This is a genomic window from Streptomyces maremycinicus, assembly GCF_001184025.1.
Lineage (GTDB): Bacteria > Actinomycetota > Actinomycetes > Streptomycetales > Streptomycetaceae > Streptomyces > Streptomyces maremycinicus.
The window spans coordinates 1-57,671 of the sequence record NZ_BBYG01000013.1 but is presented as its reverse complement, the minus strand read 5'-3'; the positions used below and the strand labels follow the sequence as shown (position 1 = coordinate 57,671).

Sequence of the window (57,671 nt, the reverse complement as noted above, 5' to 3'; positions counted from 1 at the left end):
CGCCCGACCGCCCGACGACGCCCGCCCGTGCGAGGGCTCGACCCGACCACCCCGGACCCGGGCCTGCCTGACGTCCGGGGCTTGTTCCTGCCCAGGGTCGGGGTCCGGTCCGGGTCGGTTCCTGTCCGGGGACGGCCGCTGTCCGGGGTCGGTTCCGGTCCGGTTCGGTTCCTGTCCGGGGGTGGCTGCTGTCCGGGGTCGGTTCCGGTCCGGGGTGGCTGCTGTCCGGGTGTGTTCGGTTGCCTGGTCGGGGTCCGGTCCTGGCCTGATCGTGTCGGGGTGCTCGGGTCGCCGGGGAGTCCGCGGTGTTCTCGGCGCCCCCGAAACCGCGCGCCGGATCGCCGCAACTCCGGCGTGTACGTTCTCTTCCCTCCTCATCGCCCCGGGCGTACCTTGACGGCTCAATCTGATGCCTCGTCAGTAAGGGCGGGGCAGTGGGAGTGAGGGGTCGGGACCGTGTCGAACCGGAAGCGCACCGCCGCGCTCGCGACTGCCGCGGCCCTGGCCGGCTCGGCGGTGTGGATGGCCGCCCCGGCGGCCATGGCCGAGGTCGTGAACGTCAACTACGCCTGCAAGACGCCCATCGGCGACAAGAGCGCCGTATCGCCCATCGACATCAAGGGCGTCAAGAGCGGCAGCGGCTACAAGATCACCATGTCCTGGCAGAAGGGCGTCTCCTCCAGTCCCGTCGAACTCGGCGCGGGCTCGATGAAGCCGAGCGCCACGATCGAGGTGGGCGGCGCCGACAGCGGCACCCTCGCGGTCACCGGCCCCGCCAACCAGGCCGCGATCCCCGAGAACACCCCCATCAAGATCAACGACCTGAGCGGCACGTACACCCCCAAGAAGAGCGGCAAGGTCACCTTCACGGCCGGTGTGCTCACCATCAAGGCGCTCGGTACCACCACCACGTGCACGCCCACCAACAACGCGGGCCCCTCACTGACCCTCGACGTGACCGCGGCGGGCGGCGGCGGCACGAGCGGCGGCGGCACGAGCGGCGGGACCACCAGCGGTGGCGGCACGGGTGACGGCGGCTCCGGCGGCGGTCTCCCGCAGACCGGCCCCGCGGACTCCGCCGTCGCCCTCGGCACCCTCGGCGGCACGGTGCTGCTCGCCGGCGCGGCCGGTGCCCTGTGGCTGACCCGCCGGGGACAGACGGCACGCGTCCACCGCTGACCGTCCCCGTACGAGTGCTGGAGCCGCCGATGCCGTACGCCGCCGCCCGTGCCCTGCTGCTGACCCTGCCGCTGCCGCTGCTGCTCGCGGCCACCCCGGCCGCGTCCGGCGGCTGGTCGGTCGCGCCCTCCGGTGGCGGACGGCCGTCCTTCTACGCGGAGGGCGTCCCCGGGGCCGTGCTCCGGGACACGCTCGCCGTGACCAACCGGGGCACGGCGCCGCTCACCGTACGGCTGCGCGCCACCGGCGACGGCCTCCGGGTCTTCTTCGCCGAACCGGCTCCCGGCATCCCCGCCCGCACCCGCGCCGAGGTGCCCTTCACGGTGACGGTCCCGGCGGACGCGCCGCCGGGCGACCGCGCGGGCGAACTCCTCGTACGGGACTCCGGCGGCCGGGAGTCCGCCGTCCGGCTGCTGATCCGGGTCGGCGGCCCGGAGCTGGCCGCGCTGACCGTCGAGCACGTGGCCGTGCGCGGCGACCGCATCACGTACGAGCTGGTCAACCGCGGCACCACGGTGCTCGTCCCGCGGCTCGCCGTCCACGCGGACGGCGTTCTCGGCGCCGTCCTGGACCGCGCCCCGCGCACCCTGCCCGTCCGGCTGCCCCCGGGCCGCCGCCTCGCGCTCGACGAGCCGTGGCCCGACCGCCCGGCCCTGGACGCCGTCACCGTGCGCCTGACGGTGACCGCACCGGGTGCGGCGCGGGCCACCGGACGGGTGTCGGCCCGGTTCGTGCCGTGGGGCACGGCGACGGCCACGGCGGCGGCGCTGTCGGTCGCGGGGGCCGCGGTGGTGGTGGCCGTACGACGACGCGGACGCCGGCCGGACACCACGCGGGCCACGCCGAGGGGAGCACGGACATGAGAGGCAAGCCCCGGAACACGGCGCTGGTGCCCGCCCTGCTGCTGACGCTGCTCCCGCTCCTGCTCTCGCTGCCGTCGTCCGCCACCGCCGCCGCGGCGGAGGGGAAACCGGCCGTCACACTCTCCACGGCACAGGCGGGGACGGGCGGGTCGATCACCGTGAGCGGCAGCGGCTGGCGGCCGCGCACGCTGCTGATGCTGCTGGTCTGCGGACAGGCGACCCCGGCCCGGGGCGTGGTCGGCGGCACCAACTCCTGCGCCAACGCCGACGGACGCGCCGTCACCACCGACGCCGACGGCCGCTTCAGCAGGACGCTGCCGGTGACCGAGCCGCCGGTACCCTGCCCCTGCGTGGTGCACGTGGCCACCGCGACCGGGGCGAAGGCGCGGGTCGACGCGGTGTTCCAGGTGGCCGGGCACCCGGTCGAACCGCTGCCCGCGCAGACGGCCGGCGGACGCCTGGCCGTCCTCTCCGACACCCGGCTCGACGGCTCCGGCGGTCTGCTGACCTGGTTCGGGGCGCCGCCCTCGCGCACGCTCGCCTTCACCGTGGGCAACGTGGGCACCGCGGCCGTGCGGAACCCGGTCTTCGAGGTCGGCACCGCGCACGGCGTGTTCGCCCCGCAGTGGGACGAGCGGCAGTGGCACGGCACGCTCGGCCCCGGCGAGAAGGCCCGCGTCGAGCTGCCCGTCGAACTCACCGCAGGCGCCCACGGCGACTACACCGTCTCCCTGAAGTACGGAGGGAAGGTCCTCGCCGAGCAACCCTGGGGGGTGGGCCGTCCCTGGGGCGTGACCCTGTTCTGGATCCTGCTCTGCCTGGTGGTGCCCGCGGCGGTCTTCCGTATCGGGATGGCCGTGGTGGACCGGGTCCGCCCGCGCCCCGCCGCCCGACGGCCCGTCCGCGCCCCGGGGCGCGGACACCGGCGCGGAACCGCGCCCGCGCCCCCGAGGCCCTCGCCCCCCACCCCGAACGCGACCCTGCCGTGGTTCGCCCCGGACACCGGTCCGGGCCCGGCGGGCCGGCTCTCCGCACCGCACGAAGACCGTCCGACGAGTCCCACGACTCCCACGACTCCCGGCAGGAAGGGATCCACGTGAGTGAGAGAGCCGTACCACCCGACCGCGCGCCCGCGCGCAAGAGAGCGGCAGCGGCGGGCGCCGCCGTCCTGCTGACCGGGGCGGCCGTCCTGCTGGGCGTGAGCGCCGGGCAGGCCCAGGCCGCCGAGGTGGCCTACGCCACCAAGTGCGTTCCGCCCTCGGGCATCGGTCTGCCCGACGTCAACGGCACCACCAGGGTCGAGATCACCGCGCCGGCGACGGCGAGGGTCGGCGACACCGTCGACGTCGTCTGGAAGTTCACCCAGGCCGCGTCGAAGAACCCCGACATCATCGACCTGCCCGCGAACTCGGTCCAGCCGTCCGGCACCCTCAAGGCGGCCGGCGCGCAGACCGGCGACATCGCGATGCAGGGGCCGCGCGAGAACCCGGCGATCCCCAAGGGCGGCGCGATGACGCTGTCCGACATGAAGGGCACGCTGAAGCTGACGGCGGCCGGACAGGTGACGCTGACCCCGGACGCCTACGTCGTCAACGCGCTGTCGACGGACACCAAGTGCGCGCCTACGGAGGCCGTCCGTCCGTCGGCGACCATCACGGTGACGGCGGGGGAGGGGAGTTCGGGTTCCGGTTCGGGATCGGCCTCGCCCAGTACGTCCTCCGACCCCTCGCAGAGCCAGAGCCCGTCACCCTCGGCGAGCGGGTCCGGCACACCCAGTACCTCCCCTTCGGCGTCCGAGACCGGCGGTGACGGCGGCCGGACCGACTTCACCGGCAAGGTCGTCGACATCCCCTACACCTGTCAGTCGCCGATCGGCGAGAAGCGGGCGACCTCGCCGATCCAGATCAACGCCAAGAAGAACGGCGGGAGTTACGACCTCACCGTGCAGTTCAAGAAGTCGGTCATGGACAGCCCGATCGACATCCCGGCCGGCAAGGTGAAGCCGACCATGCAGATCGTGCTGGGCGGTGCGGACGAGGGCTCGGTGACGGTGGAGGGCCCCCTGAACTCCGCGCCGATCCCGCAGAACGAACCGATCGAGATCCCGGACCTCACCGGTGTCTACAAGCCCGGTGCGACCGGTGAGTCCACGCTCTCCCCGGGCGTCCTCGTCATCGAGGCCATGGGCACGACCACCACCTGCACCCCGGACAGCACGGCGGTCTCGCTGACCCTGGACACCGCGGAGCAGGCGAGCGGCGCGTCCGGCGGAAGCGGCTCCTCGTCGTCCTCGGGCGGTTCCTCGTCGAGCGGCGGCGGCCTCGCGGAGACGGGCTCCGGCGACCACGGCACCTTGAAGGCGCTGGGCCTGGTGGCGGGCACGGCGGTGCTGCTGGGCGGCGCGGTGTTCACGTTCATGCCCAGGAGAAGGGCGAGCTGAGCCGGGCGTGGCGCGACGCCGGAGGGCCGCCGTACCCACGCGGGTACGGCGGCCCTCCGGCGTCGCGAGGGAGCGGACGTCAGTGGACGTCGCCCATGAGGGTCTTGACCTTCTTGCGGTACATCCACACCGCCACACCGGCGATGACGGCGAGCACCGCCTCCAGGGCGACTATGCCCGTCTTGTTGAGGTCGACGCCGGCGATGGACAGCAGGCCGGTCGTGGCGTCACCGGCGGTGACGGCCAGGAACCAGACGCCCATCATCTGCGAGGCGTACTTCGCGGGAGCCATCTTCGTGGTGACCGACAGGCCGACCGGGGAGAGGGTCAGCTCGCCGACGGTCTGCACGAAGTAGATCGCCGCCAGCCACAGCGCGGCCGCCTTGTGACCGCCCTCGGCGATCGCCAGCGGGGCCAGGAAGAGGAAGAAGGACGCGCCGACCAGGACCAGGCCCATCGCGAACTTCGTCGCGGTGCTCGGCTCCTTGCCGCGCCGGGCCAGGGCCAGCCAGGCCCAGGCGAAGAGCGGGGCCAGGGCCATGATCAGGACCGGGTTGACCGACTGGTACCAGGAGACCGGGAACTCCCAGCCGAGGACGCTGTTCTTCGCCGAGGACTCGGCGAACAGGGACAGCGTCGAGCCGCCCTGGTCGTAGATCATCCAGAACACGGCCGCGGCGACGAAGAACCAGATGTACGCGGTCAGCTTGGACTGCTCGGCGCGGTCCAGCTCCTTGTCGCGCTTCATCCGGGCGATGACGAGGACCGGGATGACCAGGCCGGCGACGGTGATCGGGACCAGCAGCCAGTTCAGCGTGTAGACGCCGGAGACGCCGACGACGGCGTAGAAGACGATCGCGACGGCCGCCCAGAACGCGGCCTTGCGCAGGGTGGCGGCCTTCTCCTGTGCGGACAGCGGCGTGGGGACGATGTCCGAACGGGAGCTCAGGTGACGGCTGCCGAGCAGGAACTGGGCGAGGCCCAGACCCATGCCGAGCGCCGCCAGCGCGAAGCCCAGGTGCCAGTTGACGTTCTCACCGATGGTGCCGATGATCAGCGGCGCGGCGAACGCGCCCAGGTTGATGCCGATGTAGAACAGCGTGAAGCCACCGTCACGGCGCGGGTCGTCGGGCCCGTCGTAGAGGTGGCCGACCATCGTCGAGATGTTGGCCTTGAGCAGACCGGAGCCGATGGCGACCAGGCCGAGACCGCCGTAGAAGGTGCCGGCGTTCGGCAGCGCGAGGGTCAGATGGCCGAGCATGATGATCGCGCCGGCGACGGCGACGGTCTTGCGGGGGCCGAGCACACGGTCCGCGAACCAGCCGCCGGGCAGGGCGAGCAGGTACACGAGCGACAGATAGACCGAGTAGATCGCGGTCGCGGTCGCCGCGCTGAGGTGCAGGCCGCCGGGGGCGACCAGGTACAGCGGGAGCAGGGCCCTCATGCCGTAGTAGGAGAACCTCTCCCACATCTCGGTCATGAAGAGAGTGGCCAGTCCGCGGGGGTGGCCGAAGAAGGTCTTCCCGGAGCCGGGTGTGCCCGGGCGGACCGAGTCCTTCGTCAGGCTGGACGCCATGTCGTTCCTTGCTGCTCGGGACGCGCGCCGCAGTGGAGCCTTGCGCGCCCGGTGGGGGGCGGCCGGCACCGGCGGACCGCGGCGTCCACCCCCACGCCCCGGGGGAGTCCGCTCCGGGTCTCGGAGCGGCGGACGGCGACCACCGGGATCCACGCCCCCTCGATGCGGGGGCCCGGCCACAGGTCATTCCTTTGGAGGCCGGCGGGGACCGGCCCGCACACAAAGGAGACCCTCGACGTCGAGCCGACCGCCGAAGGTCCATGCGTGCTACAGGCGTTACCTCACCATACGGCAGCACAACGCCTGATATGGAAGGACTTGAGACACGGATCACAGGTGATCAAGGAACCGTGGGAGGGGTTTCGAAGGTCTCCCCCAGGATGCCATCCACCGACCGTAGGTCCGTACCAAGATCGAGGAAGGGAGGGCCGGTCGCCCGGCATGCCGTCTGTCCGGCATGTCCGTGAGTAAGAAACAGCCGCGCGATCACACTTCGGCCGCCGCCCGGCGCGGACTACCATCAGCTCATGACCCGTGTACTGCTCGCCGAGGACGACGCGTCCATCTCGGAGCCGCTGGCCCGCGCCCTGCGCCGGGAAGGTTACGAGGTCGAGGTGCGTGAGGACGGCCCCACCGCGCTCGACGCCGGAATGCAGGGCGGCGTCGACCTGGTCGTGCTCGACCTCGGGCTGCCCGGCATGGACGGTCTGGAGGTGGCCCGCCGGCTGCGTTCCGAGGGCCACGCCATCCCGATCCTCATCCTGACCGCGCGCGCCGACGAGGTGGACACCGTCGTCGGTCTGGACGCGGGCGCCGACGACTACGTCACCAAGCCCTTCCGGCTGGCCGAGCTGCTGGCCCGGGTCCGGGCCCTGCTGCGGCGCGGCGCCTCCGAGCCCCAGCAGCCGCCCGCCACGCACGGCGTCCGCATCGACGTCGAGTCGCACCGCGCCTGGATGGGCGAGGAGGAACTCCAGCTCACGGCAAAGGAGTTCGACCTGCTGCGGGTCCTCGTCCGGGACGCGGGCCGGGTCGTCACCCGTGACCAGCTGATGCGCGAGGTCTGGGACACCACGTGGTGGTCGTCGACCAAGACCCTCGACATGCACATCTCGTGGCTGCGCAAGAAGCTCGGCGACGACGCGGCGAATCCGCGCTACATCGCCACCGTGCGGGGTGTCGGGTTCCGCTTCGAGAAGAGTTGACGCTCACGCCGCCGCGGGCTCGGCCGGTGACGCGCGCTGCGTCGTCGGCCGCCGGCCGTGGGGCTTCTCGCGCAGTTCCCCGCGCCCCCAAGGGGTTGCCCCGACCCGTCTCGTAGAAGCGCCCGCCTCCGTGCGGGGGATGCCCGGATCGGGGTTCTGAAGTCACCGCTCGGAGGGTGTCGTGCGTCGCCGTCTCATCCAGTCCACGCTCGCCGTCGTGCTCGTGGTCATCGCCGTGTTCGGGGTGTCGCTCGTCATCGTCGAGACCCGCACCATCAGCAACAGCGCCCAGGAACGGGTGGACTCCGAGGCGCTGCGGCTGGCCAGCATCGTGGACAGCCGCCTGGTGGGCTCGGAGGACGTCACCGCCGAGATACTGCGCGACCAGGTCACGCAGGACCGCTACGCCGAGATCCGGATCCCCGGCCGGACGGCCATCCAGGTCGGCAGCAAGCCCCAGGGCGATGTGATCAGGGCGACGGCGCGGGGCGAGGAGGGTGAGACCGTCCTGGTCCAGGAGCCGCGCTCCACGGTCACCCGGGAGGTCGGCCGCACGCTGCTGATCATCGCCCTGGTGGCGCTGCTCGCGGTGATCGCCGCGGTGCTGCTGGCCATCCGGCAGGCCAACCGGCTCGCCTCCCCCCTGACCGACCTCGCGGAGACGGCGGAGCGGCTGGGCTCGGGCGACCCGCGGCCCCGGCACAAGCGGTACGCCGTCCCCGAGCTGGACCGGGTCGCCGACGTCCTCGACGCCTCCGCCGAGCGCATCGCCCGCATGCTGACCGCCGAGCGCCGTCTCGCGGCCGACGCCTCCCACCAGCTGCGCACGCCGCTGACGGCGCTGTCCATGCGCCTGGAGGAGATCACCCTCACCGACGATCCGGACACCGTGAAGGAGGAGGCGACGATCGCCCTGACGCAGGTGGAGCGCCTGACGGACGTGGTCGAACGCCTCCTGACCAACGCCCGGGACCCCCGCACCGGCTCGGCGGTCACCTTCGACCTCGACGAGGTCATCCAGCAGCAGCTCGAGGAATGGCGTCCCGCCTACCGCGGCGTGGGCCGGGCCATCGTCAGTTCCGGCAAGCGCCATCTGCGGGCGGTGGGCACGCCCGGCGCCGTAGCCCAGGTGCTGGCCGCCCTGATCGAGAACTCCCTCATGCACGGCGGCGGCACGGTGGCGCTGCGCACCCGGGTCACCGGCAACCAGTCCGTGGTCGAGGTCACCGACGAGGGTCCCGGCGTGCCCGCCGACCTGGGCGCCCGTATCTTCGAGCGGGCCATCAGCGGCCGCAACTCCACGGGCATCGGCCTGGCGGTGGCGCGCGACCTGGCGGAGGCCGACGGCGGCCGGCTGGAGATGCTCCAGGCCCAGCCCCCGGTCTTCGGGCTGTTCCTGTCCCGCACGGCTCCGCCGAAGCGAGCGGAGGACGGCGAGGCGACGGTCCGATAGGGCCCGTGGGCCGACCCGGGCGGGTGCCCGGCCCGCCGACCCGGGCAGGGGCCGTCGGCAGACTCGGACGGAGGCCGTCAGCAGACCTGGACGGAGGCCGTCGGCCGACCGGGGCGGGGGCCGTCGACCGACCTTGACGGGGGCCGTCAGCCGACCCGGGTGCCGGCCCTCGGCTCGGGCTTGCGGGACTGCTCGGTCACCGTCAGGAAGGACTCGGGGCCGGCCACGGCGGCCACGGCCTCCTGCGTCGGCAGGGCCCGGAAGACCCACGTCCGGTACGACCAGAACCGGAACAGCGTCGCGATCCCGATGCCGACGAACTTGAACACGTTGCTCTGGAGCGGGCTGTCCCAGCCGAACCCGTACGTCGCGGCGAACAGCAGGCCGTTCTCGATCACCAGTCCCACCGCGCTGAACAGCAGGAAAAGCGTCATTTCCTTCGTCCGCCCGCTCTTGTCGCGGTCACGGTAGGTGAAGTAGCGGAACCCCACGTAGTTGAAGGCGATGGCCACCACCGTGGCTATGACGCTGGCCCGCACGACCTGGAGGTCGGTGAGATGCCGGACCAGGTTGAAGACCCCGAGGTTGACCAGCAACCCCGCGCCGCCCACGGCCCCGAACTTCGCGAGCTCGCGGACGACCCTCCTCAGCCCCGAGGAACCATGCGCCATGGTCGTACAGGCCCCCGTCCGGGTTCGGTTTCGTCAACCCAGCCATGCTAACCACCACTCTTGTCCGTTTCCTGTGGTCCGGCTCACGGGCCCGTGACCAGCGGGGAAGAAGCGGGAAAACGGACGGTATGAGACGGGGAAGGTCCCGGTAAGAGGCACGGAATTCGGCCTCGGTGGCGTGGCCGATACCCTGGGGGCGTGACGTTCCCGGTAGTCGGCATGGTCGGCGGGGGCCAGCTCGCTCGTATGACACACGAGGCGGGCATCCCGCTCGGCATCAGATTCAAGCTCCTCAGTGACACCCCACTGGATTCCGCGGCGCAGGTCGTGAGCGATGTCGTCATCGGCGACTATCGCGATCTCGACACGCTCCGCGAGTTCGCGCGCGGGTGCGATGTGATCACCTTCGATCACGAACACGTACCCACCGAGCACCTCAGGGCGCTGGAGGCGGACGGCATCCCCGTCCGCCCGGGCCCCGACGCGCTGGTGCACGCCCAGGACAAGGGGGTGATGCGCGCGCGGCTGGACGCGATCGGCGTCCCGTGCCCCCGGCACCGGATCGTGACCGACCCGGCGGACGTCGCCGCGTTCGCCGCCGAGGGCCTGCCCGAAGGCGCGCCGGGCGACGGCTTCCCGGTGGTCCTCAAGACCGTCCGCGGCGGTTACGACGGCAAGGGCGTGTGGGTCGTCGACTCGGCCGAGGAGGCGGCGGAACCCTTCCGTGCCGGCGTCCCCGTCCTGGCCGAGGAGAAGGTCGACTACGTCCGCGAGCTCGCCGCCAACGTCGTGCGCTCCCCGCACGGGCAGGCGGTCGCCTACCCGGTGGTCGAGTCGCAGCAGGTCGGCGGCGTCTGCGACACGGTGATCGCCCCCGCGCCCGGCCTGGACGGGGCCCTCGCCCTGCGGGCCGAGGAGCTGGCCCTGCGCATCGCCAAGGAACTGGGCGTGGTCGGCCACCTCGCGGTGGAGCTCTTCGAGACCCGCGACGGCCGCATCCTGGTCAACGAACTGGCGATGCGCCCGCACAACTCGGGCCACTGGTCGATGGACGGCGCGATCACCTCGCAGTTCGCCAACCACGTCCGTGCCGTCCTCGACCTCCCGCTCGGCGACCCGCGCCCGCGGGCGAAGTGGACGGTCATGGTCAACGTCCTCGGCGGCGACTACCCCGACATGTACTCCGCGTACCTGCACTGCATGGCCCGCGACCCCCAGCTGAAGATCCACATGTACGGCAAGGACGTGAAGCCCGGCCGCAAGGTCGGCCACGTCAACACCTACGGCGACGACCTGGACGACGTCCTCGAACGCGCGCGTCACGCAGCCGGTTACCTGAGAGGCACGATCACCGAATGAGCCCAGTCGTAGGCATCGTCATGGGGTCGGACAGCGACTGGCCCGTCATGGAGGCCGCCGCCCAGGCCCTCGACGAGTTCGAGATCGCGTACGAGGTCGACGTCGTCTCAGCGCACCGCATGCCGCGCGAGATGGTCGCGTACGGCGAGCAGGCGGACGGGCGCGGGCTCAAGGTGATCATCGCGGGGGCCGGTGGCGCCGCCCACCTCCCCGGCATGCTCGCCTCCGTCACCCCGCTGCCGGTCATCGGCGTACCCGTGCCGCTGAAGTACCTGGACGGCATGGACAGCCTGCTGTCGATCGTGCAGATGCCGGCCGGTGTCCCGGTCGCCACGGTCTCCGTGGGCGGCGCCCGCAACGCCGGTCTGCTGGCCGCCCGCATCCTCGCCACCCAGGACGAGGAGGTGCTCGCCCGCATGCGCGACTTCCAGCAGGAGCTGAACGACCAGGCCACCGAGAAGGGCAAGCGCCTGCGCGCCAAGGTCGAGGGCTCGAACGGCTTCGGTTTCGGAAAGTGACGCAGATGACCTCACTGGACGCGGCCCGCGAGCTCCTGCGCGAGTTCCCCGTCGTCGACGGCCACAACGACCTGCCCTGGGCGCTGCGCGAACAGGTCCGCTACGACCTCGACGCCCGCGACATCGCCGGCCACCAGCGCGCCCACCTGCACACCGACATCCCGCGGCTGCGCGCGGGCGGTGTCGGCGCGCAGTACTGGTCGGTCTACGTGCGCGCGGACCTGCCCGACGCGGTCCCCGCGACGCTGGAGCAGATCGACTGCGTGCGGCGGCTCATCGCCCGCCACCCGGGAGATCTGCGCGCCGCGCTGACGGCCGCGGACATGGAGGCGGCGCGCGCGCAGGGCCGTATCGCCTCGCTCATGGGGGCGGAGGGCGGCCACTCGATCGCCAACTCGCTCGGCACCCTGCGCGGCCTGTACGCGCTCGGCGTGCGCTACATGACGCTCACCCACAACGACAACGTGGACTGGGCGGACTCCGCGACCGACGAACCCAAGGCCGGCGGCCTGACCGCGTTCGGCCGCGAGGTCGTGCGCGAGATGAACCGCGAGGGCATGCTGGTCGACCTCTCGCACGTGGCGGCGACGACGATGCGCGACGCGCTCGACGCGACGGCCGCGCCGGTGATCTTCTCGCACTCCTCCGCGCGAGCGGTGTGCGACCACCCGCGCAACATCCCGGACGACGTCCTCGAACGCCTCCCCGCCAACGGCGGCATGGCGATGGTGACCTTCGTGCCGAAGTTCGTCCTCCAGGCGGCGGTCGACTGGACGGCCGCCGCGGACGACAACATGCGCGCCCACGGCTTCCACCACCTCGCCACCACGGCCGAGGCGATGAAGGTCCACCGGGCCTTCGAGGAGACGAACCCGCGCCCGGTCGCCACCGTCGCCACGGTCGCCGACCACCTCGACCACATGCGCGAGGTGGCCGGCATCGACCACCTCGGCATCGGCGGCGACTACGACGGCACCGCCTTCACCCCCGACGGCCTCGACGACGTCTCCGGCTACCCCAACCTGATCGCGGAGCTCCTCGACCGCGGCTGGTCCCGGCCGGACCTCGCCAAGCTGACCTGGCAGAACGCGGTGCGCGTGCTCGGCGCCGCGGAGGACGTGGCCCGCGGCCTCCAGGCCACCCGGCCCGCCTCCCACGCGACGATCGAGTCGCTGGACGGCTGACCCGGCCCGCGGGGCAGGGGCCGGGCGGGGCGGTGCGGAGCGGCCCGGGGGGCGTACCGGCCGTCCGCCCGCCTCCGTCCGCCCGCCTCCGTCCGCCTGGCTCCGTCCGGCAGGTCCCCCAGGCCGGTCCCCCCTCCGGCAGGTCCCCCGAACGCCCCGTCCACCAGGAAGCCGGGCGTCCCGCGTGCGACGGTGACCGTACTGCTGATCGACGTACGGAGACCGCCATGGCCGACCTCCATGACGAGCCGCGCACCCTCCCCGAGGTCGGTGAGCTCGACGACGAGGCGCAGGCGGCGTCGTTCGGCCCGTGGGCGCCGCTCACGGCCGAGGAGGCCACCGAGGCCACCGAGGCCACCGGGGCAGGCGAGACGGCCCGCGAGGCCGGCCGGCCGGCCCAGGAGCCCGGGAGCACCCCGCTGGAGCGGGCCCGCGCCCTGCTCGCCGCGCACCCCGTCGCCGACGGCTACAGCGCACTGCCCTCGGCGCTGCGGCAGCTGCCCTGGTACGACCTCCAGCACGGCGAGAGCGCCGTCGACACGGACGTCCCCCGGCTGCGCCGGGGCAATGTCGGCGCGCTGCTGTGGTCGCTGCACCTGCCCGAGGGCCTGACCGCCGACCGGGCCGTCGGGGCCACCCTGGAGCAGCTGGACCTCGCCCGGTCGGTGATCGCCGCGCATCCCGAGGGGCTGCGGCTGGCCCGCAGCGCCGGGCAGATCATCGACGCCCACCACTGCGGCCGCGTCGCCGTGGTCCTGGGCCCGGCCACCGCCGCCGCGCTCGACGACTCCCTGGGCGTCCTGCGTGTGCTGCGCTCCCTCGGGGTGCGCGTCCTCACCCTCTCCGGTACCTCCTGGGCGGGCGGCGACGCGGGGCTGACCCGGTTCGGCGAGGAGGTCGTGCGCGAGATGAACCGGATCGGGGTGCTCGCCGACCTCTCCGGCGCCGGTGACCTCACCGTCGGTCGCGTCCTCACCCTCTCCAGGACACCGGTCCTGTGCACCCGCTCCGCCGCCCGCGCGCTGCGCCCGCACCCCGCGAACCTGTCCGACGAACTGCTCGCCGGGCTGGGAGCGGCCAAGGGTCTCTGCCTGGTGCCGCTGACCGCCGAGCAGACCGGCCCCGGCCTGCGGGACGTCGCCGACCACCTCGACCACGTCCGCGCGATCGCCGGACCGGACTGCGTCGGGCTGTCCGGCACCTACGACTCCGGCGTCGCGCACCCGCAGGGCCTCGCCGACGCGTCCGGCTATCCGCACCTGATCGCCGAGCTGCTCCGACGGGGCTGGCCGGAGACCGACATCGCGCTGCTGACCTGGGGCAATGTGCAGCGTGTGCTGCGCACCGCCGACTTCGTGGCCCGCGCGGCCCAGGACCGCGGGGAGCCGCCGACGGCCAGGATCACGGAACTGGACGGATAGCGCGACGGCCGGACAGGACGGGCCCGGACAGGCCGACTGACGAGCAGGGCGGCGGCCGGGGCTGCCGGGCCGCTACGGGCGGGCGCTCACCGGTCTGCCCTCGGAGGCCGCTCGCTCGGGGGCGAGCTCACCGGCGCTCGCTCACGGGTGTTCGATCCGGCACAGGCAGAACGGATGCCCCGCCGGGTCGGCGTACACCTGGAAGTCCTTCTTCTCCCGGTCCTCCAGGTCCAGCGGCCGCGCCCCCAGCGCCAGCACCCGCTCGTGGGCGGCGTCGATCTCCGCCCAGGTGGCGCCGCCGTCGAGGTCGAGGTGGAACTGCTGCGGATTGCGGTCGGCGCGCGGCCACTCCGGCGGGGTGTACCCCTCCACCCGCTGGAACGCGATCCGGGGACCTCCGGGAACGTACAGGACGAACCAGTCCTCCTCGCCGTCCTCGGCCTCGGGCGTGCCGCCCAGGACCGCCGCGTAGAAGTCGGCGAGCGCACGGGGGTCGGGGCAGTCGAGGACGACGGAACGGAAGCGGGCGACGGGCGGCATGCGATCCTCCTGGCTCGGGCGCGGTACGGGGTGTCGTACGGGCTTCAGCAGCTGCACAGGCAGAACGGGTGCCCCGCCGGATCCGCGTACACACGCCAGCCGCGCGAGCGGTCCTCCGCGTCCAGCGGCTTCGCGCCGAGTGCCAGCACGCCCCGCTCGGCGGCGTCGAGGTCGTCGACGTTCAGGTCCAGATGGAACTGCTGCGAGTGCGCCGGCGCGGGCCACGCGGGCGGTACGAACCCGGGCGCGGCCTGGAAGGCCAGCGACTGGCCACCGGGCACCTTCACGTCGACCCACTCTCCTTCGCCCTCGACGGTCCCGCCCAGCACCTCGGCGTAGAAACCGGCCAGCGCGGCGGGGTCGGGACAGTCCAGAACGACGACGCCCAGCGTGGCGAGAGCCATGACTTCCTCCTGGCGATCGGACGAACGGGATGGTTACCCCTAGATCCGGGTAACCAGTAACGGTTACTGCATGCTCCCGCATTGGCGGTAACGTCGCAACCATGAATGACCGATCGGCGGCGCCCGGGGGCCTGGCTCTGGTCGAGTCCCTGGTGAACACGCTGGACCTCGAGTCGGGCGTGGACGCGCTGGACACGGCGGAGGGCCGGGCGCGCTTCGGGCTGCCGGAGAACACCGAGGGCGCCGGGCACGCCGACGACGCATCGGGCGAGCTGGCTGGGGCCCGCGAGCTGCGCGAGTCGCTGCGCGCGGCCCTGCTGGCCCACGCGGGCCATCCGCCGCACCGCGAGGTGACCCCGCTGGGCGAGCTGCTGGCGTCGGCGCCCCTGCTGGTCACGATCGACGAGCGGGACGGCTCCGCCCGCCTCGCTCCGTCCGGCCCCGCGGCCTCGCTGCTGACCCGTACGGCCGCCGCGGTGGCGGAGGCGCTGATCGCGGGCACCTGGAACCGGCTGAAGGCCTGCGAGGCCGCCACCTGCCACTGGGCGTACTACGACCGCAGCCCGGCGGGGCGGGGGCGCTGGTGCTCGATGCAGGTGTGCGGGGCGCGCGCCAAGATGCGCCGGTACCGGGCGAAGTAGTTCACCGGCCGGGGCACGGGCCGGTGGTGCAGAATGCAGCAAGACGCCGGTTCGGCCGACTGAGCCTCGGCCGAACCGGCGTCGCTCCGTGGACCTGTGCCCGCGTCCTACGTGCGGCCGCCCTCGCTCCCGTTGCCGTACCCGTGGCGGTTCCCGCTCCCGCTCCCGCGCTCAGGCGGTCGGACGGCCCATCGCCCGGTACGTCCAGCCGGCCTTGCGCCACAGGACGGGGTCGAGCGCGTTGCGTCCGTCGAGGACCAGCCGGGTCGTCGCGACCTCCCCGAGCTGCGCCGGGTCGAGCTCCCGGAACTCCCGCCACTCGGTCAGGTGCAGTACGGCGTCCGCGCCCCGGACCGCCTCCAGGGCCGAGTCCGCGTACCCGAGCGTCGGGAAGACCCGGCGGGCGTTGGCCATGCCCTTCGGGTCGTACACCGTGACCTGTCCGCCCTGGAGGTGGATCTGCCCGGCGACGTTGAGGGCCGGCGAGTCCCGTACGTCGTCGGAGTCGGGCTTGAAGGTGGCGCCGAGCACGGCGATCCGCTTGCCCAGGAAGGATCCGCCGCCCAGTGCCTGCCGGGCCAGCTCGACCATCTGCCCGCGCTGGCGCATGTTGATGGAGTCGATCTCGCGCAGGAAGGTCAGCGCCTGGTCGGCGCCGAGCTCGCCGGCCCGTGCCATGAAGGCCCGGATGTCCTTGGGCAGGCAGCCGCCGCCGAAACCGATCCCCGCCCGCAGGAACTTCTTCCCGATCCGGTCGTCGTAGCCGATGGCCTCGGCCAGCTTGGCCACATCGCCGTCGGCGGCCTCGCACACCTCGGCCATCGCGTTGATGAAGGAGATCTTGGTGGCCAGGAAGGAGTTCGCGGAGGTCTTCACCAGCTCGGCGGTCGGGAAGTCGGTGACGACGAACGGCGACCCCTCGCCGATCGGCGTCTCGTACACCTGCCGCAGCAGCGCCTCGGCGCGCTCGCTGCGCACCCCGACGACGATGCGGTCCGGGTGCAGGGTGTCCTGGACCGCGAACCCCTCGCGCAGGAACTCCGGGTTCCAGGCGAGCTCGGCGTCCGCGCCGGCGGGCGCGAGCTCGGCGATCGTCCGGGCCAGGCGGTCGGCGGAACCCACCGGCACGGTGGACTTGCCGACGACGAGGGCGGGTCGCGTCAGGTGCGGTGCGAGGGAGCCGATGGCGGACTCGACGTAGGACATGTCGCAGGCGTACTCACCGTGCTTCTGCGGGGTGTTCACGCACACGAAGTGGACATCGCCGAAGGCGCCCACCTCGGCCCAGTCCTGGGTGAAGCGCAGCCGCCCGCTGGACCCCTCGAAGCCGGGGACGTGCCGGCGCAGCAGTTCCTCGAGCCCCGGCTCGTACATCGGGGTCTCGCCGCGCTCCAGCATCTCGATCTTCTCGCGCACGACGTCGAGAGCGAGCACCTCGAAACCCAGCTCGGCCATGGCCGCGGCGTGCGTTGCGCCGAGATAGCCGGTGCCGATCACGGTGATCTTGAGGGCCATGAATGCTCCAGGTGGGGACGGCGTCGCTGCGCGCCCGAGCATAGTCGGGGCGTGCGGGCTCCCCTCACCGGGCAGTTGTCAGAAGAAAGCCCCCTGTCGCCAAACTCACGTATCACTCGGGTGGGTGGACGCCTAGAATTTGAGTTACTTAACGGTAATTAGCGTCGGTGACCGTAGCGTTTTGGAGCGTGAACACCTTGGCCGGATCGGCTGACTTCGACCTGTACCGCCCGTCCGAGGAGCACGACATGCTCCGCGACGCGATCCGTTCGCTGTCCGAGGCGAAGATCGCGCCGTACGCCGCCGCGGTGGACGAGGAGGCCCGCTTCCCGCAGGAGGCGCTGGACGCGCTGGTGGCGAGCGACCTGCACGCGGTGCACGTGCCCGAGTCGTACGGCGGCGCGGGCGCGGACGCCCTGGCCACGGTGATCGTGATCGAGGAGGTCGCGCGGGCCTGTGTGTCGTCCTCGCTGATTCCGGCGGTCAACAAGCTGGGCTCCCTGCCGGTGATCCTGTCGGGCTCCGAGGATTTGAAGAAGAGGTACCTGACGCCGCTCGCCAGGGGCGAGGCGATGTTCTCCTACGCCCTGTCCGAGCCGGACGCGGGCTCGGACGCGGCCGGCATGAAGACGAAGGCGGTCCGGGACGGCGACCACTGGATCCTGAACGGCGTGAAGCGCTGGATCACCAACGCGGGCGTCTCCGAGTACTACACGGTGATGGCCGTGACGGACCCCACGAAGCGCTCGAAGGGCATCTCGGCGTTCGTCGTGGAGAAGTCCGACGAGGGTGTCTCCTTCGGCGCCCCGGAGAAGAAGCTGGGCATCAAGGGCTCCCCGACCCGCGAGGTCTACTTCGACAACGTCCGCATCCCGGCCGACCGCATGATCGGCGAGGAGGGCACGGGCTTCGCGACCGCGATGAAGACCCTGGACCACACCCGCATCACGATCGCCGCGCAGGCGCTGGGTGTCGCCCAGGGCGCCTTCGACTACGCCAAGGGCTACGTCCAGGAGCGCAAGCAGTTCGGCAAGGCGATCGCCGACTTCCAGGGCGTCCAGTTCATGCTCGCCGACATGGCCATGAAGATCGAGGCCGCCCGTCAGCTGACCTACGCGGCGGCGGCCAAGTCCGAGCGTGTGGACTCCGACCTCACCTTCATGGGCGCGGCCGCGAAGTGCTTCGCCTCGGACGTGGCGATGGAGGTCACCACGGACGCGGTCCAGCTCCTCGGCGGCTACGGCTACACCCGGGACTACCCGGTGGAGCGGATGATGCGCGACGCGAAGATCACGCAGATCTACGAGGGCACCAACCAGGTCCAGCGCATCGTCATGGCGAGGAACCTGCCGTAGAGCTCGCCGCACCGACACACGGAGGGCGCCCGGGGGACCGGGCGCCCTCCGCCGTTCTCAGCCCCCGAAGGACGGACCCTCACGGATGATCCGGCGCCCCACCCGGCGGCGGCCCTCGGCGAGCTCCGCGGTCATACGCTCGCCCCGCTCGCCCTCCACCACCGCGGCCGCCGACAGCCGCTCACCGGCCGCCGGCGCGGCCCGCCTGAGGGGCCCCTCACCAGAGGTCGTCTGTACATGTCAGAGAAGGCTGATCATGCCGGGGCTTTCGGGTAACGCGCCTGCTCGGTCCGGGGCCCGCTCAGTCCTCGAGTCCCTCCGCGATGCGGCGTTCGCGGAGTTCCCTGATCGCGCGGCGGCGGGCCAGCCGGTGGGTGCGGCGGATCTGGGCCTCCTGGTACCGCCTCTTGTCGCGTTCGGTCTCCGGGAGGACCGGGGGGACCGCGCGGGGCTTGCCGTCGGCGTCGACGGCGGCGAAGACCAGGTAGGCCGAGCCGACCTGGGTGGGCGGAGTGGACTCGTTCCAGCGCTCGGCCAGGACCCGGACACCGACCTCCATCGACGTCCGGCCGGTCCAGTTGACCTGGGCCTTCACATGCACGAGGTCGCCGACGCGGACCGGCTCCAGGAACACCATCTCGTCCATGGACGCGGTGACGGCGGGCCCGCCCGAGTGCCGTCCGGCCACCGCGCCCGCCGCGTCGTCCACGAGTTTCATGATCACGCCACCGTGCACCGTGCCCAGGAGGTTGGTGTCGTTGTGGGTCATGATGTGGCTGAGGGTGGTGCGGGACGCGGATGTGGGCTTGCCCGGGATGTCCGGGGTGCTGCCCGAGTCCGCCGCGGTGACCTGGTCTGTCATGTCCTCCACCTTATGCCGACGGGGACAAGCCGGGACTTTGTGTCAGCTTGGCAACAGGGGGGCCCTGATTTTCCGACGACCCTTGTCCGGCACACAGTCCTGCCCTGCACACTGGTCCGCATGAACGATTGGCCCGAGGGATGGTCCGACAGCGACCGCGGCAACCGGTACGGCGGCGGCAGCGCGAACGCGCAGCCCGAGAGCCCGCGTGTCATGCGGCAGGTCCGCCGCGGCCCGGCCGCGCCGCCGCAGGGCGCCGGAGTCCCGCCGCAGCCGTCGTACGTCAACGGCCAGGGATACGGCGACTACACCAACGCTCAGAACACCGGGTACGACAGCGGCTACAGCTCGGGCCAGGTCTACGGGGGCGACTCCGGCGGCCCCGGCGGTCCCGGGGGCTACGACACCCGTCCCGCGCGCCCCGCGCCGAACTGGCGCCGTCGCATCAAGTGGACGGCGATCACCGTGCTGACCGTGCTGGTCGTCACCTCGGTGGGCACCTACTTCTGGGCCGACGGCAAGCTGAAGCGCGAGGTCGACCTGTCGAAGGTCATCGACCGGCCCGAGGCGGGCGAGGGCACCAACTTCCTGATCGTCGGTTCCGACAGCCGCGAGGGCATGTCCGCCGAGGAGAAGAAGGAACTGCACACCGGTTCCGCCGACGGCAAGCGCACGGACTCGATGATGATCCTGCACACCGGGTCCAACGGCGACACGCTCATCTCGCTGCCGCGTGACTCGGACGTGGAGATCCCGTCCTTCGTGGGCTCCGAGTCCGGCAAGACGTACAAGGGCACCGGCCGGCACACCAAGCTGAACGCCGCCTACGCCGAGGACGGCCCCGAACTCCTGGTGCGCACGGTCGAGTTCAACACCGGTCTGCGCATCGACCACTACGTGGAGATCGGCTTCGCCGGCTTCGCGAACATCGTGGACTCGGTCGGCGGTGTCGAGATCGACATCCCGCAGGACATCAAGGACACCAAGTCGGGCGCCGACCTCAAGAAGGGCAAGCAGACCCTGAACGGCGAGGAGGCCCTCGCGTTCGTCCGTACCCGCTACGCCCTCGCCGGTTCCGACCTGGACCGCACCAAGAACCAGCAGAAGTTCCTCGCGGCCCTCGCCAACCAGGTGGCCACCCCGGGCACGGTCCTCAACCCGTTCAAGCTCTACCCGACCATGAGCGCGGGCCTGGACACCCTCATCGTCGACAAGGACATGGGCCTGTACGACCTGGGGTCGATGTTCTTCGCGATGAAGGGCGTCAACAGCGGTGACGGCAAGTCGATGAACATGCCGATCTCCGGTTCCACCGGCGGCAACCTCGTCTGGGACAAGGCCAAGGTGAAGACCCTGGTCGAACAGCTGAAGAACGACGAGAAGGTCACCGTCTCGGGCAACTGAGCCGGGCGGCCACGCGACCGGGCCACGTGGCCGGGCATTGCTGCGCAGGGCCGGGCCGCCGCGCCGGGTTGATAGGAGTCGCACTCAGGGGCACCCGCACAGGGTGCCCCTGAGTCCGTCCGGGCGGCGGTCACATGGTGGCGCCCGCCATCGTGCGGCACATCTCGGCGCAGCGGCGACAGGACTCCGCGCAGCGCATCATCTGCGGATCGTCCGGCATGGCCATACACGCCTCGGCGCACATGTCGCAGGCCTTGGCGCACATCGCGCACATCTCGGCCGACATGGGCGAGCGCCGCATCATCATGTCGGCGCACATGCGGGTCGTCTCGGAGCAGTCCATCAGCGCGCGCATGATCTGCATCTGGGCCTGGCCGCCCATCTGCATGCAGGAGCTCATGGTCTCCTCGCAGACGCTGTGGCAGGACATGCAGGCCTCGACGCAGTCCTGCATCTGCTTGCTCATGGCGGTCATGGTTCCGGGCTGGGTCATGGCTCCTCCTGGAGGGTTCTGGGGGTGAGGGGGCCCGGGCCGGGCCCCGTGCGTGCCCTTCCGTCGTACGCCTCCCACGTGTCCCGCGCCATCGGACGGAGCGAGCCGTTTCGTACGTTTCACACCAGAAACGCACATTCGCCTAGGAGCAGCCCACTTCGTCGCCCCGCACCACGGTCGACTCGCCCTGCTCCACCTGGGCCGCGCGTACCTTGCGGACCTGGTGGAAGTCCGTCCCCGCGATGACCTTCAGGGTCGGCCCGAGGCCCTTCACGGCCCGCAGCTCACTGCCCGGCAGGGCTGTCGCGAGCGACTTCGCGGAGCGGTCCCAGCGGGGGTCGTAGGCGACGACCGTGCGCCGCGTCGAGGGCGCGGCCGCGCTGACCGGCTGCCGGGTCGTACGGAAGCCCGTCGCCGCCAGTGCCGCGTCCACCCGCCTGCCCAGCCCCGCGGTGCGGGTGCCGTTCTCGACCTGGACCCTGATCTGCTGCGGGGCCACGTCCACGCGTGTCGCCCCGTCGTCGCGCGGCCGGGCTCCCGCGGAGGCGAGCGGCTCGTCCTCGCGCAGGGCGCGGAACAGGCGCTGCGACTTCACCGGATCCCACTTCAGCGTCGAGCCGAGACCCTTCACGACGTGGTCCAGCTCGCCGATGGGGACGGTCGTGAACTCGGAGGAGGAAGGGGAGAAGGTGCGCATCGCCCGGCCGAGGTCGAGGAGCTCGTCCGTGCCGAAGCCCCGGTCGGCCCGCACCGAGCCGAGCACGGCCCGTGTCACGTCCCGGAACCTCAGCGGGTTCAGCAGCACCCCGGAGGAGGTGGCCCGCTCCACCAGGGCCGCCAGGAACCGCTGCTGGCGCTTCATCCTGCCCAGGTCGGAGGAGCCGTCCGTGTGCCGGGAGCGGACGTACTGGAGGGCCTGACCGCCCTGGAGGGTGTGGGCGCCGGGTGCCAGGTCCAGGCCCGTGTAGCTGTCCTTCAGGGGCTTCGCCGTGCAGATCCGCACGCCGCCCAGCACGTCCACCGTCTTCATGAAGCTGGTGAAGTCGACCTCCAGGTAGTGGTCGATCTTCACGTGGGTCATGTTCTCGACCGTGCGGACGGTGAGCTGCGGTCCGCCCTCCGCGTACGCCGAGTTGATCTTGATCGGGTGGCCGCTGTGCTCCTTGCCGGTGACCTGGTCGGTGTGCGGGGGCGTCTCCGCGTAGGAGTCACGCGGGAGACTGACGACGCTGGCCCGCTCCCGGTCCTCCGAGATGTGCACGATCATGATCGTGTCGGTGCAGTGACAGGGGGCCCCGCCCAGGCGGTAGCGGCGGCGCTCCGTCTCCGTGATGTTGTCGCGGCCGTCGGTGCCGACGAGCAGGACGTTCATGCCGTGACCGGCCCGCGGACGGTTCTTCATGTCCTTGAAGGGGTCGACCCGGGCGATCTCCGCGTCGAGGCCGGCGACCACCGAGTGACCGATCCCGGCGGCGGCGAGCAGCACCACCGAGAGCGTGGTCGTCGCCCGCATGGCCCAGCGGGGGCGCCCGCGCCGGACGGAGCGACGGGATGGACGGCGTGCCGGGTGGGGGCTACGCGGGGACCGGGACGGTGTGGGGGGCATACGGGGCACCTCCGGGCGGCGGCCGTGGGCGGTGGTGGCCGTTGGAACGGTAGGCCCATACGATCTGCCGACCGGTGCAGCGCACCCGGCGGGGCGGGCCCTGTCCCCCGTTCGCGGTAACGTGAGCCCCCTATGAACGCCAAGCCCGACGTGCGGCTCCCCGCAGTGTCCGTCATCATGCCCGTCCTCAACGAGGAGCGGCATCTGCGCGGAGCCGTCCAAGCGATCCTCGCGCAGGAGTACGCCGGCGAGATGGAGGTCGTGATCGCCATCGGTCCGTCCACGGACCGTACGGAAGAGATCGCGGCCGAGCTCGTCGCCGAGACGGCCTCCCAGAGCAAGCGCGTAACGACGGTCCCCAATCCCACCGGGCGCACCCCCGCAGCGCTCAACGCCGCGATCAAGGCCTCCCGCCATTCGATCGTCGTCCGCGTGGACGGACACGGCATGCTCTCCCCGAACTACATCGCCACCGCCGTACGGCTCCTGGAGGAGACCGGTGCGCAGAACGTCGGCGGCATCATGCACGCCGAGGGCGAGAACGACTGGGAGCACGCGGTGGCCGCGGCCATGACCTCGAAGATCGGGGTCGGCAACGCCGCCTTCCACACGGGAGGGCAGGCGGGCCCCGCGGAGACCGTCTATCTCGGCGTCTTCCGGCGCGCGGCCCTGGAGCAACAGGGCGGCTACAACGAGGAGTTCATCCGCGCCCAGGACTGGGAGCTGAACTTCCGGATCAGGGAGGCCGGCGGTCTCATCTGGTTCTCGCCCGAGCTGAAGGTGTCGTACCGGCCGAGGCCCAGCATCAGGGCGCTCGCCAAGCAGTACAAGGACTACGGCCGTTGGCGGCACGTCGTCGCCCGCTACCACGAGGGCTCCATCAACCTGCGCTACCTCGCACCGCCCACCGCGGTCTGCGCGATAGCCGCCGGGATCGTCGTGGGCGCCGCGCTCACCCCGCTGGGCTTCCTGATCCCCGGTGGTTACCTCGCGGCGATCGCCGCCGGGTCGCTGCCGGCCGGCCGGGGGCTGCCGCTGAAGGCACGGCTCCAGATCCCCGTGGCCCTCGCCACCATGCACATGTCGTGGGGCTTCGGCTTCCTGACCAGCCCGAAGGCGCTGGCCAGGAAGGTCATCGCGTCACGGCGCCCCGCCGTCGTCACCGACGCGCCCTTGAGCACCGACACGCATTGAGCACCGACGCGCCCTTGAGCACCGACACGCACTAGGTGCCGCGGCGCACGGAACACCGGCGCGTACGGAACACCGCCCCGCCGCCTCTCGGCGGCGGGGCACCACAGGACCCGGGCTACCAGGTGTAGTTCGGGTCCACGTGCATGCACTGGGTCGTGTCGGAGGCGTTGATCGCCCCGGCCGTGTCGGGCGTCTTGTCGTCCTTCACGGGCGCCTTGTACGCCGTCCCCGACCGCCAGTCCGCGCCCACGACGACCGTGACCCCGGAGACCTCGGTGGACTTCTTGACCTGGCCCGTCGGGATACCGAGCGCCTTGGCGACCGCCTCGGCGTCGCCCTCCAGATCGGCGCTCGGATAGCGGACCACCGTGGCCGCCACGGCGGAGGCCCCCGAGGTGTCCGCGACGGCCTCCGTGAAGCCCTTGCCGGTCAGCGCCTCCTTGACCGCCGTCGCCCGCCCGCGGACCGCCGCCAGCGTGCTCGTGGACGTCCCGTTGTGCACCTGCACCGCGATGTCGCCGGCCGCGGCGGCCGGGTCCGTGACCGTCGGGGTCGGGCTCGCGGTCGCCTTCTTCGCGTCCTTGCCGTCCAGGGCGATGTCCTCACGCACCAGCCGGAACAGCTGCTTGGCGTCGTCCGTCGGCACCACCCGGCTGCCCTGGTAGCGGTTCGGCATCGTCGTCATCGTGATGCGCTCGGTGGGCACCTTCTTCAACTCGCCCGCCAGGTCGTACATCTTGGTGATGGTGTCGAGGCCGTCGTCGACGGTGATCGCCTCGGTCGCCGCCTCGGCGAGCTTGCGCAGCTTGTTGGGATTGGTCAGCTTGGCGTTGGCGCGCAGCTCGCGGACCATCGAGTTCATGTACATGTGCTGCGCCTTGGCCCGGGCGAGGTCGGTGTCGTCCTCGAAGCCGTAGCGGGTGCGCAGCCACTGGAGGGCCTGCTTGCCCTTGACGGCGTGCGTGCCCTTCTCCAGCTTCAGACCGGAGCCCTTGCCGGTGCTGGTGTGCGAGTAGACGTTGGCGTCCACACAGACCGGGACGCCGCCGATCGCGTCCGCCATCGACACCACACCGGAGAAGTCGATCATCATGAAGTGGTCGATGTGGATGTCGGTGAGCTTCTCCCAGGTGGCCACCGTGCAGCCCGGGCCGCCGCGGCCCAGCGAGACGTTCGTCATCTCGTCGTCCAGTGCCTGGTAGGTGGTGCCGTCGTCGGGGTCCGTGCACTTGGGGATGTCCAGCAGCGTGTCGCGCGGCATGCTCACCACCGACATGTTGCTGCGGTCCGCCGATATGTGCAGCAGCATCTGGACGTCCGCGAGCGGAGGACCGTCGAAGGTGTCCTTGGCGCCGCCCAGCTTCTGGTTCTCCGCGGTGTCACGGGCGTCCGAACCGATCAGCAGGATGTTCAGCGCCGTCTGCCCGGCCGAGTTCGCCTCGGTCCTGGCCGCCCGGTCCTTCTCGTCGCCGATGTTCAGGTCGTCGCTCTTGATGTTCGCGTTGAGGTGTTCGTAGTAGAGGTATCCGGCCCCCGCGCCGCCGAGTATGACCACCGCGAGCACCGTCGCCGACCAGCGCAACGCGCGTCGACGTCGGCGTTTGCGATCCTTGCCCCGGCCGCCGCCGCGCCCCCCGCCGCTCCCTCCGGTGTTCCCCGCGCCGTTCCCCCCGCCGTCCCTGCCGTCTCTGCCGTCCTCCTCGGACGTGCTCTCGTCCTGTTGTTCCCGCGCCGTCAGGGACATCGTGTCCTCGACCGCGGGAACCTCCCTCCGCACCCCACTGCTCCCCGCCAATTCCCCTGCCCCTCCCCGCCGTGCGCCTGACACGGGCCCGTCCCGCGTCAAGTCAGACGCACGACGGGCCCGAAGGGTTACCTACTTGGCGCACTCGACCTTGTCCGCCGTGGACTTCTGGACCGTGTCCGGCACGGTGGTCGCCGCTGTGAGCGAGACGCCCGCGCCCTTGAAGTCCTTGCCCAGTGTCAGCGTCATCGTCGGCAGACCCTGGGAGTTCTCGACGCTCTTGCCCGGCTTCAGAGCGGTACCGGGCAGCCCCATGATGGCGGCGAGCTTGCGTGCCTGGTCGGCCTGGTCGGGCGCGTACTCGAGCGTCGTCTTGCTCAGTACCGCGGGCGCGTTGCCCGCGTTCTCGGACTTCGTCACGCCCTCATCATTCTGTAGCCAGTTAAGAGTTTCCTGTGCGCTGCCGGCCGGGGCGCCGCCGTTCATGACCTGCACCCGCACCGCGGAGGCCGCGGACTGGGTGCCCTTGAGGCGGGCCGCGGCGGCCTTGGCGGCCGCGCTCTTCGACGCCGCCGCCTGCTCCTTCACCTCGGTGAAGGAGACGTCGTCCTTGATCATCTGGAAGACGGTGGGCGCCGTCGAGGTGTTCACCACGACCGTGGCCGCGACCTTCTCGGCCGGGTTGTCGACCACCGGCACGGTGGTGAAGGTCAGGTTCTTCACGTTGAGCTTGCCCAGCTCCAGACCGAGGTCCTTCAGCTTGTCGATGGTGTCCAGCTGGGAGTCGACGGTCAGCGCCTTGGTGCCCGCCTCCGCCAGCTTGATCATCTTGGTCGGGCTGGTGAGCGTGTCGTTCGACTTCAGCTTGCGCATCAGCGCGCTGAGGAACTGCTGCTGGAGCGCGATGCGGCTCAGGTCGCCGCCGAAGCCGACGGAGTGCCGGGTGCGCACGAAGGCCAGCGCCTGCTCGCCCTCGATGGTGTGCGTGCCCTTCGACAGCTTCAGATGCGAGTCCTCGTCGTCGATGTCCTTCGCCAGGCACACCTCTACGCCGCCGACCGCCGTGGTCAGCGTCTTGACCGCGTTGAAGTCGGCGACCATGAAGTTGTCGGCCTGGATCCCGGTCAGCTCGGTGACCGTGCGCACGGTGCAGCTCGGCGTGCGGCCGTCCTGTCCGAGGCTGGTGTTGAAGCGCACGCCGTCCGAGCCCGGGATGACCTTCGTGGAGCCGTCCTCCTGCTTGGTCTCGCAGTCCGGTACGTCGACGATCAGGTCGCGCGGGATGCTCAGCGCGGTCGCGTTCGTCCGGTCCTTGGAGACGTGCAGCAGGATCGTGGTGTCCGCGTGGCCCACGCTGCCGGAGTCGCCGTAGCCCTCGTTGCCCGAACCGGTGCGCTTGTCGGTGCCGATCACCAGCAGGTTGATGGCCTTGTCCTTGCTGAAGCCACCGGTGCTCGCGCCGTCGTCGGAGACGGAGGTGATGTTGTCGTTGAGGTGCTCGAGGTAGAGGTAGGCCGCACCGGCCGTACCCACCAGGACGAAGGCCATGATCCCGCCGGTCCACAGCAGTACCTTCTTCGCCTTCGACTTCTTCTTCACCGGCCGGCGGCCACGCCGGTTCGTCGCCGGGTCCTCCGGCGGCGCGCCCCGGCGCCGGCGCGGCGAAGGGACCTCCGGGTCCGGCGCCCCCTGGGACGAGGACGACGGCGACGTCCCTCGGCCCGGGCCCGCCGTACGGCCGCGCGCCGGGCCTTCGCCGCCCTTGCGCGCGGAGTCGGATCTACGAGGCCCGGGCACCGCTGATTGCGGTGCGGAGGGACTCAGTCGCAGTTCGTATTCGCCGGTGTCCGGGTTGAGCACCCACTGGTCTGCGGGGTCGATGTTCTCCGCCCGCCCACGGCCTTGCGCGTCCACGGTTGTCTGAATCCTCCGTCGGGGCCACGCGGCGCCTTTCCCCCTCCAAGGCGCTCGGGTCTCGGTCACTCGGTGCGCGACCCCAGGAAGGACCTCGCGGCCGGGTGCACCGGATCGCTCACACTATCCGCCCGGTTCGGCGTCGAGCGACGGCCGTGACAAATTCCACGCCCCTACAACCGGGCAATCCGCCCTATTTCTTTGAACTCGTGTTCGCCGGAAGGGTTCGGCTTGGCAAGCGCTTTACCCGCAGCCGTCCTCGGCGGCGGTGTTCCCGCGGAACGTGGGGGCGGGCGGAGAGGGCGAAACCGCCCCGGAAGCCGCAGGTCCCACCGCCCGGGACAGGAACGGACCGTAGTCGCCCGACTCCGCAGCGGACGGCTTCGTGGGAATTTCCTGAGAAACCACCACCGGCGCGTCCGTCCGCAGCCGTTCGAAGAGTTTCTCCGCCTCCGGCTCCACAAGTTGGTCGCGATTGGCGTTGTAGACGTACGACTCCCGCGGAACGGTCAGGAATTGCACATTTTCGGTGGGAATGTTCCGCAGGCCGCGCACGAGTTCGTACAGTCCGCGCAGACTCGCCAGATCCGGGTCGGTGGTGAGCGAGGACGTCGCCGCGTCCAGCAGCGGATACAGCTTCACCGGGTTCAGCAGGACGTCATTGCTCTGCACCTTGTTGACGAGCGCCCCGAGGAACCGCTGCTGCCGGTCCATCCGGTCGGTGTCACTGCCGTTCCCGAGCGACTTGCGGGCCCGTACGTACCCGAGCGCCTGCTCCCCGTCGAGCGTGACCCTCCCGGCGGGCAGCCGCAGCTTTGCGTCCTTGTCGTCGATCGGCTCCTTCAGACACACCTCGACCCCGTCCACGGCGTCGACCATGTCCTTGAACCCGCTGAAGTCGACGACCACGTGGTGATCGATCCGCACGCCCGTCAGCTTCTCCACCGTCCGGATCGTGCAGGCCGAACCCCCGTTCTGGAAAGCGTAGTTGAACATCGCGAACATCGGTGCGGTCCGCTTCCCGTCCGGCCGCAGACAGCCCGGCACGTCCACCATCAGATCGCGCGGGAGGGAGACGGCGGTGGCGCTGCGCCGCCCGGCCGCGAGATGCAGCAGGATCGTCGTGTCCGACCGCTCGGTCCCGGAGTCCCGCCCGTACTTCCGGTTCCCGTTCCCCGAGCGCGAATCGGACCCTATGAGCAGGATGTTCTGCGCGTCCTTCACCAGCGAGGTCGGCCGTTCCCGCGCGTACCGCTCCAGCTCCGCCGCGGCCGCGTCGTCGGGCGTGATGTTCCCGTCCAGCTTCGCGTAGACGACCCATCCCGCGACCCCGACCCCCAGGACGGCCACGCCCAGCACTCCGGCCCCGTACCGCATCCACCGTCGCCGGCGCCGCAGTATGAGCCCCCGCCCGTCCGCGGACGCCCCGACCCCCGGCCCGAGCGGCCCACCGGAACCCGCGGTTTCCCTCACGTCCGATCCACCCCTCCCGCCTCCGGACCCGCCTCGGCCGTACGAGCGTGTAGAGCTGCCCTTACGACGATGCCGCGAAGCGGCCCCCGAGGGGGGATGGGGGTGGGCCGAACGGGTGAAGGGGTGGGGTGGAGGGGCGGGGGTCTCTGAGATGGGGTGGGCGTACGCGGCCCGTCCGGCGCTTGAGGACGAGGCCCCTTCAGGGCCGAAGCGGGGGCCCGACACCGAGCGCCGACTCCCCGCCCGCCCGGAGGGCCCTGGCCGCCCGGAGGGCTGCCGTCCGCCCGGAGGGCTACCGCGCCGTCGCCGTCACCCGCTCGCTCTCGACCCGCTTGGCGAGGACCTCCTCGCCGGCCTCCGCCAGGTTCCGGCACAGCACCACGGACCCCCCGCTCGCCAGCGGCGCGTACAGCCCGGCGCTGAGCCCGTCCCACGTGTCGTACGCCAGCCCCGACAGCAGCCGGGAACCGGGCCCCGTCAGCCCCAGCCCCGACGCTTCCGCCCGCGCCCGCTCCACGACCTCGGCCCCGGTGTACTCGGCCCCGGCCACGATCAGCGCGGGCTCGTCGGGGTCGACGGGAACGTACGGCGCGAAACGGTCGCCGAAGGTCGGGACGTTCACGGCGTAGTCGTCGTACCCCTCCGGCGGGCCCGGTACGAAGCGTCGCCCGAGGGGAGCCAGCGACAGCGCGTACCGCTCGCCCCGGCACGCCAGTCCGGCCTCGAACGAGCCGGGCCCGGCGACGACGAAGTCCGCCCGCGCCGGATCCCCGGCCACGTCCGCGACGACGCCCACGGACGAACAGGCCAGCAGCCACACCGCCGTCTGCCAGTGCGCGGGCAGCAGCAGCGCGACCCGGTCACCGGGCTCGGCGGACAGCCCGTCCTGGAGGAGGTTGGCGGTTTTGGCCACCCAGTTGGCGAAGGTGGCCACGGACAATTCGACCCGCTCGCCCGTGGCGTCGTCGTAGAAGGTCACCAAGGGGCGGGCGGGGTCCGCGGCCAGCGCGGAACGCAGCAGGTCGGCCGGGGTGCGATCGGTGGCAGTCACCCGCGCAAGCGTACGCGCCGCGCCCGCCGCGGTACCGGTCGGCGGGCCCTCCCGGAGCCACCGGTTCGGCCGAACCCGCCCGACGGCCCGTCAATTCCCCGATGGACAGAAATGTATGGGTATGTCCAGGATCGTTGGCATGCGCGGATTGCTTGCTACCTCGATCGGTGTCACCTGTGCGGCGGCACTCGCCCTTCCGCTGACGCCGCCCGCCAACGCGGCGACGGCGCGACCGGCGTCGGCCGCGGAGTCGGCGCCCACCGGGACGGCCAGGGCCACCGGCCCCGACACCCCCGTCACCCCATCCCTCCCCGACCGACCGGCCCGCCCGGCTCGGTCGGCCCACCCGACCCACCCGACTCTCCCCGACCTTCCGGGCAGCACCCAGTCGCTGCCCCTGACCCCTCTCGGCCGTGACCGGGCGCTGGGCGGCGCGAGCACCGATCAGGGCCTGCCCCGCCGGGACGTACGCCACTTCTCCCTCCTCGGCGTCGTCTGGGACGACCCGGCCGCCGAACTGCACGGCCGCGTCCAGGTCCGTACCCGTACGTCCGGAACCGGCGCCTGGTCCGGCTGGCAGGACGTCGAGACCCACAACGCCGACCACGGCGCCGACCCGGGCACCGCCGAGCGCGCCTCGGGCCGGGTCCGCGGCGCCACCGCCCCGCTGTGGGTCGGCGACTCCGACGGCGTCGAGATCCGCGTCCACCCGGACACCGAACGCCGTACGGAGGAGACCACCCGGGACACCGGCACCCTGCTCCCCTCCGGCCTGCGCCTCGAACTGGTCGACCCGGGCTCGGCGCCCCCCGAACACGCCCCCGCGGGCCCCCCGCGCAGCCGCACCCTGACCACCGGGACCGGCGAGGACGTCGAGGGGACCGGGACCGGCGAGGACGCGGAAGGAACCGAGGCCGTGGACGAGGCCGAAGGGGCCGACGGGGCAGAGCCCGCCGCCCTGGCCGCCATGACCGCCGAGGCGACCGCGTCCTCCGCCGCCAACGCCCCCCTCGCCCCGCTCGGCGCCACGGAGATCCCCGCCCTGGACCGCCTGGGCACCGAACGCGAACTCCTCGCCCTGCGCGGAGCGGAGTTGACGCAGGCCCAGCGGGCGAAGCCGTACATCGGCCCGCGGCCGAGCATCGTCACGCGGCGCGGCTGGGGCGCCGACGAGAAGCTGCGGGAGAGCGGCTTCCGCTACACCACGAAGGTCAAGGCCGCGTTCGTGCACCACACGGCGTCGGGCAACGGCTACAAGTGCTCACAGGCCCCGTCCGTCATCCGCGGTATCTACCGCTACCACGTGAAGAGCATGGGCTGGCGCGACATCGGCTACAACTTCCTCGTCGACAGGTGCGGGAAGATCTACGAGGGCCGCGCCGGGGGAGTGGCGAAGCCGGTCCTGGGCGCCCACACCCTCGGTTTCAACAGCAACAGCATGGGGATCGCCGTCCTCGGCACGTTCACCTCCGCCAAGCCGACCACCGCCACGGTCAACGCCGTCGCGCGCCTGACGGCATGGAAGCTCGGCCTCTTCGGGGCGAATCCGAAGGGAAAGACATACCTGAAGTCCGGCGGTGGCAATCTCTACGGAAAGGGAAAGAACGTACGACTGAATGTGATCTCGGGTCACCGGGACGGGTTCGCCACGGAATGCCCAGGCAGGCAGCTCTACGGCAAGCTCGGCTCGGCCCGTTCCACCGCGGCGCGCTACCAGGGGCGCTGAGGCGGGCGATCCGGTTCGGGAGCCCCGGGGCCTTGGGGAGGCCCCGGAGGCCGCGCGCCCCCGGACGGCCGGAGCGCACATACAGGCGGGGGCACATTCAGCAGCCGTCGGGGGGACAGTCTCCTGGGACTGGGACGGAACACCAACGGCCTGGAAGTCGCCACACAACGGTCTGCATACACTGGCCGGTCGAATGACGGTTCGACCGGTCCCGGCAGGAAGCAGAGACGACGGTGACAGAAGCGATCCTCCTGGTCGGCGGCAAGGGCACCCGGCTGCGCCCTCTCACGGTGCACACGCCCAAACCCATGGTCAGGGCGGCGGGGGTGCCGTTCCTCACGCATCAACTGGCGCGGGCGAGAGCGGCGGGCGTGGACCACATCGTCCTGGCGACGAGCTATCTGGCGGAGGTCTTCGAACCGTACTTCGGCGACGGCTCGGCACTGGGCCTGCACATCGAGTACGTGACGGAGGAGGAGCCGCTCGGCACGGGCGGCGCGATCCGCAACGTGGCGTCCCGCCTGCACTCCGGGCCCGAGGACCCGGTCCTGGTCTTCAACGGCGACATCCTCACCGGTCTGGACATCCGACGGCTGGTGGCCACCCACGAGGCGACGGCGGCGGACGTCTCGCTGCACCTGACGAAGGTGACGGACCCGAGGGCCTACGGCCTGGTCCCCACCGACGGGACGGGCAAGGTACTGGCGTTCCTGGAGAAGCCGCAGACCCCCGAGGAGATCGTCACCGACCAGATCAACGCGGGCGCGTACGTCTTCCGCCGCTCGGTCATCGACACGATCCCGCAGGGCCGCCCGGTGTCGGTGGAGCGCGAGACGTTCCCCGACCTCCTCTCGGCCGGCGCCCATCTCCAGGGCATGGTCGACTCGACGTACTGGCTGGACCTGGGCACCCCGGCGGCCTTCGTCCGGGGCTCGGCGGACCTGGTCCTCGGCCGGGCCCCGTCCCCCGCGGTCCCCGGCCGGTGCGGCGACCGCCTGGTCCTGCCGACGGCCAGGGTCGCCCCGGACGCGAAGCTGACGGGCGGCACGGTGGTGGGCGAGGGCGCGTTCGTGGCGGAGGGCGCGAGGGTCTTCGGCTCGACGATCCTGCCGGGTGCCGTCATCGAACCGGGCGCGGTCATCACCGACTCCCTCATCGGCACCCGGGCCCGCGTGGGCGAACGCTCCGTGCTCACCGGCACGGTGATAGGCGACGGCGCGATCGTCGGCCCCGACAACGAACTCCGCGACGGCGCGCGGGTGTGGTGCGACGCCCGCATCCCGGCAGGCGCGGTCCGCTTCTCGTCGGACCAGTAGCGGATCCGGCCCGCCCGGCGATCGAGCGCAGGGGCGTGGGGGCGGAAGTCCCCGGGAACGGGCAGGGTCGGCGGAGGCGGAAGTCCCTGGGAACGGGCGCGGGCGGCGGGCGCGAAAGTCCGCCCCCCGGGAACGGGCAGGGGTGGCGGGCGCGAAAGTCCGCCCCCGGGAACGGGCAGGGGTGGCGGGCGGGAAAGTCCGCCCCCCCGGGGAACGGGCAGGGATGTGGGGGGGCGGAAGTCCCCCCGGCAAGGGGCAGGGGCGTGGGGCGGAAGCCCCTGCGCCCGACCCACGCGGAGCGTCCCTCAGAGCTTCCCGATGTCCCACCGGGGCATCTTCGGCACCCGCCGCGCCGGCACCCGCCCGCTCAGCAGGATCAACCGGGCCGCCCGATGCCGCTGCCCGGCATACGGCTCCAGCAACTCCAGCATCACGGCATCGTCGGCGTCCCGGTCCCCGGCCAACGCCCACCCCACGATCCCCGGCAGATGCAGATCCCCCACGGTCACCGCGTCCGCCGCCCCATGGCTGCGCTGCACGGTCTCCGCGGACGTCCACGGCCCGATGCCCGGCACGAGTTCCAGCCGGGCCTGAGCCTCGGCGGGAGCCATCCGCGCCGCTTCCTCCATCCGCCCGGCGACCCGGACGGCCCGCAGGATCGTCGACGCCCGCTTGTCGTCGACGCCCGCCCGATGCCAGTCCCAGGACGGGATCAGCGCCCAGGTCCGGGGCGTCGGCATCACCCAGAGGCGCCCGTCCGCCGCGGGCCCCGGCGCGGGCTCCCCGAACTTGCGCACCAGCAGACGCCACGCCCGGTACGCCTCGTCGGTGGTGACCTTCTGCTCCAGTACGGAGGGGATCAACGACTCCAGGACCAGCCCGGTCCGCGTCAGCCGGAGCCCCGGCCGCCGATGCCGGGTCGTCGCCACCACGCGATGCCGGGGCACGAAGGCCTCCGGCGCGTCCGAGGCCCCGAGCAAGTCCGGCATCCGGTCCAGCAACCACTCCGCGCCCGGCCCCCACGCCTCCCCGCGCACCGCACCGCCGGCCGCGGCGACGCGCAGCGTCCCGGGCCCGGCGGGGGTGAGGGTGGCCCGCCACACGGACCCGTCGGGCATCGCGCGGAAGGTCGGATCACCCGGGCCACGCCTGAGGGGGCCGAGGACCAGCCCGAGATCGAGCGGCCCCTCCGGCACCCAGTTCCGCACCCGCCCGGCCGCCGAGGCCTGCCGTGGCACTCCGCCGGGCACGACCACCTGCCCACCGCGCACCGTCGTACGCGTGGGCCGCGGGGGCTGGGGAGAGAACCGACCTGACACGAAGAGTCCCGGGGAGAGGAAGAGAGAGATGCTACGAGAGTAGGCGCAGGCGCCCCACGGGCCACCCCGGACGCCCGGGTAACGTTCCTCACCTCACCTCACCTCACCTCACGTCACCTCACCTCACTTCACGTCACCTCACCTCGACGAAGTCCTCGACCTCCCGCTCGCCGCGGGCCCGGGGCTCCTGCGCCGGGTGTCCGATCGCCACCGCTCCCATCGGGTCCCAGTCCTCGGGCAGCTCCAGCACCTCCCGCACCACGTCCCGGCAGAACATCGTCGACGACACCCACGCGGACCCCAGCCGCTCCCCGGCCAGCGCGACCAGGAAGTTCTGGACGCCGGCGCCGGTGGCGACCACGAACATCTCCCGCTCGGCCGCGTCCCGCCGGGCGTCGCCGTAGGTGTGCGACCCGTCCATCACCAGACAGGGCACCACCAGACAGGGCGCGTCGCGCAGGACGTCGCCCCGCCGCACCCGCTTGGCGATGGAATCCTCGGACTTCCCGTCCCGCCGCAGATCCGCGATCCACGCGTCCCGCATGGCGTCCAGCAGCCGGACCCTGGACCCGGCCGACTCCAGCAGCACGAACCGCCACGGTGTCGTGTGATGCGGGGCCGGTGCCGTGACGGCGGCCGCCACCGCCCGCCGTACCGCCCCGGGATCGACCGGTTCGTCGGTGAAGGACCGCACCGTCCGCCGCTGGGTGACCGCCAGCCGCACCGCCTCCGACGTCCCGAGCCGGAACATGTCGTCACGCGCACCGCGCACCAGGGCGCGCGCCCCGGCGAGCCCGTCCCCGCCGGCCCCGGCGCCCCCGCCCTCGGCGCCCGCGTCCAGGGGGCCCTCGCTCACGGGGCCGCCGCCCTCGGTGTCCGCGGGCACGACGACGTGCCGCAGCCCCCGCACCACCGCCACGGGCAGCCCGGCGGCCTTGCCCTTCACGAGGTCCCCGGCGCCGGCCAGCTCGTCCGCCGTGGCGACGACCGTCGCGCTCAGCGGATTGCCGTACGCGTCCGTGCCCCCGCGCAGGTCGTCCAGCACCCGCACCCCGGCGGCGCCGATCGCCACGTCGGTCAGCCCGGCGCGCCAGGGCCGTCCGAAGGTGTCGGTCACGAGGACCCCCACGTCCACACCGAGCGCGTCCCGCAGCCCGGCCCGGATCGCCCGCGCCGACGCGTCCGGGTCCTCGGGCAGCAGCAGCACGGTCCCCGCGGGGGTGTTGGAGGCGTCCACCCCGGCGGCGGCCATGATCAGCCCCTGCCGGTTCTCGACGATCCGCAGGGTCCCGCGCCGGGCCACGACCCGTACGGTCTCGGCGTCGATCGCGGCCTCCCGGTCGTCCGCCCGGACGACCCGCCCCTCCGCCTTGGACACGATCTTCGAGGTGACGAGCAGGACGTCACCGTCGGCCAGGCCGGGCTCGGCGGCCGCGACGAGTTTCGCGAGGTCGTCCCTGGGCCGCACCTCGGGCAGCCCGTTGACGGCCCACACCCGGTAACCGGGTTCGAAGGACCCGCTCATGCCCCGCGCACCTCCTCGGCCAGCGCCAGTGCCTCCTGGGCCATCCGCGTGGTCGCGTCGAGGTCGCTCATCATCAGCGGGACGGCCCGGCAGCGGATCCCCGCCGCCTCCACCCGCTCCACCGAGCCCGCGTCCACGGTGTCGACGAGCCAGCCGTCCAGGAGACCCGAGCCGTAGTGCTCGGCGACCGCCGCGGCCGTCGACTCCACGCCGACCGCCGCGAGCACCTTGTCGGCCATGCCGCGCACGGGCGCGTCCCCGACGATGGGGGACAGGCCCACCACCGGCACCCCGGCCTCGGCGATCGCCTCGCGGATGCCCGGCACGGCGAGGATCGTGCCCACCGAGACGACCGGGTTGGACGGCGGGAAGAGGATCACGTCCGCCGCCCCGACGGCCTCCAGCACCCCCGGCGCCGGCTTCGCCTGCTCGGCGCCGACCGGCACGACCGCCTCCGCCGGCACCGACGCCCGCAGCCGCACCCAGTACTCCTGGAAGTGCACGGCCTTGCGTTCGCCGTCCACCTCGACCGCGACATGCGTCTCCACCCGGTCGTCGGTCATCGGGATGAGCCGCACGCCCGGCTGCCACCGGTCGCACAGCGCCTCGGTCACCGCGCTGAGCGGGTACCCGGCGCTGATCATCTGCGTCCGCACGATGTGGGTGGCGAAGTCCCGGTCGCCCAGCCCGAACCACCCGGGCCCGGCGCCGTACGCGGCGAGCTCCTCCTTCAGATGGAAGGTCTCGTCGGCCCGCCCCCAGCCCTGCTCCTCGTTGATGCCGCCGCCGAGCGTGTACATCACCGTGTCGAGGTCGGGGCAGACCTTCAGCCCGAAGAGGTGGATGTCGTCGCCGGTGTTGCCGATGACCGTGATGTCCGCGTCCGGCACGGCCTGCTTCAGACCGCGCAGGAACCGGGCACCGCCGATGCCGCCTGCCAGAACCACAATGCGCATGAGGGCAAGTCTCGCAGGCGGTCACACCGGTCCGTCGGCCGGTTGTGGACAACCGCCCGCCCGTGGATATCCGGTCCACCCGTACGAGCCGACGTATCCGGTCCACCCGTACGGGCCCGACGGCGACCGGCGTGCGCTCACGCGCCGACGGTGTCCGCCGGTCCGTACGGGGCGGGCGCCGCGCAGGCGACGAGGCTGCCGCCGGCCGGGCGGAGCCGGGAGGCGGGGTGCATGGGCATGTCCGTCAGTCCCGGGAAGTACACGTGCAGGCTCACCGCGGGCTCCAGCGCGTCGTTGACGACCTCGTGCGCGTACCCCTGCGCGAACACCCGCTGGACCCCCGCCCCGAGCACCCGCTCGCCGCGCTCCGTGCGCTCGGTCAGCTCGCCGTCCAGGACGGTGAGCACACCCGAGGAGCGGCCGTGGTCGTGCGGTCCACTGCCCTGGCCGGGCACCCAGGACAGCAGCCACACCTCGTAGCCGGGACCGGTGCGCAGCCGGTGGTACCAGCGGGTCGTCGCGTCGTACCGGACCAGGTGCTCCCACTGGGCGCGGTCGGCGGCGATCGAACGGGCCAGGCCGACGAACTCGGCGACGGTGGCCGGGTGCTCGCGCGGTGCCTGGAGGAGGTGCGGGACTTCGAGGATGTCGCCCGCGATCTGGAGGTCGCTGTCGCTGTTCATGGGGTGCGGTGTTCCTCGGCGGAAGAGGCGGAAGAGTGGGGGGCCTGCTGGGTGTCACATGCCGTCCGCCCGGATCACGGGTGGAGCAGGAGCGCCCTGGTGTGGGCCGGTGGGGAACAGCAGCCGAGTCGCGGTGGACTCAGGAGGAGCAGCCGGAGCGCGTTGGGCTCAACAGCTGGAACGACGACAACAGCTACAGCGAGCGCGGGCAGCACCGTGGGACCCGGCGGAGCCGGTCGAGGTGAGTGCCAAGTTCGCGAGCATGCCCACAAGGACAGCGGTTCACACCTTCACTGTCAACTCGACGCCCGATATGTGGGACCGGGTTCACCTCATCCGGTCCATCTCGGAGGTGAAAGGTTTGTGCACACGTTCTTCGGGACACATGGCGCACATGCCGGGCGCGCAAGCCTCGGGGCGGTCTCGTGATCCGACTGTGATCATGTTCGCTTCCGCGTGCGTGCCGCAACGGGATCGTGCCTTTGGGCGTCCTCCTCCGTGGAAGCACCGAGCGGGGCCGGTGGCCCTCCGGGGCTCCATCTGCTTGTCAAGGTTTATGGCGATTTGAACACTTACCGCATGGCCTTGGTTCCGCAGAGTGAATAAGGGGCCCAATAGCAGATCTCGGCTTGACTCGCCCGGAGCAGCACACTTGTAATTTCACTCGTGTCGTTCAGCCGAAATCGGTAACGGCCAGGTCACGGGGACGCGAAAGACAGAGCGAGGGGCGCACATGACCGAGCTGGTGCAGCAACTGCTGGTCGACGTCGACGACGCGGACGAGGAACTCGGCTGGCAGGAGCGCGCGCTGTGCGCCCAGACCGATCCCGAGTCCTTCTTCCCCGAGAAGGGCGGCTCCACCCGCGAGGCGAAGAAGGTCTGCCTCGCCTGTGAGGTCCGCTCCGAATGCCTCGAGTACGCCCTTGCCAATGACGAGAGATTCGGCATCTGGGGCGGACTGTCCGAGCGGGAGCGCCGCCGGCTGAAGAAGGCGGCGGTCTGAGAACCGTCGGGTTCGCCGGCACAAGGGCGTCGCGGCATCGCGGTACGCGCAGACAGGGGTCCGAACGGCCCGTCGCATGTGGGTTGTCCACAGGCGGCGGGCCGTTGTCCTGCCCAGCCGATAGTGTGGGCGCTCGTCCGAGACACCCCGCCGCCCCACACGGCGCAGGCGTCCACCGCAGTCCACCGAACCGGGGCCCGTACCTCGATGTCCGTGCACAGCCACACGGCAGCCCATCAAGACCGCGCTGCCACTCCTGAGTTCCCGCGTCATGTAGTGACCGCGGTGATCGTCGCCCACGACGGCGCCCGCTGGCTGCCCGACGCGCTCGCCGGGCTGCTCGGCCAGGAGCGCCCCGTCCAGTCCGTCATGGCCGCCGACACCGGCAGCTCGGACGACTCGGCGCGCCTGGTCACCGAGGCCCTCGGCGACGACCGCGTGCTGCACCTGGCCCGGCGCACCGGGTTCGGCCAGGCCGTGGAGGAGGCCAACCGGACGGCCCCGGTCCTCACCCCCGAGGAACTGCCGTACCTGAAGCGCCCCAGCGGCTGGGACCCCGTCACGCGCACCTGGCGCGACGACACCTACGACCTGCCGGAGCTCCCGCACGGAGAGCCCGTCCAGTGGCTGTGGCTGCTGCACGACGACTGCGCCCCGGAACCGGACGCACTGGCCGAACTGCTCCGCGTCGTCGACAACGAACTCGAACTGGGCCGGGACGACGTGGCCGTCGTCGGCCCCAAGCTCCGCGGCTGGTACGACCGCCGCCAGCTCCTCGAGGTCGGCGTCACCATCGCCCACTCCGGCCGCCGCTGGACGGGCCTGGACCGCCGCGAACAGGACCAGGGCCAGCACGACCACGTGCGGTCCGTCCTGTCGGTGTCCACCGCCGGCATGCTGATCCGCCGCGACGTCTTCGAACAGCTCGGCGGCTTCGACCGCCGCCTGCCCCTCATGCGCGACGACGTCGACCTGTGCTGGCGTGCGCAGGCCGCCGGCCACCGCGTCCTCATCGCCCCCGAGGCCGTCGTCCGGCACGCCGAGGCCGCCTCCCGCGAGCGCCGCACCGTCGACTGCGCGGGCCGCACCAGCGCCTCCCCGCACAAGGTCGACAAGGCCGGCGCGGTCTACACCCTCCTCGTCAACAGCCGCACCGCCCTGCTGCCCTGGATCCTGGTGCGCCTGGTCCTCGGCACCCTGCTGCGGACCGTCGCCTACCTCGTCGGCAAGGTCCCCGGACAGGCCCTCGACGAGATCCGCGGTCTGCTGGGCACCCTGCTGCGACCCGAGCGGATCATCGCCGGACGGCGCAGGCGCGGGAAGCCGGCGGTCGACAAGGACGAACTGCGCCCCCTGTTCCCGCCCCCCGGCGCGACCGTCCGGGCCACCGTCGAACAGGTCGCCGGCGACTTCTTCGGCTCCTCCGACCCCGAGGCCACCTCCGGCGCGGGCCGGCACGGCGGCGCCGTCGAGTCCGGACCGGGCGGCGACGACGCCGACTTCCTGGAGATCGAGCAGTTCGCCCGCCTCAAGCGCATCGCGCGCAAGCCCGGCCCGGTGCTCTTCCTGGTCCTGCTGCTCGTCTCCCTGGTCGCCTGCCGCAACCTCCTCGGCGGCGGCGCGCTCGCGGGCGGCGCCCTGCTGCCCGCCCCGGCCGACGCCTCCGAGCTGTGGTCGCGCTATCTCGACGCCTGGCATCCGATCGGCGCGGGCGGCACCCCGTCCGCCCCGCCCTACCTCGCGATCATCGCGGCGCTGGCCACCCTGCTCCTCGGCTCGACCGGGGTCGCCCTCACCGTGCTGCTCGTCTGCTCGGTGCCGCTGGCCGGCCTCACCGCCTACTTCGCCTCCCGCCCGCTCGTCGAGTCACGCCTCCTGCGCGCGTGGGCGGCCGTCGTCTACGCCTTCCTGCCCGCCGCCACCGGCGCCCTCGCCGGCGGCCGGGTCGGCACCGCCGTCCTGGCCGTGCTGCTGCCGCTCATCGCCCGCGCGGGCGTCGCCGCGAGCGGCCTGACCCACGCGTCGGGCGCCCGCGGCAGCTGGCGCGCCACCTGGGCGTACGCCCTGCTGCTGACGATCGCCACCGCGTTCACGCCGATCGTCTGGCCCCTCGCGCTCGTCCTCGGCGTCGCCGTGCTGGCCGTGCGCCGCCGCGAGCTCACCGCCTACGGCCCGCGCTTCCTGGCCCAGCTGGGCACGCCCCTGCTGATCCTCGCGCCCTGGTCGCTGTCCCTGCTGCCGTTCGGCTTCTTCACCGAGGCCGGCCTCGACTACGGCCCGTCCACCGCGAGCGCGCTCGACCTGCTCGGCGCCAGCCCCGGCGGCCCCGGCACGGTCGACGGCCTGATGCTCATCGGCATCGTGCTCGCCGCGCTGGCCGCGCTGCTGCGTTCCGAACGCCACTTCGGCGTCCGGGCGGCCTGGGCGGTCGCCCTCGTGGGCCTCGTCTTCGCGGTCCTGTCCAACGCCTCCACCTGGGCCGGTCCCGCCACCCTCGTCTACGGCATCGCCCTCCTCGCCGCCGCCGTCATCGGCGCCGACGGGGCACGCACGCGTGTCGCCGAGCAGAGCTTCGGCTGGCGCCAGCCGGTCGCCGCCCTCATCGCCTTCGCGTCGGCCGCCGGACCGCTGCTCGTCGCCGCCGGCTGGATGATCGGCGGCGCCGACGGCCCCCTGGAGCGCCGCGACCCGGTACAGGTGCCCGCGTTCGTCGCCGAGGAGGCCGGCAACCGCGACCAGGCCCGCACCCTCGTCCTCGACAGCGACTCCGCCGCCCACGTCGCCTACATGCTGGTCCGCGGCTCCGGCGCCCGCCTCGGCGACGCCGAACTCACCGCGGCCGACGGCGAGAACAAGCAGCTCGACAAGGTCGTCGCCAACCTCGTCGCCGGCTCCGGCGCCGACCAGGCCGACCAGCTCGGCAAGTTCGCCGTGGGCTACGTCCTCGTCCACAAGGGCGCCCCCCGCGAGGTCACCCGCGTCCTGGACGCCACCCCCGGCCTGAAGCGGCTCAGCCAGCAGGACGGCAGCGCCCTGTGGCGGGTCGACCAGGAGGTCTCCCGCGCGGCCGTCGTCACCGACGCAGGCAAGGGCACGGCGACTCCGGTCGCCGCGGGCCCCGTCGACATCCACACCACCCTCCCCGACGGCTCCGACAGCCGCGTCCTGCGCCTGGCCGACACCGCCGCCGAGGGCTGGACCGCCACCCTCGACGGCAGGCCCCTCACCGCCACCACCGTCGACGGCTGGGCCCAGGGCTTCGAACTCCCCGCCTCCGGCGGAAAGCTGGACGTCACCTACGACGACCCGTTCACGCACACCGTCTGGCTGTGGGCGCAGGGCTTCCTCGCCCTCGTCCTCGTCGTCCTGGCCCTCCCGGGCCGCCGTCGCGACATCGACGACGACCTCCCGGAGGAGGAGCCGATCCCGGCCCAGGCCGCCGACGGCGAGGGCCGCCGCGCCCGTCGGCTGCGCGCCCAGGCCGAGGCCGAGGAGGCCGGCCGGGACGAGGAGTTCCCGTCCGTGCCGCAGGAGGGGGCCCCGGTCGCGGTCCCCCAGCAGCAGTCGTACGACAGCGCGGTCCCGGACGGCCAGGGCGGCGACTGGGGCGGGGACCAGGTGAACTACGCGGGCGCCGAGTACGGCGGTTACGCGGGCGAGCTGTACCAGGGCGCCCCGCAGTACCCGCAGGGCGGCTACGGCCAGCAGGCCTACGACCCCTACCAGGCCGGCCAGTACGACCCGTACGCCTACGACGGCCAGGCCCAGCAGACGCCGTACGACCCGAACCACCAGCAGCAGGGCTACGACCCGTCGGCCTACGGCCAGGGCGGCTACGACCCCGCCTACGACCCGGACGCCCACGACCCGGCCTACGACCCGGACCGGCACCCCCACGGCACCGGCAACGAGCGCCCCGACGGGAGCCAGCAGTGAACCGCACCACCCTGTCCCTGATCGCCGGCACGGCCGCGCTCGCCGCGGTCACCGGTTTCGCCACGCTGAACCAGCCGGACGCGGCCGGTCCGGGGACCGCCGAGGCGGCCGCCGAACTGCCCGTGGAGCGCACGAGCCTGCTCTGCCCGTCGCCCAGCACCTCCGACCTCGCCGACACCTCGTACACGTCGTTCACGCCCGTCACCAAGGGCACGGACGGCGAGGGCACGGCCGAACTCACGGCGGCCACCGAGGAGTCGGCGGACGCGACGGGCGACCAGCCCACGGACAAGGCGACCGACGAGTCGAGCGACGAGGCGTCCGACAAGGCATCCGACAAGGCGAGCGACAAGAAGAAGGCGGCGAAGCCCGTCGTCACGCCCAAGGCGCCCGGCACCCCGGCCGTCGGCGACACCTCCGGCGGCGAGGCACCCGCGCTGCTGGGCACCGCCGAGGGGAAGTTCGCGCCCGGCTGGACCGTCCAGGAGACCACCGAGGTCGCCGCCGGCAGCGGCCGCGGCCTCCAGGGCGTCACCTGCACCGCCCCGGACACCGAGTTCTGGTTCCCGGGCGTCAGCACCGTCGCCGACCGCACGGACTACGTCCACCTCACCAACCCGGACGACTCCGCCGCCGTCGCCGACATCGAGCTGTACGGCAAGGACGGCGCCCTGACGACCACGGTGGGGGAGGGCATCACGATCCCGGGCCACTCCAGCGAGCCGATCCTGCTGTCCACGCTCACCGGCGAGAAGCAGGAGGACCTCACCGTCCACGTCAACGTCCGCAGCGGGCGCGTGGGCGCCGCCGTACAGGCCCTGGACGAGAAGCTCGGCGGGGACTGGCTCGCCGCCTCCACCGATCCGGCGGGCACCCAGGTCGTCCCGGGCATCCCCAAGGACGCCACGGCCGTCCGCCTCATCGCCTACGCGCCGGGTGACGCGGACGCGGACCTGAAGGTCCAACTCGCCTCCCCCTCGGGCCTGATCACCCCGGCCGGGCACGAGACGCTGCACGTCAAGGCGGGCATGTCGGCCTCGGTCGACCTGGGGGACGTCACGCGCGGGGAGGCCGGCTCGCTGGTCCTGACCCCGACCGGTCGGTCGGCGCCCGTCGTCGCGGCCGTACGGGTCCTGCGCGGCAAGGGCGACCGGCAGGAGTCGGCGTTCATCACCGCGACCGCCCCGGTCGGCACGCGCGCGTCCGCCGCCGACAACAGCGCCAAGGGCTCCACCCTCGCCCTGACCGCCCCCAAGGGCACCGCCAAGGTCAAGGTCACCGCGTCGGCCGGCAGCGGCGGCGGCACGGCCGTGTCCAAGACGTACACGGTCAAGGGCGGCACCACCCAGGAGGTCGAACTCCCGGTCCCCACCGGCCTGAAGGGCACCTACGCGCTGACCGTGGAACCCCTCACGGACACCCCGGTCTACGCCTCGCGCACCCTGACGGCCACCCAGGACGGCGTCCCGGGGTTCACCGTCCAGACCCTGCCCGACGACCGCGGCACGGTGGCCGTGCCGGAGGCCGACGAGGACGTCGCGGTGTTGCAGAGGTGACCCGGAGGGCGGGGGCTCAGTCCTCGCCGTAGCGCGGATCCACCGTCTCCGGGGTCAGCCCCAGCAGCTCCGCGACCTGCTCCACGACCACCTCGTGCACCAACGCGGCCCGCTCGTCGCGTCCCTTGGTGCGGATCTCGACCGGCCGCCGGTACACGACGACCCGCGCCCGCCGTCCCTCGTGCGCGGGAATCGTCCCGCCCAGCGGGACCGCCTCGTCGTTCCACGGCTCCGGGGCCGTGTCCAGCCGCGGCACCTCCAGCACCAGGAAGTCGAAGTCGGCGAGCTGCGGCCACCGCCGCTCCAGCCGCTCCACGGAGTCCTGCACGAGGTCCGCGAACACGTCGGAGCGGCTGGCGGCCAACGGGACCTGGGGCGGCGCGATCGGTCCCCGCATGCCCCGGCCGTGGCGGTCGCGACGACGGGGTCCGGGGCCTGCGGCGGGGGGCGGTACGGGGCTGTCCATCACTACTGAAGCGTAGTCCCCGCCGTGATCCGGCGCCCGGCCCCACACGGCGGCGCCGGCCACCCCCGGCCACCGCGCCCCGCATGTCGCGGGATGACCATTCCAGCCAACGTTGGGCTCGATTCCGTATCTCTCCGAGACCGGCGAAGTCATCGCAATTGATGCCGTTTGTGTCGAGTGGCGACCACGAGTCGATGCCTTCCTGCGTTTAAGGACTGGTGTCCGCGCAGGTCAGCGGGGTATGACTGGAGAGGCGCGTGGGGCGTTTCACAACACGACACGGTGGAGTGACCTGGTGGAGAGTCGTCGCGGCCCGCTCAAGAGTGCGGTACCGTCCAACGTCGTGAGCCCTGTACGTCGCTGTTCGCGCACTGCCTGCGGCCGACCCGCCGTCGCGACGCTGACGTACGTCTACGCCGACTCGACCGCGGTCCTCGGCCCGCTCGCGACCTACGCCGAACCCCACTGCTACGACCTGTGCGCCGAGCACTCCGAGCGCCTCACCGCCCCGCGCGGCTGGGAGGTCGTCCGGCTCCTCGACGGTTCGGCTCCCGCCCGCCCCAGTGGTGACGACCTGGAAGCGCTGGCCAACGCCGTCCGCGAGGCGGCCCGCCCGCAGGGTCGCGCGGCCGGGGCCGGCGGCGGACGGGCGATCGACCCGATGGAGGTCGCGCGCCGCGGCCATCTGCGGGTGCTGCGCTCGCCGGACAACTGAGCCGGTCTCTCCTTCCCCTCACCCGCACGGACCGACGCACGCCCATTGACGGGTGGTTGTCGCGGACACGACGATTCCGTTCAGTCAGAGAACGAGAAATCGCTTTCCGTATGACGGAAGTCCGCTCGGAAGCGTGATCGGGATCGAGGGACGACCATGTACGTCCAGGAACTCCAGCCCGTCGCCGGCTCGCTCGGCCTGTCCGCCCTCGTCGCGGCCCTTCCCCTGGTGATCGTGCTCGTCCTGCTCGGCGGTGTCCGCCTCAAAGCCCACCTGGCGGGCCTCACGGGCCTGCTGGCCGCCGCCCTCGTCGCCCGCCTCGCCTACGGCATGCCCGTGGGACAGACCCTCTCCGGCGCCGCCCAGGGAGCCGCCTTCGGCCTCTTCCCCATCCTGTGGATCGTCGTCAACGCCCTGTGGGTGTACCGGATGACCGTCCGCACCCGGCACTTCGACGTCCTGCGCCGCTCCTTCGGGCGGCTCTCCGACGATCCGCGCATCCAGGCCCTCGTCGTCGCCTTCTGCTTCGGCGCCCTCCTGGAGGCCCTCGCCGGCTTCGGCGCCCCGGTGGCGATCTGCTCCGTCATGCTCGTCGCCCTGGGCTTCGACCCCGTCCGCGCGGCGGTGGTCGCCCTCGTCGCCAACACCGCGCCCGTCGCCTTCGGCGCCATGGGCACCCCCGTCGTCACCCTGGCCCAGGTCACCGGCCTGCCCCTGGACACCGTCGCCTCGGTGGTGGGCCGTCAGACCCCGCTGCTCGCCCTCGTCGTACCGCTCGTCCTGGTCGGCCTGGTGGACGGCCGACGAGGCCTGCGCGAGACCTGGGTCCCCGCCCTGGCCTGCGGAACCGCCTTCGCCGTCGCCCAGTTCGCCGCCGCCAACTACGCCTCCGCGCAACTCGCCGACATCGGCGCCGCCCTGGCGGGCGCCGCCGCCCTGGCCGCCGTACCGCACACGCGCGTGCCCGCCCCCGAGGCCGTGCGCGCCTCGGTCCTGACGGGCGCCCGCAGCGAGGAGCTGGACGAACCCGACCCGCGCGCCGAGACCGTGCGCGCCTACGCCCCCTACGCGCTGATCGTCGTGATCTTCTCCATGGCCCAGATCCCCCCGGTCAAGGACCGGCTCGCGCAGACCACCCGCGTCTACGACTGGCCCTTCCTGAACGTCGCCGACCCGGGAGGGAATCCGGTCGGCGGCAACCACTTCACCTGGCCGGTCCTCGCGACCGGCGGCACCCTCGTCCTGCTGGCCGGGATCGCCACCGCCGCCGTACTCGGCGTCCACGCGGGCGTGGCGCTCGCCGAATGGATCGCGACCGTACGCGAGTTGAGGTACGCGATCCTCACCGTGACCTCCGTCCTGGCCCTCGCCTACGTCATGAATTTCTCCGGACAGGCCGCCACCATCGGCCACTTCGTCGCCGCGGCCGGCGCCGGCCTCGCCTTCCTCTCCCCGGTCCTGGGCTGGTTCGGCGTCGCCGTCTCCGGCTCGGACACCTCCGCCAACGCGCTCTTCGGGGCCCTCCAGGTCACCGCCGCCCGCGAGTCGGGTCTGTCCCCGGAACTGCTCGCCGCCGCCAACAGCTCCGGCGGCGTCCTCGGCAAGATGATCTCGCCACAGAACCTCACCATCGCCTGCGCCGCCGTCGGCCTCGCCGGCCGGGAGGGCGACCTGCTGCGCAAGGTCCTCCCCTGGAGCCTCGGCCTGCTCCTCGTGATGTGCCTCATCGTGGTCGGCCAGAGCACACCCGTGCTGGACTGGATGCTGCCCTGACATACCGCCCCGGACGCTGCCCCACCTCGGACGACGCGCAGAATGGCGGCACGGTTACGTCTGTGGGTCCACTCGGCGGCCCCACCGCGGACGCGGAACCGGCCCGGGTAGTTTGGGGCGACCTAGAGACTTCAGGAAGGCTGGGCCGTGACTGCTGATCTGTCACAGATCGTGAAGGCGTACGACGTACGCGGGGTGGTCCCGGACCAGTGGGACGAGTCGCTCGCCGAACTGTTCGGGGCGGCCTTCGCCCGGGTGACCGGCGCCGCCGCGATCGTCGTCGGCCACGACATGCGCCCCTCCTCGCCCGCCATGGCCGGCGCCTTCGCCCGCGGGGCGGCGGCCCTCGGCGTGCACGTCACCGAGATCGGCCTCTGCTCGACGGACCAGCTCTACTACGCCTCGGGCGCACTCGACCTGCCCGGCGCCATGTTCACCGCCTCGCACAACCCGGCCCGCTACAACGGCATCAAGCTGTGCCGCGCGGGCGCCGCCCCGGTCGGCCAGGACACCGGCCTGACCGAGATCCGCGAACTGGTGGAGCACTGGATCGACTCGGGCGCCCCCGCGCCCGCCCCGACCCGGGGAACCATCACCACGGCCGACACGTTGAAGGACTACGCGGCGCACCTGCGCGCCCTGGTCGACCTCACCTCCGTCCGCCCCCTGAAGGTCGTGGTCGACGCGGGCAACGGCATGGGCGGCCACACCGTCCCCACCGTCTTCGACGGCCTGCCCCTGACGCTCGTCCCGCTGTACTTCGAGCTGGACGGCACCTTCCCCAACCACGAGGCCAACCCGCTCGACCCGGCGAACCTCGTGGACCTGCAGAAGCGCGTCCGCGAGGAGTCCGCCGACCTCGGCCTCGCCTTCGACGGCGACGCCGACCGCTGCTTCGTCGTCGACGAGCGGGGCGAACCCGTCCCCCCGTCCGCGATCACCGCCCTGGTGGCCGCCCGCGAACTGGCGCGCAACGGCGGCAAGGGCACGATCATCCACAACCTGATCACCTCCTGGAGCGTCCCCGAGGTGGTCGCGGAGAACGGCGGCACCCCCGTCCGCACCCGCGTCGGCCACTCTTTCATCAAGGCGGAGATGGCACGCTCCGGCGCGATCTTCGGCGGCGAGCACTCCGCGCACTACTACTTCAAGGACTTCTGGAACGCCGACACGGGCATGCTGGCCGCCCTCCACGTCCTCGCGGCCCTCGGCGGCCAGGACGGCCCGCTCTCCGCCCTGGTCGCCGAGTACGACCGCTACACCGGCTCCGGCGAGATCAACTCCACCGTCGCCGACCAGGCCGCCCGCATCGCCGCGATCAAGGCGGCCTACGGCGACCGCGAGGACATCACCCTGGACGAACTCGACGGCCTGACCGTCACGTCCACCGACTGGTGGTTCAACGTCCGCCCGTCCAACACGGAACCCCTCCTGCGCCTCAACGCGGAAGCCCGCGACGAACCGACCATGGCCAAGATCCGTGACGAGGTACTGACCATCATCCGAGGCTGACGGCCTCCCGGCGGTCCGGGGAAGCGGCCCACGACAGGGGAAGGCACGAGGCCGGCGGCCGCCGACCCGTCACCGACCGTGCGCCGCACGCCGGCCGGCCCCGTCAGCGCGCCCCCGCCCCGCCCCGCCCCGTCCCGGCCGACCCCCACGCCCCGACCCCACCAGCGGTACCCTGACCAGGCACATCCGCACACCCCGAAGGGACACCCCATGCCGCTCGAAGCCGGCCTCCTGGAGATCCTCGCCTGCCCCGCCTGCCACTCCCCCCTGGAGGAGCAGGACACGGAGCTGATCTGCACGGGCCAGGACTGCGGCCTCGCCTACCCCGTCCGCGACGGCATCCCCGTCCTCCTCGTCGACGAGGCCCGCCACCCCGCGTAACAGCAGCCCGCCCACCGGCACGCCGCGCGACCGCGCCCCGCGCGTCCGCACACCGCGCCGCACCGGCCCGCCGCCGTCCCCGACCAAGGCACCCCCACGCCCGGGCGCGTACGGCGCCAGGCACCGCGCCACCCGGGCGACGCCCCGCCCCACCCCGGCCCCGCACACCGACGACGCCCCAGGCGATCGGAGACTGCCGACATGCTCGACGACTCGTTGCTCGACACGCCGGAGGCCCTGGCCGCGGCCGATCACCGGGCCCTCCTGCGCGGCGCCGCCGAAGCCGGCGCCCGCGTCCGCACCGCCGCCCGGTACGCGGCCGAGGCCGGCGTCCACGACCTCCAGCCGGACGGCCGCCCCCGCGCCATCCTCATCGCGGGCCCCGGCGCCGCCGCCACCTGCGTCGCCGACCTCCTCGGCACACTCGCCGGCGCCGCCTGCCCCGTCATCCGCCTCGCGCCCACCGGCGTGGCCCCCGCCGCAGGCGCCCTGCGCTGGGAACTCCCCGGCTGGGCGGGCTCCGTGGACCTCCTCCTCATCGCCACCCCCGACGGCAGCGAGCCCGGCCTCTCCCTCCTCGCCGAACAGGCCTACCGCCGCGGCTGCACCGTCGCCGCCGTGGCCCCCGCCGCCTCCCCGCTCACCGAAGCGACCGGCGCCGCCCACGGACTCTTCGTACCGCTCGCGACCGCCCCGTACGAACAGGACGAACAACCCCCCGTAGCGGCCTCCGCCCCCGGCGTCCTGTGGGCCCTCCTCACCCCCCTCCTCGCCCTCCTCGACCGCATCGCCCTGCTCTCCGCCCCGCCCGAGGAACTCGAACGCGTCGCCGACCGCCTCGACCAGGTCGCCGAACGCTGCGGCCCCGCCGTCGCGACCTACAGCAACCCGGCGAAGACCCTGGCCGCCGAACTCGCCGACTCCCTCCCGGTGGTCTGGACCGAGGGAACCTCCGCCGGCCCCGCGGGCCGCCGCTTCGCCGCCGCCCTCGCCGAACTCGCCGGCCGCCCCGCCCTGGTCGCCGAACTCCCCGAGGCCCTCGCCGAACACAACGCGCTCCTCGCCGGCCCCCTCGCCGCCAGCGCCGACCCGGACGACTTCTTCCGCGACCGCGTCGAGGAGGCACCCGCCCTGCACGCGCGCGTGGTGCTGCTGCGCGACCGCCCCCTCGGCGGCCTCACCGCCGCCCCGGCCGCCCGCGAACTGGCCCTCAGCCACGACACGCCGATCAGCGAACTCGAGCCCGAAGAGGGCGACGAACTCGTCACCCTCGCCGAACTGATCGCCACCACGGATTTCGCCGCCGTCTACCTGGCACTCGCTTCAGGAGCCTGAGAGAACCGCATGGACCGCCTCGACAACACCGTCCGCCCCTACGCCTGGGGTTCTCCCACCGCGATCCCCCGGCTGCTCGGCACCGAACCGACCGGCGAACCGCAGGCCGAGATGTGGATGGGCGCCCACCCGGGCGCACCCTCACGCACCGACCGAGGCACCCTCGTCGAGATCATCCAGGCCGACCCGCTACAGGAACTCGGCGAGGCGACGGTCAGCAGGTTCGGCCCCCGCCTCCCCTTCCTCCTCAAGATCCTCGCCGCCGGCGCCCCCCTCTCCCTCCAGGTCCACCCCGACCTGGAACAGGCCAAAGAGGGCTACGAGGACGAGGAGCGCCGCGGCATCCCCGTCGACGCACCGCACCGCAACTACAAGGACGCCAACCACAAGCCCGAACTCATCTGCGCCCTCACCGAGTTCGACGGCCTGTGCGGCTTCCGCGCCCCCGCCCACGCCGCCGACCTCCTGGACGGCCTCGGCATCGACTCCCTCAAGCCGTACGTCGACCTCCTGCACGCCCAGCCCGAGGAAGCCGCCCTGCGCGAGGTCCTCACCGCGATCCTCACCGCCGACCGCGAGGAAATGGCCCACACCGTCGCCGAGGCGGCCGCCGCCTGCGACCGCCTCGGCGGCGACTACACCCCCTACGCCGGCATCGCCCACCACTACCCCGGCGACCCCGGCGTCATCGCCGCGATGCTGCTGAACCACGTCAGACTCCAGCCCGGCGAGGCACTCTTCCTCGGCGCCGGCATCCCGCACGCCTACCTCGACGGCCTCGGCGTCGAGATCATGGCCAACTCCGACAACGTCCTGCGCTGCGGCCTCACCCCCAAGCACGTCGACGTCCCCGAACTCCTGCGCGTCGTCCGCTTCGAGTCCGCCGACCCCGGAGTCCTGCGCCCCGAGGCCGCCCCCGACGGCGAAGAGGTCTACGACACCCCCATCGACGAGTTCCGCCTCTCGCGCTACGTCCTCCCGCCGGGCGCCCCCGCCCACGACCTCACCCTCCCCACCCCCCAGATCCTCCTCTGCACCGCCGGCACCGTCCGGGCGGGCGAGCACGCGCTGACACCCGGCACGTCTGTCTTCGTCCCCGCGGGGCACAAGGCCGAAGTGACCGGTACCGGTACGGTCTTCCGGGCCACGGTCGTCGTCCGACCCCTGTCGTGACGACCTGACGCACCGCTGCCGGACAGGGCTGCAAGAATGACCCCCCGGCAAAAGACGGGTAAAGCCGATCAGGCCCCGCCCTGCACGGCGTACGCACGTAGGCGAAGGGACAACGCGAAAACATGAGCGCGTCAGGCGGCACCAAGGCGATCGTGGCGGCACTCGGGGCCAACCTCGCGATCGCGGCATCGAAGTTCGTGGCGTTCGCGTTCAGCGGCTCGTCGTCGATGCTCGCCGAAGGCGTGCACTCGCTCGCCGACTCCGGCAACCAGGCCCTGCTCCTCGTCGGCGGCAAGAAGGCCCAGCGCGAGGCCACCCCGCAACACCCCTTCGGCTACGGCCGCGAGCGCTACATCTACGCCTTCCTCGTCTCCATCGTCCTCTTCTCGGTCGGCGGCATGTTCGCCATCTACGAGGGCTACGAGAAGATCAAGCACCCGCACGAGATCGAGCACTGGTACTGGCCCGTCGGCGTCCTCGTCTTCGCGATCGTCGCCGAGGGCTTCTCCTTCCGCACCGCCATCAAGGAGTCCAACCCCCTGCGGGGCGAACACTCCTGGACCGAGTTCGTCCGCCGCGCCAAGGCCCCCGAACTCCCCGTCGTCCTCCTGGAGGACCTCGGCGCCCTCGTCGGCCTGATCCTCGCGCTCGGCGGCGTCGGCCTGGCACTGCTCACCGGCGACGGCGTCTGGGACGGCATCGGCACCCTCTGCATCGGTGTCCTGCTCATCCTGATCGCGCTCGTCCTGGCCGCCGAGACCAAGTCCCTCCTGCTCGGCGAGGCCGCCACCGGCGAGGACATCCGCAAGATCGAGGCGGCGGTCCTCGACGGCCACGACGTCACCCGCGTCATCCACATGCGCACCCTCCACCTCGGCCCCGAGGAGCTCCTGGTCGCCGCCAAGATCGCCGTCCAGCACGACGACACGGCCGGCCAGGTCGCCACCGCCATCAACGCCGCCGAGGCCCGCATCCGCGCCGCGGTCCCCATCGCCCGCGTCATCTACCTCGAGCCCGACATCTTCAGCGAGGCCGAGGCCGCCAAGGGCTCCGACCCCGAGGCCACCCCGGGCGGCCCCACCCAGCACCCGGCCGAACACTGACACCGACCCGCACCACCCCGACAGGGCCCGCCCACACCACGGCGGGCCCTGTCCCCGTTCCCCGCCCCCTCGCCTCTCCCGCACCGCTCGTGATCGGCTCGATCCGATCGGAGGTGGACTGGGGCCGCCCGGCCACTCCGGTGTAGCTTGGAACGGAGCCAGACGTCGCTGCTGATGGCGGTCGGGCGGTCCCGGTGCGGACCGTCCGAGGGAGAGAGGGCCTCCGACGGATGCGCTGCGCGTACGCGGGCATGCCCGTGCCCTGGTCGGGCACCCCTGTGTCCGCCGCCGCGCAGACCACCCGTACCCACTCTCTCGACCCACACCCCGAGGAGCAGCTCACCATGACGACTGTCGACAACCGACAGGACTTCAAGGTCGCCGATCTCTCCCTGGCCGCCTTCGGCCGCAAGGAGATCACCCTGGCCGAGCACGAGATGCCCGGCCTGATGTCGATCCGCAAGGAATTCGCCGCCTCCCAGCCGCTCGCCGGCGCCCGGATCATGGGCTCGCTGCACATGACCGTCCAGACGGCCGTGCTCATCGAGACCCTGGTCGCCCTCGGCGCCGAGGTCCGCTGGGTGTCCTGCAACATCTTCTCCACCCAGGACCACGCGGCCGCCGCCATCGCCGTCGGCCCGAACGGCACCCCCGAGAACCCGCAGGGCGTCCCGGTCTTCGCCTGGAAGGGCGAGACCCTGGAGGAGTACTGGTGGTGCACGGAGCAGGCGCTGACCTGGCCGAACAGCCCCACCGGCGGCCCGAACATGATCCTCGACGACGGCGGTGACGCCACCCTCCTCGTCCACAAGGGCGTCGAGTACGAGAAGGCCGGCAAGGTCCCCTCGGTCGACACCGCCGAGAACGACGAACACCGCGTCATCCTCGAACTCCTCAACCGCACCATCACCGAGGGTTCGCAGAAGTGGACCCAGCTCGCGTCGGAGATCCGCGGCGTGACCGAGGAGACCACGACCGGTGTCCACCGCCTCTACGAGATGCACCGGGACGGCACCCTGCTGTTCCCGGCGATCAACGTCAACGACGCCGTCACCAAGTCGAAGTTCGACAACAAGTACGGCTGCCGCCACTCCCTGATCGACGGCATCAACCGCGCCACCGACGTCCTCATCGGCGGCAAGACGGCCGTCGTGTGCGGATACGGCGACGTCGGCAAGGGCTGCGCCGAGTCGCTCCGCGGCCAGGGCGCCCGGGTGATCATCACGGAGATCGACCCGATCTGCGCGCTCCAGGCCGCCATGGACGGCTACCAGGTCACCACCCTCGACGAGGTCGTCGAGACGGCCGACATCTTCATCACCACGACCGGCAACAAGGACATCATCATGGCCGCCGACATGGCCAAGATGAAGCACCAGGCCATCGTGGGCAACATCGGCCACTTCGACAACGAGATCGACATGGCCGGCCTGGCGCAGATCCCGGGCATCGTCAAGGACGAGGTCAAGCCGCAGGTCCACACCTGGACGTTCGAGGACGGCAAGGTCCTCATCGTGCTGTCCGAGGGCCGCCTGCTGAACCTGGGCAACGCCACCGGCCACCCCTCGTTCGTGATGTCCAACTCCTTCGCGGACCAGACGCTGGCCCAGATCGAGCTGTTCACCAAGCCCGAGGAGTACCCGACCGACGTCTACGTGCTGCCCAAGCACCTCGACGAGAAGGTCGCCCGCCTCCACCTGGCCGCACTCGGCGTCAAGCTGACCACGCTGCGCCCCGAGCAGGCCGCGTACATCGGCGTCGAGGTCGAAGGCCCCTACAAGTCGGACCACTACCGCTACTGAGTCCGCGGCTCCACCGCTGAGCGGCGCGTCCGTACACCGACGCGCTGCTCAGCACCAGGCAGACCCTCCGAGGCAGGCCCCCCGCACCCCCGTGCCGGGGGCCTGCCCCTTCGGCCCACGGCCGGACCGGCCGTCCGCCCGCCTGGCCGACCCGTCGAGACGGCCCCGACCAGCCCGTCACCCCCCAGGACCCCCATGCCCCGCGGCCGATATTCGCTCCACGATCCGCACGATCACACCCCCCTCGCCCACGAGCACTTCCACTGCGCACCCGGCCCCTCCGGCTGGCGCTACGTCTCCCAGCTGACCACCCCCACCGGCGAACACACCGGCTCCGTCGACCTCACCCTCGACGACCTCGGACGCCCCCTCCGCCTGGAACTCCACGCGAGCAGCTGGCAGGTACGCGGCGCGGCCCTCGACGGCGTCACCTGGGTCCGCACCGACCCCACCGGCACCGAGGCCACCGAAGGCAATGTCCCCGCCCACGCCTTCACGGGCACGTCCCCCGCCTTCCTCGTCGCCACCAGCCGGCTCCTCCGCCTCACCCCCTCCTCCTCGGCGACCCGAGTACGCCTCGTGGCCTTCACCGACCCGGTCCTCGCCCCGCGCACCGTGGACCAGTCCTGGGCCCTGCTGGGAAGAGAAACACACGCCACTGACAACGGCCCCCTGACCGTGGACGAATACCAGGTCACAGCCCTGGACACGGGGGAGCAGCACGCCGTGCACCTCGCCGGGGACGTCGTCCTCGCAGCCCCCGGCATCGAGCTGGAAGACCTGGAGACACCCCCGTCGACCTTCGACTGAAGCCCCTGACACGGGGCCGCCAGGACGGCGCCACCCCTGACGGCACTACCCCGGCGGCGCGAACCCGGTGGCAGGCCCCTGCGACGGATCGGCGGGCGGCTCCTCCACCGGCACCGCGGGCCGCCCCCCGCCCTCCGACGGCCCCCCGGCAGACCCGTACCCCACCGGCGCCCCGTACGGCGGCGCGTACACCCCGTACGGCACCGGCGCCCCGCACGGCACCTGCGCCCCGTACGGCATCGCCGGACCGTAGGGAGCCGGCGGCGCGTACGGCATCTGCGGACCGAAGGCTCCGGGCGCACCACCCCCAACCCCGGGCCGGCCCGCCACCGGACCGTTCCCGAACGCCCGCCGAGCCTCCCGGACCTGCCGCTCCTGCACCACCGCCGCCAGATACGCGGCCGCCGGAACCCCGTGCGGAACCGCCGTCCCCGTACGCGCCGCGAGATCCGACGCCAGCCGCTCCGCCATCGACCGGCCGACCTCCGGATCCAGCTGGGTCATCCGCCCCAGGTACTGCCGGACCGCCAGCCACAGCCCGTCCGGCACGGACGACAGATCGAGCGACTGGAACCGGCCCGCCAGCCACGGAGGAGGAGGCGGCAGGAAACCCGACCGCGCCACGGGCACCCGCTCCCGCACCACCAGCGTCCCGGCGAACACATCCCCCAGCCGTCGCCCCCGCGCCGACACGAGCGAGGCGATACAGGCCACCACCCCGATCGTCAGCAGGATCTCCACCACACCGAGCGCACCCCGCACCAGCGCGTGCCGGAACCGGATCGGCCCCCCGTCGTCCCGCACCACCCGCAGCCCGCACGCCGCCTTCCCGAGCGACCGCCCATGGCTGAGCGTCTCCACCGCGATCGGCCCGCCCACCAGCACCAGCAGAAACATCGCGATCGACAACGCGATCTGCGCCGCCTCGTCCAGGGAGGACGTCGCCACCACCACGACGATGCTCACGACGAGGTAGACCACGAAGGCCACCGTCAGGTCCAGCAGCACGGCCAACGCACGGCTGGGCAGCCTGGCAGGCCGCAGCTCCAACGCCACGGCCTCACCCGTCACCAGCTCACTCACGCCCGTCGTCCCTTCCCTGGCCCGCCCCGAGAACGGCCAGTCTGCCAAGCTGAGGGCACATCGCGCCGCAGTACGACAAGCTGACATCCATCACCGGCCGCCGACGAACAGCCGAGGAGCAGGCACACCGATGGACCTCGACGTCTTCGTCTCCGCCCACCGAGCCGAATGGGACCGTCTCGACGCCCTCCTGCGCCGCCGACGCAGCCTCACCGGCGCCGAGACCGACGAACTCGTCACGCTCTACCAGCGCACCGCCACCCACCTGTCCCTGATCCGATCCAGCGCCCCGGACCCGCAGCTCACCGGCCGGCTCACCCAACTCGTGGCACGCGCGCGCAGCGCGGTGACAGGAACCCGTCGCGCCTCATGGCGCGACGTGACCCGCTTCCTCACCCAGAGCTTTCCCGCGGCGGTCTACAGATCGCGCCACTGGTGGGTACCCACGGCGCTCCTGTCCACCGTCGTCGCCGTTCTCCTGGGCTGGTGGATCGGCACCCACCCGGAAGTCCAGTCCTCCATAGCGGCCCCCGACGAACTCCGGGAGCTCACCCGGCCCGGCGGCCTGTACGAGACGTACTACTCGAGCCACCAGGCCGCGGCGTTCGCCGCCCAGGTCTGGACGAACAACGCCCAGGCCGCCGCCATGTGCCTGGTCCTGGGCGTCTTCCTGGGCCTGCCGGTCCTCTGGATCCTCTTCCAGAACATGCTCAACCTCGGCATCGGAGCCGGCCTCATGTCCTCGGCGGGCCGCCTGGACACTTTTCTCGGCCTGGTCCTCCCGCACGGCCTGCTCGAGCTGACCGCCGTCTTCGTCGCGGCCGGCACCGGCCTCCGCCTGGGCTGGACGGTCATCGACCCGGGCCCGCGCACCCGGCGCACCGCCCTCGCCGAAGAGGGCCGAGCCGCGGTGGGCATGGCGATCGGCCTCGCCCTGGTCCTCTTCGTCTCCGGCGCCATCGAAGGCTTCGTCACCCCTTCGGGCCTGCCGACCTGGGCCCGCATCACCATCGGCATCACAGCCGAGCTGGCCTTCCTCGCGTACGTCTACGTCGTCGGCGGCAGAGCCGCGCGCGCCGGTGAGACGGGTGACGTCGAGGCCGCCGAGCGCAGCGCCGGGGTGCCGACGGCCGCCTGATGTGCGGACGGCCCCGCCGGGCTGCTAGTCTCCTCTTCGCCCCACAAAAGCCGTTGACACGGAGCGCGTGGGGAGGTAGATTCGAACAGTTGCCTGGAACTGGACAGCGTCCGGTCGGCAGAGGTTAGTATCTATGAGTCTCCTGAATCCAAGATTCATCGGAGACACCCCCGATAAGTCGGAAAATGAATGGCCGGTCAGACCGGCCCGGAACTTCTGATAAAGTCGGAACCGCCGGAAAGGAAACCGCGAAACAAAAGCGGGAACCTGGAAAGCGCCGAGGAAATCGGGTCGA

The 57,671-nt window shown here is 72.3% G+C and carries 47 protein-coding genes; 29 read left to right on the top strand and 18 right to left on the bottom strand.

The window, feature by feature from the left end; all coding sequences use genetic code 11:
* Window positions 1–456 precede the first annotated feature (456 nt).
* From AOQ37_RS15990 to AOQ37_RS15975, 4 genes are all read left to right on the top strand, one after another.
* Window positions 457–1,179 (top strand): hypothetical protein, encoded by a 723-nt coding sequence (locus AOQ37_RS15990; protein ID WP_062645198.1) that lies wholly within the window; start codon window positions 457–459, stop codon window positions 1,177–1,179.
* Between the two features lie 29 nt (window positions 1,180–1,208).
* Window positions 1,209–2,042: a COG1470 family protein gene (locus tag AOQ37_RS15985; RefSeq protein WP_062645197.1), complete on the top strand. Its 834-nt coding sequence runs from the start codon at window positions 1,209–1,211 to the stop codon at window positions 2,040–2,042.
* Entirely contained in the window at window positions 2,039–3,142 is a 1,104-nt protein-coding gene (locus tag AOQ37_RS15980; RefSeq protein ID WP_062645196.1) for a hypothetical protein, read from the top strand. Before AOQ37_RS15985 ends, AOQ37_RS15980 begins: the two co-directional genes overlap by 4 nt.
* 68 nt (window positions 3,143–3,210) lie before the next feature.
* On the top strand, window positions 3,211–4,482 hold the full coding sequence (locus AOQ37_RS15975) for a hypothetical protein (protein ID WP_062645571.1): 1,272 nt from the start codon (window positions 3,211–3,213) through the stop codon (window positions 4,480–4,482).
* 79 nt (window positions 4,483–4,561) lie between these two features.
* Here AOQ37_RS15975 and AOQ37_RS15970 read toward each other — a convergent pair whose 3' ends face one another.
* Entirely contained in the window at window positions 4,562–6,058 is a 1,497-nt protein-coding gene (locus AOQ37_RS15970; protein ID WP_062645195.1) for an oligopeptide:H+ symporter, read from the bottom strand.
* A 527-nt stretch (window positions 6,059–6,585) separates the two neighbouring features.
* Here AOQ37_RS15970 and AOQ37_RS15965 point away from each other — a divergent pair.
* Window positions 6,586–7,263: a response regulator transcription factor gene (locus AOQ37_RS15965; RefSeq protein WP_020128522.1), complete on the top strand. Its 678-nt coding sequence runs from the start codon at window positions 6,586–6,588 to the stop codon at window positions 7,261–7,263.
* Between the two features lie 181 nt (window positions 7,264–7,444).
* Window positions 7,445–8,716, top strand: coding sequence for a sensor histidine kinase (locus AOQ37_RS15960; RefSeq protein WP_062645194.1), 1,272 nt, complete (start codon window positions 7,445–7,447; stop codon window positions 8,714–8,716).
* Between the two features lie 146 nt (window positions 8,717–8,862).
* On the opposite strand, the gene AOQ37_RS15955 is transcribed toward AOQ37_RS15960, so the two are convergent.
* Window positions 8,863–9,387, bottom strand: a complete 525-nt coding sequence (locus tag AOQ37_RS15955) for a GtrA family protein (RefSeq protein ID WP_062645193.1) — start codon at window positions 9,385–9,387, stop codon at window positions 8,863–8,865.
* A 219-nt stretch (window positions 9,388–9,606) separates the two neighbouring features.
* Here AOQ37_RS15955 and AOQ37_RS15950 point away from each other — a divergent pair, with 219 nt between their 5' ends.
* The 4 genes from AOQ37_RS15950 to AOQ37_RS15935 all read left to right on the top strand — a co-directional run bounded on the left by AOQ37_RS15950 (window position 9,607) and on the right by AOQ37_RS15935 (window position 13,869).
* Window positions 9,607–10,746, top strand: coding sequence for a 5-(carboxyamino)imidazole ribonucleotide synthase (locus tag AOQ37_RS15950; protein WP_234436933.1), 1,140 nt, complete (start codon window positions 9,607–9,609; stop codon window positions 10,744–10,746).
* Window positions 10,743–11,264: a 5-(carboxyamino)imidazole ribonucleotide mutase gene (gene purE / locus AOQ37_RS15945; protein ID WP_078890207.1), complete on the top strand. Its 522-nt coding sequence runs from the start codon at window positions 10,743–10,745 to the stop codon at window positions 11,262–11,264. The genes AOQ37_RS15950 and purE overlap by 4 nt, the downstream gene beginning before the upstream one ends.
* A gap of 5 nt (window positions 11,265–11,269) precedes the next feature.
* On the top strand, window positions 11,270–12,448 hold the full coding sequence (locus tag AOQ37_RS15940; protein ID WP_062645190.1) for a dipeptidase: 1,179 nt from the start codon (window positions 11,270–11,272) through the stop codon (window positions 12,446–12,448).
* A 227-nt stretch (window positions 12,449–12,675) separates the two neighbouring features.
* Window positions 12,676–13,869, top strand: coding sequence for a dipeptidase (locus AOQ37_RS15935; RefSeq protein WP_062645189.1), 1,194 nt, complete (start codon window positions 12,676–12,678; stop codon window positions 13,867–13,869).
* 141 nt (window positions 13,870–14,010) lie between these two features.
* Here the strand turns inward: AOQ37_RS15935 and AOQ37_RS15930 are convergent, their stop codons facing one another.
* A complete protein-coding gene (locus tag AOQ37_RS15930) occupies window positions 14,011–14,409 on the bottom strand; it encodes a VOC family protein (RefSeq protein WP_062645188.1) in 399 nt (132 codons plus the stop codon).
* Window positions 14,410–14,453: 44 nt separating this feature from the next.
* Window positions 14,454–14,813, bottom strand: coding sequence for a VOC family protein (locus AOQ37_RS15925; RefSeq protein ID WP_062645187.1), 360 nt, complete (start codon window positions 14,811–14,813; stop codon window positions 14,454–14,456).
* A gap of 101 nt (window positions 14,814–14,914) precedes the next feature.
* Between AOQ37_RS15925 and AOQ37_RS15920 the strand changes: the two genes are divergently transcribed.
* On the top strand, window positions 14,915–15,454 hold the full coding sequence (locus tag AOQ37_RS15920; protein ID WP_062645186.1) for a CGNR zinc finger domain-containing protein: 540 nt from the start codon (window positions 14,915–14,917) through the stop codon (window positions 15,452–15,454).
* Between the two features lie 171 nt (window positions 15,455–15,625).
* Here the strand turns inward: AOQ37_RS15920 and AOQ37_RS15915 are convergent, their stop codons facing one another.
* Window positions 15,626–16,969, bottom strand: coding sequence for a UDP-glucose dehydrogenase family protein (locus AOQ37_RS15915; protein ID WP_062645185.1), 1,344 nt, complete (start codon window positions 16,967–16,969; stop codon window positions 15,626–15,628).
* 197 nt (window positions 16,970–17,166) lie between these two features.
* Here AOQ37_RS15915 and AOQ37_RS15910 point away from each other — a divergent pair, with 197 nt between their 5' ends.
* Complete coding sequence (locus AOQ37_RS15910) at window positions 17,167–18,324, top strand: acyl-CoA dehydrogenase family protein (RefSeq protein WP_062645570.1); 1,158 nt, start codon at window positions 17,167–17,169, stop codon at window positions 18,322–18,324.
* Window positions 18,325–18,625: 301 nt separating this feature from the next.
* On the opposite strand, the gene AOQ37_RS15905 is transcribed toward AOQ37_RS15910, so the two are convergent.
* Window positions 18,626–19,186, bottom strand: coding sequence for an acyl-CoA thioesterase (locus tag AOQ37_RS15905; protein WP_062645184.1), 561 nt, complete (start codon window positions 19,184–19,186; stop codon window positions 18,626–18,628).
* 120 nt (window positions 19,187–19,306) lie between these two features.
* Here AOQ37_RS15905 and AOQ37_RS15900 point away from each other — a divergent pair, with 120 nt between their 5' ends.
* Window positions 19,307–20,590, top strand: coding sequence for an LCP family protein (locus tag AOQ37_RS15900; protein WP_062645183.1), 1,284 nt, complete (start codon window positions 19,307–19,309; stop codon window positions 20,588–20,590).
* A 130-nt stretch (window positions 20,591–20,720) separates the two neighbouring features.
* Here AOQ37_RS15900 and AOQ37_RS15895 read toward each other — a convergent pair whose 3' ends face one another.
* Together AOQ37_RS15895 and AOQ37_RS15890 are read right to left on the bottom strand one after the other, a co-directional pair.
* The gene (locus AOQ37_RS15895) at window positions 20,721–21,083 is read right to left on the bottom strand and encodes a four-helix bundle copper-binding protein (RefSeq protein ID WP_062645182.1); all 363 of its coding nucleotides are present in this window, start codon (window positions 21,081–21,083) and stop codon (window positions 20,721–20,723) included.
* Between the two features lie 142 nt (window positions 21,084–21,225).
* The gene (locus AOQ37_RS15890; protein WP_445407280.1) at window positions 21,226–22,689 is read right to left on the bottom strand and encodes an LCP family protein; all 1,464 of its coding nucleotides are present in this window, start codon (window positions 22,687–22,689) and stop codon (window positions 21,226–21,228) included.
* Between the two features lie 132 nt (window positions 22,690–22,821).
* Between AOQ37_RS15890 and AOQ37_RS15885 the strand changes: the two genes are divergently transcribed.
* Window positions 22,822–23,883, top strand: coding sequence for a glycosyltransferase family 2 protein (locus AOQ37_RS15885; protein WP_062645180.1), 1,062 nt, complete (start codon window positions 22,822–22,824; stop codon window positions 23,881–23,883).
* A 115-nt stretch (window positions 23,884–23,998) separates the two neighbouring features.
* Here the strand turns inward: AOQ37_RS15885 and AOQ37_RS15880 are convergent, their stop codons facing one another.
* The 4 genes from AOQ37_RS15880 to AOQ37_RS15865 form a co-directional block, all read right to left on the bottom strand.
* Window positions 23,999–25,627 (bottom strand): LCP family protein, encoded by a 1,629-nt coding sequence (locus AOQ37_RS15880; RefSeq protein WP_234436932.1) that lies wholly within the window; start codon window positions 25,625–25,627, stop codon window positions 23,999–24,001.
* Window positions 25,628–25,759: 132 nt separating this feature from the next.
* A complete protein-coding gene (locus AOQ37_RS15875) occupies window positions 25,760–27,541 on the bottom strand; it encodes an LCP family protein (protein WP_078890206.1) in 1,782 nt (593 codons plus the stop codon).
* 243 nt (window positions 27,542–27,784) lie between these two features.
* Window positions 27,785–29,014 carry an LCP family protein gene (locus AOQ37_RS15870; protein WP_078890205.1) on the bottom strand — a complete coding sequence of 410 codons (1,230 nt, stop codon included), beginning with the start codon at window positions 29,012–29,014 and terminating at the stop codon, window positions 27,785–27,787.
* Window positions 29,015–29,306: 292 nt separating this feature from the next.
* Entirely contained in the window at window positions 29,307–30,065 is a 759-nt protein-coding gene (locus tag AOQ37_RS15865; protein ID WP_062645176.1) for a TIGR03089 family protein, read from the bottom strand.
* Between the two features lie 139 nt (window positions 30,066–30,204).
* On the opposite strand from AOQ37_RS15865, the gene AOQ37_RS15860 reads away from it, so the two are divergent.
* Window positions 30,205–31,791 carry a peptidoglycan recognition protein family protein gene (locus AOQ37_RS15860; RefSeq protein WP_062645175.1) on the top strand — a complete coding sequence of 529 codons (1,587 nt, stop codon included), beginning with the start codon at window positions 30,205–30,207 and terminating at the stop codon, window positions 31,789–31,791.
* Window positions 31,792–32,024: 233 nt separating this feature from the next.
* Window positions 32,025–33,107, top strand: coding sequence for a mannose-1-phosphate guanylyltransferase (gene manB / locus AOQ37_RS15855; RefSeq protein ID WP_062645174.1), 1,083 nt, complete (start codon window positions 32,025–32,027; stop codon window positions 33,105–33,107).
* A gap of 305 nt (window positions 33,108–33,412) precedes the next feature.
* Here manB and AOQ37_RS15850 read toward each other — a convergent pair whose 3' ends face one another.
* The 4 genes from AOQ37_RS15850 to AOQ37_RS15835 form a co-directional block, all read right to left on the bottom strand.
* A complete protein-coding gene (locus AOQ37_RS15850) occupies window positions 33,413–34,426 on the bottom strand; it encodes a DNA-3-methyladenine glycosylase family protein (RefSeq protein ID WP_078890204.1) in 1,014 nt (337 codons plus the stop codon).
* A 133-nt stretch (window positions 34,427–34,559) separates the two neighbouring features.
* On the bottom strand, window positions 34,560–35,951 hold the full coding sequence (locus tag AOQ37_RS15845) for a coenzyme F420-0:L-glutamate ligase (RefSeq protein WP_062645172.1): 1,392 nt from the start codon (window positions 35,949–35,951) through the stop codon (window positions 34,560–34,562).
* Window positions 35,948–36,907: a 2-phospho-L-lactate transferase gene (gene cofD, locus AOQ37_RS15840; RefSeq protein WP_062645171.1), complete on the bottom strand. Its 960-nt coding sequence runs from the start codon at window positions 36,905–36,907 to the stop codon at window positions 35,948–35,950. The genes AOQ37_RS15845 and cofD overlap by 4 nt, the downstream gene beginning before the upstream one ends.
* Before the next feature lie 137 nt (window positions 36,908–37,044).
* Window positions 37,045–37,590 carry a cysteine dioxygenase gene (locus AOQ37_RS15835; RefSeq protein WP_062645170.1) on the bottom strand — a complete coding sequence of 182 codons (546 nt, stop codon included), beginning with the start codon at window positions 37,588–37,590 and terminating at the stop codon, window positions 37,045–37,047.
* Between the two features lie 733 nt (window positions 37,591–38,323).
* Here AOQ37_RS15835 and AOQ37_RS15830 point away from each other — a divergent pair.
* The 3 genes from AOQ37_RS15830 (at window position 38,324) to AOQ37_RS15820 (ending at window position 44,085) form a co-directional block, all read left to right on the top strand.
* The gene (locus AOQ37_RS15830) at window positions 38,324–38,593 is read left to right on the top strand and encodes a WhiB family transcriptional regulator (RefSeq protein WP_020128551.1); all 270 of its coding nucleotides are present in this window, start codon (window positions 38,324–38,326) and stop codon (window positions 38,591–38,593) included.
* A 207-nt stretch (window positions 38,594–38,800) separates the two neighbouring features.
* Complete coding sequence (locus tag AOQ37_RS15825) at window positions 38,801–42,529, top strand: glycosyltransferase family 2 protein (protein ID WP_078890203.1); 3,729 nt, start codon at window positions 38,801–38,803, stop codon at window positions 42,527–42,529.
* Window positions 42,526–44,085 (top strand): DUF5719 family protein, encoded by a 1,560-nt coding sequence (locus AOQ37_RS15820; protein ID WP_062645168.1) that lies wholly within the window; start codon window positions 42,526–42,528, stop codon window positions 44,083–44,085. The genes AOQ37_RS15825 and AOQ37_RS15820 overlap by 4 nt, the downstream gene beginning before the upstream one ends.
* Window positions 44,086–44,101: 16 nt before the next feature.
* On the opposite strand, the gene AOQ37_RS15815 is transcribed toward AOQ37_RS15820, so the two are convergent.
* On the bottom strand, window positions 44,102–44,482 hold the full coding sequence (locus tag AOQ37_RS15815) for a metallopeptidase family protein (RefSeq protein ID WP_062645167.1): 381 nt from the start codon (window positions 44,480–44,482) through the stop codon (window positions 44,102–44,104).
* 364 nt (window positions 44,483–44,846) lie between these two features.
* Between AOQ37_RS15815 and AOQ37_RS15810 the strand changes: the two genes are divergently transcribed.
* From AOQ37_RS15810 to AOQ37_RS15775, 9 genes are all read left to right on the top strand, one after another.
* Entirely contained in the window at window positions 44,847–45,266 is a 420-nt protein-coding gene (locus tag AOQ37_RS15810) for a DUF3499 domain-containing protein (protein WP_020128555.1), read from the top strand.
* Between the two features lie 156 nt (window positions 45,267–45,422).
* On the top strand, window positions 45,423–47,039 hold the full coding sequence (locus AOQ37_RS15805; RefSeq protein ID WP_062645166.1) for an L-lactate permease: 1,617 nt from the start codon (window positions 45,423–45,425) through the stop codon (window positions 47,037–47,039).
* Between the two features lie 147 nt (window positions 47,040–47,186).
* On the top strand, window positions 47,187–48,551 hold the full coding sequence (locus tag AOQ37_RS15800) for a phosphomannomutase/phosphoglucomutase (RefSeq protein WP_062645165.1): 1,365 nt from the start codon (window positions 47,187–47,189) through the stop codon (window positions 48,549–48,551).
* A gap of 210 nt (window positions 48,552–48,761) precedes the next feature.
* A complete protein-coding gene (locus AOQ37_RS38745) occupies window positions 48,762–48,932 on the top strand; it encodes a Trm112 family protein (protein ID WP_078890202.1) in 171 nt (56 codons plus the stop codon).
* Window positions 48,933–49,133: 201 nt separating this feature from the next.
* Window positions 49,134–50,267 (top strand): SIS domain-containing protein, encoded by a 1,134-nt coding sequence (locus tag AOQ37_RS15795; RefSeq protein WP_062645164.1) that lies wholly within the window; start codon window positions 49,134–49,136, stop codon window positions 50,265–50,267.
* Between the two features lie 9 nt (window positions 50,268–50,276).
* Window positions 50,277–51,440 (top strand): mannose-6-phosphate isomerase, class I, encoded by a 1,164-nt coding sequence (gene manA / locus AOQ37_RS15790; RefSeq protein ID WP_062645163.1) that lies wholly within the window; start codon window positions 50,277–50,279, stop codon window positions 51,438–51,440.
* A gap of 122 nt (window positions 51,441–51,562) precedes the next feature.
* Window positions 51,563–52,543, top strand: a complete 981-nt coding sequence (locus AOQ37_RS15785; RefSeq protein ID WP_062645162.1) for a cation diffusion facilitator family transporter — start codon at window positions 51,563–51,565, stop codon at window positions 52,541–52,543.
* A 344-nt stretch (window positions 52,544–52,887) separates the two neighbouring features.
* Window positions 52,888–54,345: an adenosylhomocysteinase gene (gene ahcY, locus AOQ37_RS15780; RefSeq protein WP_062645569.1), complete on the top strand. Its 1,458-nt coding sequence runs from the start codon at window positions 52,888–52,890 to the stop codon at window positions 54,343–54,345.
* A gap of 195 nt (window positions 54,346–54,540) precedes the next feature.
* Window positions 54,541–55,155 (top strand): hypothetical protein, encoded by a 615-nt coding sequence (locus tag AOQ37_RS15775; RefSeq protein ID WP_062645161.1) that lies wholly within the window; start codon window positions 54,541–54,543, stop codon window positions 55,153–55,155.
* Between the two features lie 45 nt (window positions 55,156–55,200).
* Here the strand turns inward: AOQ37_RS15775 and AOQ37_RS15770 are convergent, their stop codons facing one another.
* Complete coding sequence (locus AOQ37_RS15770; RefSeq protein WP_107085211.1) at window positions 55,201–56,238, bottom strand: RDD family protein; 1,038 nt, start codon at window positions 56,236–56,238, stop codon at window positions 55,201–55,203.
* A gap of 130 nt (window positions 56,239–56,368) precedes the next feature.
* On the opposite strand from AOQ37_RS15770, the gene AOQ37_RS15765 reads away from it, so the two are divergent.
* Entirely contained in the window at window positions 56,369–57,376 is a 1,008-nt protein-coding gene (locus tag AOQ37_RS15765; RefSeq protein WP_062645160.1) for a stage II sporulation protein M, read from the top strand.
* Window positions 57,377–57,671: the final 295 nt, after the last annotated feature.

Coding starts and splice junctions, on each gene's coding strand:
- AOQ37_RS15935 (WP_062645189.1), top strand. CDS start 12,676: ATGGCCGACCTCCATGACGAGCCGCGCACCCTCCCCGAGGTCGGTGAG.
- AOQ37_RS15830 (WP_020128551.1), top strand. CDS start 38,324: ATGACCGAGCTGGTGCAGCAACTGCTGGTCGACGTCGACGACGCGGAC.
- AOQ37_RS15835 (WP_062645170.1), bottom strand. CDS start 37,590: ATGAACAGCGACAGCGACCTCCAGATCGCGGGCGACATCCTCGAAGTC.
- AOQ37_RS15890 (WP_445407280.1), bottom strand. CDS start 22,689: ATGCCCCCCACACCGTCCCGGTCCCCGCGTAGCCCCCACCCGGCACGC.
- AOQ37_RS15880 (WP_234436932.1), bottom strand. CDS start 25,627: ATGTCCCTGACGGCGCGGGAACAACAGGACGAGAGCACGTCCGAGGAG.
- AOQ37_RS15885 (WP_062645180.1), top strand. CDS start 22,822: ATGAACGCCAAGCCCGACGTGCGGCTCCCCGCAGTGTCCGTCATCATG.
- AOQ37_RS15900 (WP_062645183.1), top strand. CDS start 19,307: ATGAACGATTGGCCCGAGGGATGGTCCGACAGCGACCGCGGCAACCGG.
- AOQ37_RS15950 (WP_234436933.1), top strand. CDS start 9,607: ATGGTCGGCGGGGGCCAGCTCGCTCGTATGACACACGAGGCGGGCATC.
- AOQ37_RS15825 (WP_078890203.1), top strand. CDS start 38,801: ATGTCCGTGCACAGCCACACGGCAGCCCATCAAGACCGCGCTGCCACT.
- AOQ37_RS15980 (WP_062645196.1), top strand. CDS start 2,039: ATGAGAGGCAAGCCCCGGAACACGGCGCTGGTGCCCGCCCTGCTGCTG.
- purE (WP_078890207.1), top strand. CDS start 10,743: ATGAGCCCAGTCGTAGGCATCGTCATGGGGTCGGACAGCGACTGGCCC.
- AOQ37_RS15915 (WP_062645185.1), bottom strand. CDS start 16,969: ATGGCCCTCAAGATCACCGTGATCGGCACCGGCTATCTCGGCGCAACG.
- AOQ37_RS15925 (WP_062645187.1), bottom strand. CDS start 14,813: ATGGCTCTCGCCACGCTGGGCGTCGTCGTTCTGGACTGTCCCGACCCC.
- AOQ37_RS15765 (WP_062645160.1), top strand. CDS start 56,369: ATGGACCTCGACGTCTTCGTCTCCGCCCACCGAGCCGAATGGGACCGT.
- AOQ37_RS15775 (WP_062645161.1), top strand. CDS start 54,541: ATGCCCCGCGGCCGATATTCGCTCCACGATCCGCACGATCACACCCCC.
- AOQ37_RS15860 (WP_062645175.1), top strand. CDS start 30,205: ATGCGCGGATTGCTTGCTACCTCGATCGGTGTCACCTGTGCGGCGGCA.
- AOQ37_RS15795 (WP_062645164.1), top strand. CDS start 49,134: ATGCTCGACGACTCGTTGCTCGACACGCCGGAGGCCCTGGCCGCGGCC.
- AOQ37_RS15920 (WP_062645186.1), top strand. CDS start 14,915: ATGAATGACCGATCGGCGGCGCCCGGGGGCCTGGCTCTGGTCGAGTCC.
- AOQ37_RS15985 (WP_062645197.1), top strand. CDS start 1,209: ATGCCGTACGCCGCCGCCCGTGCCCTGCTGCTGACCCTGCCGCTGCCG.
- AOQ37_RS15785 (WP_062645162.1), top strand. CDS start 51,563: ATGAGCGCGTCAGGCGGCACCAAGGCGATCGTGGCGGCACTCGGGGCC.
- AOQ37_RS15905 (WP_062645184.1), bottom strand. CDS start 19,186: ATGACAGACCAGGTCACCGCGGCGGACTCGGGCAGCACCCCGGACATC.
- AOQ37_RS38745 (WP_078890202.1), top strand. CDS start 48,762: ATGCCGCTCGAAGCCGGCCTCCTGGAGATCCTCGCCTGCCCCGCCTGC.
- AOQ37_RS15955 (WP_062645193.1), bottom strand. CDS start 9,387: ATGGCGCATGGTTCCTCGGGGCTGAGGAGGGTCGTCCGCGAGCTCGCG.
- AOQ37_RS15930 (WP_062645188.1), bottom strand. CDS start 14,409: ATGCCGCCCGTCGCCCGCTTCCGTTCCGTCGTCCTCGACTGCCCCGAC.
- manA (WP_062645163.1), top strand. CDS start 50,277: ATGGACCGCCTCGACAACACCGTCCGCCCCTACGCCTGGGGTTCTCCC.
- AOQ37_RS15970 (WP_062645195.1), bottom strand. CDS start 6,058: ATGGCGTCCAGCCTGACGAAGGACTCGGTCCGCCCGGGCACACCCGGC.
- AOQ37_RS15815 (WP_062645167.1), bottom strand. CDS start 44,482: ATGCGGGGACCGATCGCGCCGCCCCAGGTCCCGTTGGCCGCCAGCCGC.
- AOQ37_RS15940 (WP_062645190.1), top strand. CDS start 11,270: ATGACCTCACTGGACGCGGCCCGCGAGCTCCTGCGCGAGTTCCCCGTC.
- AOQ37_RS15965 (WP_020128522.1), top strand. CDS start 6,586: ATGACCCGTGTACTGCTCGCCGAGGACGACGCGTCCATCTCGGAGCCG.
- cofD (WP_062645171.1), bottom strand. CDS start 36,907: ATGCGCATTGTGGTTCTGGCAGGCGGCATCGGCGGTGCCCGGTTCCTG.
- AOQ37_RS15805 (WP_062645166.1), top strand. CDS start 45,423: ATGTACGTCCAGGAACTCCAGCCCGTCGCCGGCTCGCTCGGCCTGTCC.
- AOQ37_RS15845 (WP_062645172.1), bottom strand. CDS start 35,951: ATGAGCGGGTCCTTCGAACCCGGTTACCGGGTGTGGGCCGTCAACGGG.
- ahcY (WP_062645569.1), top strand. CDS start 52,888: ATGACGACTGTCGACAACCGACAGGACTTCAAGGTCGCCGATCTCTCC.
- AOQ37_RS15895 (WP_062645182.1), bottom strand. CDS start 21,083: ATGACCCAGCCCGGAACCATGACCGCCATGAGCAAGCAGATGCAGGAC.